Here is a 57,671-nt window from a genome sequence, read left to right on the forward strand (position 1 = left end):
AAGGATGATCAGTCCAAGATTCCGGAACGGCGCGAATACGGCTGACCGGGCACCGACCGCCACTTTCACTTCCCCGCGCTGTATCCGGCGCCATTCATCGTACTTCTCGCCGGCGGACAAGCCGCTGTGGAGAACGGCTACCTGATCCCCGAACCGTTCTTTAAAACGAAGCGTCATCTGCGGTGTCAGAGAAATTTCCGGCACGAGCATGACGGCTTCTTCTCCTTCTTTCAACACACGGTCGATCGTCTGCAGGTAGATTTCCGTCTTGCCGCTTCCCGTCACGCCGTGAAGCAGAAAAGTTTTACTTGTTCCAAGTGCATCCCGGACAGCAGCAAACGCCGTCTGCTGCTCCAGGGTCAAGCTGAGCGGTGCCTTCTCTTTAATATCCGCCAGTGATTCCGGCGACCGGTATGTCTCTGTCACTTGCAGCGTGCCTGCCCCTTTATCCAAAAGCGCAGTGACCGTCTGAAGTGTTGTACCGGACTGTTTCTGCAGATCCGCCGATTCGATGGTACTACCGGCATGGGACTTCATAAACTCCATGAGTTTCAGCTGCTGGCGGGCATTCGCGCGTATCTCAATGGCCTCAAGCTTTTCCAGTGAACTTTCGATTGTAACCATACGCGCTTTTTTGACTTCCGTCTTTTGGGAAATGTCCGTCTCTGCTGTTATTGTGCCTTTATCCAACTCTGTCTTTAAAAGGCCAAAAAGCTCCACAGCATCTTGTGCGCGGAGAAAAGGTTTACGCTGAAAATAAGGCTGGAGCGGTTCAGCCAGTTCAGTCAGTTCACCTGTTAGAACGAAGCGTTTTTCATATTTTGCCCGCAATGCTGACGGAATCATGACCTGCAGGGCATCGATTTCAAAACATAAGGTCTCATCTTTCATCCAGTCGGCAAGCTGCAGCATCTCTTTATTCAATACCGGTACAAGGTCCATCAGTTCATGGATCGGTTTCAGTTTTGACTGCTGCATATCCGATTCGCTTTTTGTACCCGTCACAAAGCCGAGCACTTTGCGCGGGCCAAACGGCACTTTTACACGCATGCCCGGTTCAATAAGCGGCCGGAACCGCTCCGGAACCACATAATCAAACGGCCGGTCAATCGGGTGAGCCGCAACATCCACAATTACTTCAGCGATCATAGGCATCTTCCTTTTCGAGAATGGCAGTCAGCAGCTGCTCTGCCAGTTCAGTTTTCGGCAGGAGCGGAAAAGTCTGTTCAAACGAATTCTTACCATAGAGTGTCACTCGATTAGAATCCGTGTTAAATCCTGCATCTTTTTCCGTCACATCGTTGGCAATGATATAATCCGCATTTTTCTTGTGTAATTTTCCTCTGGCATATGTTTCCACGTCATTTGTTTCAGCTGCAAAACCGATCAGTAGCTGATGCGTTTTCCGTTCTCCCAGTTCTTTCAAAATATCCACTGTCCGTTCCAGCTCAAGCGTCTGGCCGGATTCCTGCTTCTTCATTTTTTTACCATGCGCAGTTTTCGGGCGATAATCCGCCACGGCAGCCGTTTTAATGACCAGGTCCGCATCATCGAATTCAGCCAGCACTGCATTGAACATATCTTCAGCGCTTTCCACGGGAACAATTTGCACCCCCGCCGGCACAGGGAGTGAAACTGGACCGCTGACCAGAACAGTCTCTGCACCTAATCGCACTGCTGCTTCAGCCATCGAATACCCCATCTTGCCGCTTGAAAAATTAGTCAGAAACCGCACCGGATCGATCCGTTCACGTGTCGGCCCTGCAGTTACAACCACTTTTTTCCCTTTCAATGGCTGCGGTCGGTTGAAGTGCCAGAGAACAAGTTCAGTCACTTTTTCTGGTTCTTCAAGCCGTCCTTTCCCGACATAACCACATGCCAAAAAACCTTCAGACGGTTCGATAAACCGCACGCCGTCTGCATGAAGCCGATCAATATTGCGCAGAACCGCCGGGTGCCCGTACATGTGCACGTTCATGGCCGGTGCCATCCAGACAGGTGCTGTTGTGGCGAGCAGCACAGTCGTCACCATATCATCGGCAATGCCGTTCGCTGCCTTGCCGATCAAATTCGCTGTGGCAGGTGCCACCAGGACAAGATCCGCCCAATCAGCAAGATCAATATGGGCGATGACCGATGAATCTTTTTCATCGAATGTATCGGTAAACACATCATTGCGGGACATCGCCTGGAAACTTAACGGCTGCACAAACTGCCGGGCTGATTCCGTCATGATTACTTTCACCCGGAAACCGGCCTGCGACAATTTACTGACGAGCGCCACCGCTTTATAGACGGCAATCCCGCCACTGACGCATACAAGAATATTACGGTCCACTGACACTTCTGTTCATCCTTTCTAACGCAAAACTCCCAAAGAACGGTTAATTCTCAGGGAGTTGCTTGCTGGCAGTTTTAATCTTTATTAAACTTCATCCTCGTACACAGCGGATTTATCCTGTTCCACTTTTGTCAGTATGCCTGCTGCGACTTCCTCAAGCGCCATACCAACCGGTTTTTTTGAACGGTATGACACTAAAAGCTCTTCCCCGTTCTCATGCAGCTGACGTGCCCGTTTCGCAGCCAGACTGACAAGCGAGTATTTGGAATCGATTTTACTTTTGAGTGCATCAACTGATGGATAAAGCATTATACATTCTCCTTTAACATCTCATAATAGCGTTTCTCTACGCGTTCCCGCTTACAGTGCTCAGCAATGACGATTGCATTGATGCGTTCGCACGCCCGCTCAACCTCATCATTTTCCACCACATAATCATACAGATTCATCATTTCCAGTTCTTTGCGCGCTTCTGTAATGCGCGACTGGATGATAGCATCCGTTTCTGTGCCGCGGCCGGTCAGCCGTTTTTCAAGTTCCGACAGACTTGGCGGCGCCAGAAAAATAAACAGTCCATCCGGCACTTTCTCCCGGACCTGTTCGGCTCCCTGCACTTCGATCTCCAGGAACACATCCCGGCCCGCATCCCGGGTCTGATTAACATAATCGAGCGGTGTGCCGTAGTAATTCCCGACATATTCCGCATATTCCAACAGCTTCCCCTGGCTGATCAGTTCTTCAAAATCCTCCCGGCTCTTAAAGAAATAATCGACCTCGTCCGTTTCACCTTCGCGCGGAAGCCGTGTTGTCATAGAAATCGAGTATTCATAATTTGTATCCGGCTGCGAAAACAGCTCTTTTCTGACTGTTCCTTTTCCGACGCCTGAAGGGCCGGACAGGACAATCAGCAGTCCGCGTTGCTTTCTCAAAATCATCCCTCACTTGTTTCATCTTCATTTTCACCGGTGCGTAAAATCGCCTTTTCCGTCGATAAGGCGGAAATGACAATATGATCGCTGTCCATCACGAAAATAGATCGCGTCTTTTTCCCGTAAGTGGCATCGATCAGCAGTCCGGTCGACCGCGCTTCCTGGATCAGCCGTTTGGCGGGAGCAGAGTCGGGTGACAGAATTGTTATAATCCGGTCAGCAGCCACTGCACTGCCGCTGCCGAGTGCAATAAATTTCGCCGCCATCTGCTCCCTTCACTCCTTTAAGATCCTCTTAGCCCAATGGCTTAACTGCTTTATTATATCATACTGACGCATGAAAATGATAAGATAGAACCAAACGTTTTGAAAGAGGGATTGTATATGGCATTCGATGGATTATTTACACAAGCGATGGTGCAGGAGCTCCAGAAAATCGCATCAGGCCGGATTTCCAAAATCCATCAGCCGAATCAGCAAGAGCTTCTGCTTCAGATCCGCGCACAAGGCGCAAACCATAAATTACTCATTTCTGTGCACCCGAGTTATGCCCGGATGCACCTTACCGATATGCCGGCGAACAATCCGGCAGAACCGCCGATGTTCTGTATGCTGCTCCGCAAGCATATGGAAGGCGGGATCATCCAGAGCGTGGAACAGCACGAAATGGACCGGCTGATTATCATTAAAGTGAAAAGTAAAAATGAAATCGGCGACGACATATTCCGCGAACTCCATGTTGAATTGATGGGCAGGCACTCCAATGTCATTCTCGTCGATTCCGACCGCCGGTTGATTTTGGACAGTCTGAAGCATTTGCCGCCGAGCGTCAACTCTTACCGGACTGTTCTGCCGGGGCAACCGCATGTTTTTCCGCCCCCGCAGGACAAGGAAAGTCCGTTCGGTGCAGACTACAGCGGGCTGGACGCCAAGGAAATCGTCAGTCGGTTCGCCGGTTTTTCTCCGCTCACTGCCCGTGAACTCGTCCATCGGCTTGAACACGGCGGAAGCGCAGCACATTTTCTGGCGGAATTCACTGCAGCTGAACCGAAAGGCTATTATACGGAGAAGCAGGGAAAATCTCATTTTTCCGCAGCCGAACTGACTCATCTCGCAGGATCGGCCGCCGTTTTCCCGACACTCGGGGAATTGCTCGACCGGGTTTATTACGCGAAGGCAGAGAGGGATCGGGTTAAGCAACAGGCGGGTGACTTGGAACGCTGGCTCTCCAGTGAGATTGCCAAACTGAAGGCCAAGCTGAAGAAACTGAAAAAAGAGCAGCAGCAGGCTGAGAAGCGGGATGAACTGCAGCTTGCCGGTGAATTGATCATGGCAAATATTTATCAATTAAAAAAAGGCATGAAGCAAGTGGAAGTCGACAATTACTACACAAATGAAAAAATGACGATTCAGCTGGATCCGCGCAAAACACCTGTTGAAAACTCCCAGCGCTATTATTCCCGCTATCAGAAAGCCAAAACTGCAATTGTAAAAACGCAGGAGCAAATTGATAAAACTTTACAGGATATCGACTACTTTGAAACGCTCTCACAGCAGGTCCAGCATGCCGGACTAAGTGATATCGAAGAGATTCGCGAAGAGCTGGCAGAAGAAGGCTATATGAAAGCGCAGAAAGGCCAGAAAAAGAAAAAACCGGTTAAACCTTCCGCAGAGATTTACGTATCCAGCAGCGGAACACGGATCTCTGTCGGTAAGAATAATAAGCAGAATGACTATGTCACGTTCAAACTGGCAGCCAAAACGGACACATGGCTCCATACAAAGGACATTCCGGGATCCCACGTTGTCATTCATGATGCAGAACCGGATGAAGAAACGATTCTCGAAGCCGCCACAATCGCCGCATACTTTTCAAAAGCCCGGGAATCCTCTTCCGTTCCGGTCGATTACACGGAAGTGCGGCAAGTAAAGAAACCGAACGGGGCAAAACCGGGATTTGTCATTTATTTTGAACAAAAAACGGTGTATGTGACACCCGACGAGGAACTTGTCATGAAATTGAAGAACAGGAAGGCGGAGTAAAACGATGAAACCCGTCATTGTGGCTGAAAAACCGAGTCAGGCAAAAGCATATGCAGAGGCCTTTAAGACCCGGAAAGCGGACGGCTATATCGAGGTGCTGCCGGATTCCATATTTCCGGCTGGCGCTGTCATTACATGGGGCATCGGTCATCTTGTTGAACTGCGGGAGCCGAAAAGCTATGATCCGAAATGGGGCAAGTGGTCACTTGATGCCCTGCCGATCCTGCCGGAATCATTCCAGTTCCAAGTGGCGAAAGGTAAATACAAGCAATTCTCCATTATCAAAAAACTGCTCAGCCAGACCGATACGGTCATCAATGCATGTGATGTGGACCGGGAAGGGTCAAATATTTTCTACAGCATTTATCACCAGACCGGCTGCAGAAACAAAACGATTCGCAGACTTTGGATCAATTCCCTCGAAATAGATGAAGTCCGCAGAGGTTTTGCCAGTCTCCAGGATAATGCCCGGGATCTCCTGCTTTATGAAGAAGCGAAAGCAAGGCAGATCAGTGATTGGCTCGTCGGCATGAACGGATCCCGGCTCTACTCGCTGCTATTGCAGCAGAAAGGATTACGGGATGTGTTTGCCATCGGGCGGGTCCAAACCCCGACCCTCTGGCTCATCTACCAGCGGGAACGGGAAATTGAAGCGTTCAAGCCGGAGCCATTTTATGAGATAGAAGGGCTGTTCAAAGCAGCGGACGGAAGCTATAAAGGAAAAGCGAAACTAAAATCGAACGAACGGAAAGAAGCGGAAGATCTGCTGCAGAAACATGGCATTTCAAACCCTGCGACCGGTGTCATTCAATCCGTGAAGACAGAGAACAAGCGCACGCCGCCTCCGATGCTCCATTCTCTGTCAACCCTTCAGGCAGCGGCCAACCGCAAATGGAAGGCAAGTCCGCAGACAGTGCTGTCCGTGATGCAGGGATTGTATGAGAAAAAACTGGTGACATATCCCCGAACGGATGCCCAGCATATCACTCCGGCAGAATTTGCTTATCTTGCATCCGGCGCAGAAGCGCTTCAGCAAGTAATCGGGGAACCGTTCCCGATCCGGTCGAAAGTACCAAAAAAGCGATTTGTAGACAGCTCAAAAGTTGCCGAACATTATGCAATCATTCCAACGAAGAAGATTCCTTCTTCCCGTCAACTTGCCGGCCTGTCATCTCTTGAACGAAATCTGTATGAAGAAATCGTGCGGACAACTTTGGCCATGTTCCACGATGATTATCGGTATGCCGAAACGAAAATCATTACCGATGTCCATGCATTGCTGTTCTACACGACCGGAAAAACCGAGCTGGATAAAGGGTGGAAAGCGCTGTTTCCTGTGAAAGAGAAGCAGGAAGAGCAGCCCCTCCCCCGGCTTGTCGAACAGGAATCGGTTGATGCCGCCGTAGCTGTAAAAGAAGGGATGACTACAGCGCCCAAACCCTATACGGAAGGGCAGCTGATTTCATTGATGAAAACATGCGGCAAATATGCCGAGGATCCGGAAGATACGGCGATTCTGAAACAGATCGAAGGACTCGGCACGGAAGCGACCCGCAGCGGCATTATTGAAACCATCAAACGGCATAATTACATTGAAGTGAAAAAAAACATTGTTTCCCTGACAGAAAAAGGTCGCATCCTCTGCCGGGCAGTTGAAGGCAACTTGCTTGCCAGCCCGTCCATGACCGCAAAATGGGAAACTTACCTTAAACGGATTGGAAACGGTGAAGGATCTTCAGAGAACTTCCTTGAAAATACACGTAAATTCATCCGGAAGCTGATGGAAGAAGTCCCGGGACAGCTGCAAGCAAATGGGCTGCCGGATAAGATGGCATTTTCCCCTTCCGCAAAAGAGGAAATCGCTCTTTGTCCTGCTTGCGGAAAAGGGAAAATCATTTCGATCAAAGGTTTTTACGGCTGTTCGGAATACGCCAATGGCTGCAAGCAGACATTCCCGGCAGTGTTTCTCAAAAAACGCCTGACGGCCAATCAGATCCGGCAATTATGTGAAAAAGGCAAAACACCGGTATTGAAGGGGTTTATGTCAAAAAACGGCAAAAAATTCAACGCCAAGCTGATTCTCGAAAATGGCAAACTTAAAATGGAATTTTAAGTTTAGTGATACGGGTTGCGGGATATATTAAATAAATGCCATCCATGTTAATATCGGGTGCAATTTCTCTTCAGACAGGGGGCATCATATACCGTGTTTACGTTCTCTGATATTTGGGGATTTATCGCAGCCACACTGATCATTTATCCTGTTGTTGTCATAATCCATGAACTTGGGCATACGTTTTTCACGCTGCTCTTCGGCGGCCGGACCCGCATTGAACTCGGCCGCGGCCGGAAGCTTTTTGATGTTGGGCCGCTTGCTGTGCACAGCCTTTACTTTCTTGATTCTGCTTTGCAATATACTGACTTGAAGTGGAGCAACCGATTCACTCATTTTTTGGTGCATATCGGCGGAGTCCTGTTTAATATTGGATCGATATTTCTGCTCAACCAATTAATTCTTGAGGGTATACTTGAAAACCGGCAAGTCTATCACCAGTTTTCGTACTTCTCTTTATGGTTTGCGGCATACGCCGCTATTCCCGTGGACTACGGCGATGAAAAATACAGTGATGGTATGTCTGCTTATCTCGTGGCCCGCTACCGGAAATATGTCCAATTGCAGAACTGAACTGCTTATTATATTTCCAATCCAGCATGAACAATCTTTTCCACCGGCATCTTCATAGATAACCAAAAGAGCCTCCAATCCAGTTTTATACGAATTGGAGGCCCTTTACATATCAAGCTCTTCCTTCTAAGGAAGAGAAAAGAAATATCGAGGATTCATTTAGCAAGGAGAGGTCAATTATGGATTTTTTTCCGCCGGAGACGGCCACTATTACTACCCGGCTGATTATCGCAGCGCTTCTCTGCGGGGCAATCGGCTTTGAACGGGAAACCCAGCAGCATCCGGCAGGATTCCGTACCCATCTGCTGGTCGGCATGAGTTCTTGTTTAATGATGTTGCTTTCAATACAAGGATTCGATTCATTTTTATCAAGTAAATATGAGGGATTCGTTCAGTACGACCCAACCCGTATCCCCTCCTATGTAATCAGTGGGATCGGCTTTCTGGGAGCCGGCACAATCCTCGTGAACAAAGGAGCAATCAAAGGACTGACGACTGCTGCATCTATTTGGGCGGCTGCAGGTATCGGACTTGTAGTAGGAATCGGCATGTTTTATGCGGCGTTGCTGGCGACCATTATTGCACTTATTACTTTATACGTGTTTGCTAAACTGGAACATAAGTACTTAACCAGCCGCAGAGATTCCAGGTTAATTATCATCGCCGAAAACACGCCCGGCATACTGACCAGTCTTAATGAATTGATGGCTGAGCGTAAAGTTCGGGTGACAGAATTCAACCTTCGGAATGTTGATAATTACGAAGACACCCCGTTAATCGAATATTCTTTTTCGTTCAAGCATCTTCCGCCTGATAAACTGATCTCATTGATTGAACAGCTTGAACAGCTGGAGTCCGTCCGCCGGGTTACGCGTTAGTAAACGATAAATTGATAATGCCATTTAAAAAGAGCTGACCGGTATTGGTCAGCTCTTTGCTGGTTCCACTGCCAGCTGATTATGCCAGTCAGTTAAAACAGCCAATTGTTCACTGCTGATCCTGCCTGTTTTTTCGGCTTCCTCAATCAGTGCATGGAAGTCAGACAGCGTATGTGCTTCAAAGCCCGCAGTACGGATCGCTTCTGTTGCAGCCGGCAAACCATATGTGAAAATCGCAGCGATGCCGAGCACTTCGAATCCCGCTTCTTTCAATGCATTTGCCGCTTGAATACTCGATCCGCCCTTGGAAATCAGGTCCTCAATGATAATAGCTTTCTGTCCCGCTTCAATTTTCCCTTCAATCTGATTGCCTCGTCCGTGTTCTTTCGGTTTGGACCGGACATAAACCATCGGCAGATTCAGCAGGTCACTGACCCAAGCTGCATGCGGAATGCCGGCTGTTGCCGTCCCGGCAATCACTTCCGCTTCAGGATAAGCTGTGCGGATCAGCTCTGCCAGTCCTTCGGCGATTTCTTTCCGGACAGCCGGATAGGCCATCGTCAGGCGGTTATCACAATAAATCGGCGACTTCAAACCCGATGACCATGTAAACGGATCATCCGGCCGCAGCTCCACTGCTCCAATTTCCAGCAACGCCCGTGCAATCTTCTGTTTCATAAAACTGCCCCTCTCCACTGTCCATCAATTACTGCTAATTGTTCTCTCGGTTTCAGTGCCTGCGTAACAGCCCGGCCAACCACAATATGAGTAGCACCTTCCCGGGCTGCCTGTTCCGGAGTCGCGGTCCGTTTCTGATCATGGCTATCATTGCCGAGCCGGATTCCCGGTGTCACCCGAAGAAAATCCTCTCCGCACACTTCCCCGATCCGCTTGGCTTCCTTCACTGAACAAACGACACCATCAAGTCCTGCTTCTTTCGCCAGTACTGCATAGTGCAGCACAGATTCCTCAAGGGACCGCTCAATCAGCTGTTCTTGCTGCATCTGTTTTTCATCCGTTGAAGTCAGTTGCGTCACAGCAATTAGTTTCACCGGACTTCCGCTGAGCCCCCGCTTCGCCGCCCGCATCATTTCAATGCCACCCGCCGCATGGACGTTCACCAGATCGACATCCAGCTTGGCAAGCGAACGCATAGCCGATTCAACCGTATTCGGAATATCATGCAGTTTCAGATCCAGGAAAACTTGATGGCCCTGTTCCTTTAAATAACGGACAATCTCCGGACCTTCACTAAAAAATAATTCCATTCCGACTTTCACAAATAACCGTTCTTCAAAATCAGCAATAAATTCTTTCACTTCTTTCATTGATGGAAAATCAAGCGCGATGATTGGCGAGTTCATACTGGTGGCTCCTCCCTGTCAATTCCTGCACAGTTTTGATTCCCAGTTCATCAAGTTTCCCTGGAAGCTCTTCGATCAATTCCGGGCAAATGAACGGATTCACAAAATTCGCCGTTCCTACGGCGACTGCGTCTGCGCCGACCGACAGAAAGTCGATGACGTCATCAAGCGTCGAAACACCGCCCATTCCAATGATCGGCAAATCCGTCTGTTTCCGTACGTCGTACACCATCCGCAGTGCGACCGGTTTGATGGAAGGGCCGGATAATCCGCCGGTCCGGTTTGCGAGAACCGGCTTGCCTGTCTGTGCATCAAGCCGCATGCCAAGAAGCGTATTGATCATCGTAAGGCCATCCGCACCACCTGCTTCGACCGCTTTGGCAATCTCTGTTATGTCGGTTACATTAGGCGATAATTTAATGTACACCGGCACGGCTGATACCGCTTTGACCGCTTCTGTCAATGCTTGAGCAATTTTCGGATTCGTACCGAATGTAATGCCGCCTTCCTTTACATTCGGACAGGAAATGTTGATCTCCAGTGCTTTGACATTTGGTGCAGTCGAAATGGCCCGTGCAACTTCCGCGTAATCTTCTGTCGTCGTTCCGGCCACATTCGCGATGATCGGCACATCGAATTGTTCCAGATACGGCAGTTCCTGAGTCATCACCTTATCCAGCCCCGGATTCTGCAGACCGATGGCATTCAGCATGCCGGCGGCTGTCTCAGCCACGCGCGGTGTCGGATTGCCGAAGCGCATTTCACGGGTCGTCGCTTTAATCATGATCGCGCCCAGTTGAGAAAGGTCATATAACCCTGCAAATTCCTTGCCGAAACCGAAGCAGCCGGAAGCAGGCATGATCGGATTGCTCAGTTCAAGTCCTGGAAGTGTTACTTTCAACCGGTTCATCCTGCCACCACCACCTTTGCCGGAAATACAGGACCGTCAGAACAGACTTTAACGTAATCCCGCTCATCATTCGTCTTGCATACACAGGCAAAGCAGGCCCCGATGCCACAGCCCATCCGCTGCTCATAGGAAAGAAAACCTTTTTTATCTACATACAGCTCCTCGACCGCTTTCAGCATCGGAGACGGTCCGCAGCTGTAGTACACATCGAAATCAGTTGGCAATTCATTCATGACATGCGTGACAAACCCTTTTATGCCATGAGTGCCATCCACTGTTGTAATATGCGTTTCGCCGAGCACACTGAATTCCTTTTCGTAGAACACCGCTTCCGCTGTTTCAAATCCGAGGACATGGACCGTTTCAACGCCGCGTGCATTCAGTTGACAGGCCAGCTCATAAAGTGGCGGCACGCCGATCCCGCCGCCGATAAGCACCGCTTTTTGTTTCGCTTCTCCGATCGGGAAGCCGTTGCCGAGAGGACCCAGCACATCAATCTTGTCTCCTGCTCTTTTCGCTGCGAGCACTTCTGTCCCCCGGCCTTCCACTCTGTACAGCATCGTGAATTCGGACTTCTCCGGGTTGATGGCAGCAATGGAAATCGGCCGCCGGAGAAGCGGTTCAAAACTGTCACCGGTCCGGATATGCACGAATTGGCCCGGCTCCATGGAAGCGACCATGCCTCCTCGGACCGTCAGTTCATAGATCCGATTGGCGATATTGCGCTGGTTCGTGACAGTCATCCATTCCTTTTGAATCATACACCTGCCCCCATTTCCTCCGCAGAGAACGTCATCGATTCAATGACCCGCAGCATCGCTTTTGCCGTATCGAGTGAAGTGAGACACGGAATGCCATTTTCGACCGATTCCCGGCGAATCCGGAACCCATCGCGTGCCGGCAGTTTTCCTTTCGTCAGCGTGTTAACGACGAGCTGCGCTTCCCCGTTCTGGATAACATCGAGCAATGTATGGCCCGCTGCCCCGATTTTATTGACCGAGGTGACCCGGATGCCGGCACTTTCCAGTGTTTTCGCCGTTCCTTCCGTCGCCATGATCCGGTAGCCGATCGACCGGAAACGCCGCGCAATGCTGATCGCTTCATCTTTATCTTTATCAGAAACGGTCATGAGAACCGTTCCGTACGTCCGCACTTCCATACCGGCGGCAACAAGTCCTTTGTACAGCGCTTTTTCAAATGTGTGATCTTTCCCCATCACTTCACCGGTCGATTTCATTTCAGGCCCGAGCGTGATGTCCACCCGGCGAAGCTTGGCGAAAGAAAATACCGGTACTTTGACAAATACGCCTGCAGGCGGGTCAATGAGACCCGTCGGATATCCTTGATCCAGGATGGATTGTCCAAGAATCGCTTTCGTCGCGATATTGGCCATCGGGATATTCGTGATTTTACTCAAGAAAGGCACTGTCCGGCTGGAGCGCGGGTTTACTTCAATCACATATACTTCACCTTTGGAAATGACGTATTGGATATTCAGCAGCCCTTTGATATTCAGTCCTTTCGCAAGGCGCGTCGTATAATCTGCAATCGTCTCCATCATGGCTGCCGAAATATTCTGCGGCGGATACACGGCAATCGAATCGCCCGAATGGACGCCCGCCCGTTCAATGTGCTCCATGATGCCCGGAATGAGGACGTTTTCACCGTCGGAAATCGCATCCACTTCCACTTCCGTACCTGTCAGGTAGCGGTCGACAAGTACCGGATGCTCCGGACTCGCGTCCACCGCATGATTCATGTAATGCGCCAGTTCATCTTCACTGTAGACGATTTCCATCGCACGGCCGCCAAGTACATACGATGGCCGGACAAGTACCGGATAGCCGATCTCACGTGCAATTACTTCCGCTTCTTCTGCTGATATGGCTGTTTTTCCTTCCGGCTGCGGAATCCCGATTTCATGGAGTGCGCGCTCGAATTTATTGCGGTTCTCTGCCCGGTCAAGATCTTCAAGTGATGTTCCAAGAATCGGCACCCCCCGCGCTTCAAGTCTGTCTGCCAGGTTGATCGCCGTTTGTCCGCCGAACTGGACAACGACACCTTTCGGTTTCTCCAGATCAACGATGTGCATGACGTCTTCAATGGTCAGCGGTTCAAAATACAGCTTATCGGAAATTGAGAAATCAGTAGACACTGTTTCAGGGTTGTTGTTAATGATGATCGCCTCGTAACCGGCTTCTTTGATCGCCCATACGGAATGGACCGTTGCATAGTCGAATTCGACGCCTTGGCCAATTCGGATTGGACCGGAACCAAGGACAATGACACTTTCCCTGTCCGTTACGACCGATTCGTTCTCTTCTTCATACGTCCCATAAAAGTATGGCGTTTCGGATTCGAATTCCGCTGCACATGTATCGACCATTTTATATACCGGAATCAGCTTCTGCTCCTTGCGCCAGTCGTAGACAGCCGCTTCATCCGTCTTCCACAATTGAGCCAGCATTTTATCCGCAAAGCCCATTCGCTTCGCCTTGTATGCAACTTCCCGGTCAAACGGATTTTCTGACAGCACCTGCTCGTACTCCACGATGTTTTTCAGCTTGTGCAGGAAGAATAAATCGATTTGACTCCAGTCGTGCAGGGTTTCAACCGTCACCCCCCGGCGCAGTGCTTCCCCGATAAAGAACAGCCGCTCATCGCCCGCCTTCCGTATCCGTTTCTCGATCCACTCATCACTGAGCGTTTCCGCATGTTTCATCGACAGGTGGCAATGGCCGGTTTCGAGTGACCGAACCGCTTTCAAAATCGATTCTTCAAATGTACGCCCGATGGCCATTACTTCCCCGGTCGCTTTCATCTGCGTGCCGAGGCTCCGTTTCGCCGACTCGAATTTATCGAACGGCCAGCGCGGAATTTTTGTTACGACATAATCAAGTGATGGCTCAAAGCAGGCATACGTGCTGCCCGTCACCGGATTCTTCATCTCATCGAGCGTCAGGCCAACCGCAATTTTAGCGGCTAATTTTGCAATCGGGTAACCCGTCGCTTTCGAAGCAAGTGCCGATGACCGGCTGACGCGCGGGTTCACTTCGATGATGTAATAATTGAAGCTGTGCGGATCAAGTGCGAGCTGAACGTTGCAGCCACCTTCGATTTTCAGTTCCCGGATGATGTCGAGTGACACATTCCGCAGCATCTGGTATTCCCGGTCCGACAGCGTCTGCGACGGGGCCGCAACGATGGAATCCCCTGTATGCACACCGACCGGGTCGAAGTTTTCCATGTTACAGACAACGATCGCGTTATCAGCCGAGTCGCGCATCACTTCGTACTCGATTTCTTTGAAGCCGGCAATGGATTTTTCGAGCAAACATTGCGTGACTGGGCTGTATTTCAGACCACTTGCCACAATTTCCCGAAGCTCTTCTTCATTATGGCAAATCCCCCCGCCTGTTCCGCCGAGCGTGAATGCCGGACGGACAATGACCGGATAGCCGATTGCTTCCGTGAATGCCAGCGCCTCGGATAGATTCCGGATGATTTCGCTTTCCGGTACCGGCTGTCCAAGTTTATTCATCAAGTTTCGGAACAAATCGCGGTCTTCCGCTTTATGGATCGCATCCAGCTTGGTTCCCAGAATTTCGATACCGAGCTCTTCCAAGATGCCGGATTTATCGAGCTCGATCGCCATGTTCAGGCCCGTCTGTCCGCCGAGCGTGGCAAGGACCGCGTCCGGCTGTTCTTTCCGGAGAATCCGGCTGACGAACTCGAGCGTGATGGGTTCGATATATACTTTGTCCGCGATTTCCGTATCGGTCATGATCGTCGCCGGATTGGAATTGATGAGGATGACCCGGTAACCTTCCTCTTTTAATGCGAGACACGCCTGCGTTCCTGCGTAGTCGAATTCTGCTGCCTGGCCGATAATGATGGGACCTGAACCGATGACGAGAATACTGTCGATATCTTGACGTTTAGGCATGTGCAAGCTCCTTCTCTGCTGTATTCATAAGCTCAATAAAGCGATCGAATAAATGATTGGCATCCTCCGGACCCGGGGATGCTTCCGGGTGATACTGGACGGTGAACGCCGGTACATCCAGATGCATAAGCCCCTCGACCGAGCCGTCATTCAACGCTTTATGTGTCACTTTCAGGCGGGTGCCGATGAGCGTCTCTTCTAGTACGGAATAGCCGTGGTTTTGAGAAGTGATATCCGACCGTCCGGTCATCAGGTCTTTGACCGGCTGATTGCCTCCGCGGTGGCCAAACTTCAATTTATAGGTCTCTGCTCCGCAAGCGAGCGCGAATAATTGATGGCCGAGACAGATACCGAAGATCGGCACCTTGCCGATCAGCGCTTTCACGGTTTCTGTGCATTCCGGAACATCTTTCGGATCCCCTGGTCCGTTCGATAGCATAACGCCATCCGGGTTCCAGCGGAGGATTTCATCGGCTGTCGTGTTATAAGGAACGACTAGCACGTCACAATTCCGCTTGTTCAGTTCCCGGAGAATGCCGTGCTTCATGCCGTAATCGATCAGGACGACCCGTTTGCCGCGGCCGGGGCTTGGATACGGGCGCTGCGTGGATACGCGTGCGACTTGGTCTTGTTTCGGTTCGAATTCCTGAAGGCGCCGGATTTCAGCTTCAACGTTCACTTGGTCCCCTGTTGCTGTTAGTATCCCTTTCACCGTTCCTTTCGACCGGATGAGCCGGGTCAGTTTCCGGGTGTCGATTCCCGCAATCCCTGGAATGCCTTTTGCCTTGAACAATTCGCACAGCGTGGAATCGCTTCTAAAATTGGACGGAAATTCTGCAAGTTCGCGGACGACCATTCCGGCCGCTGCCGGTTCAATCGATTCAAAGTCATCGCGATTGATTCCGTAATTGCCGATGAGCGGATATGTCATCGTGATGATCTGGTCGCAATAAGAAGGATCAGACAGCACTTCCTGATAGCCTGTCATGCCGGTGTTGAAGACAACTTCCCCGGTCGATGCCGTGTCTGCTCCGAATGCTGTCCCTTTAAATACCGTTCCGTCTTCCAATATCAGATAGCGCTCCATGCTTCTTCCTCCTTGAATACGATTTCACCGCCGAATATAGTCAGAACCGGCCAGCCTGTCGCTTCCTTGCCGGCAAAAGGCGTGTTCTTGCCTTTTGAAACGAATGTCTCCGGGTTGATCGCCTGTGTTTTACTCAGATCCAGCAGCACGAGATCGGCTGCGGCGCCTGTTTCCAACTTGCCGTAAGCCAGTCCGAATACTGCCGCCGGCTTGTCCGTAAGCCAGCTGACAAGCTGAGCCAGCGACCATTTCCCTGACTGCACAAATTCGCTGTACAAGAGCGGAAATGCGGTTTCAAACCCGGTAATGCCGAACGGTGCCGCCTGCATCCCGTTCGCTTTTTCTTCCGCAGTGTGTGGCGCATGGTCCGTTGCAATGAAATCAATTGTTCCATCTTCAAGCCCTTCGATCAGCGCCTGCCGATCCGCCTGCGACCTGAGCGGCGGATTCATCTTATAATTGGCATCATCTGCCGGGATGTCATCTTCCGTCATGAGCAAGTGATGCGGTGTCACTTCCGCCGTTACCCGAATGCCTGCCCGTTTGGCATCCCGAATGACCCGGACAGATTCTTTTGTCGAAACGTGGCACACGTGATAATGGGCACCGGTCGCTTCAGCGAGCAAGACATCCCGGGCGATATGTACGGACTCCGCAATGGAAGGAATACCAGGCAGTCCAAGCTCCTGACTGCGCATTCCATCATGCATGACACCGCCGTAAATCAGCGTGTTGTCTTCACAATGCGCGACAACTGCCATATCCAGCGCAGCTGCTTCCTGCATCGCCTCAAACATCATGCCGGCCTGCTGTACACCAACACCATCATCTGTAAAGGCGAATGCACCTGCAGTTTTCAGTTCCTGCAGATTCGTCCGTTCTTTTCCCGCTTCCCGAATTGTGATCGATGCATATGGCAATACCCGGATGCGGGCATTTTCTTCGATTAATGCGTTGATTTTTTCAAGATGTTCCTTCGTATCCGGGACCGGTCGGGTGTTCGGCATTGCGCATATCGTCGTGAAACCACCCTTCGCCGCCGCCTCCGTTCCAGTCCGGATGGTCTCTTTATGCTCACCGCCCGGCTCCCGCAAATGAACATGCACATCGACAAATCCAGCGACAACCGTACGGCCTTTCCCATCGATCACTTGGTCGCCGGCTGGTTCGAGCGCTGAACCCATTTCTTCAATGAATCCGTCTGTAATCCGGATATCCGTTATATTCCCATTCACAAGTGCTGCATTCTTGATTAAAATTGCCATACTCGACTCCCTTTCAATGCATATTCCAGTGCTGCCATTCGCATATAGACACCATTTTCCATTTGCTTAAAAATCCGGGACCGGGGTGCTTCCACCAGTTCATCCGCAATTTCAACGCCGCGGTTGACCGGTGCCGGGTGCATAATAATCGCCCGGTTCTTCATGAGCCGTTCGCGCTGGATGGTGAGTCCATACTGTTCGTGATAGCTCTCTTTTGAAAACCAGCTATCGGTGTGATGCCGTTCATGCTGGACACGCAGGAGCATCAGCACATCGGTTGTGCTGATTACCTCGTCAAGATGCTGTGAGGATGGAAATTCGCCTTTCCATTCATCCGGACAGATGAATGTTACTTCCGCACCAAGTTTCTGAAGCGCTTCGGCATTCGACCGGGCAACCCGGCTGTGTGCAATATCCCCCGCAATCGTTACATGTAAGCCGTTGAATGTACCGAATTCTTCCTGGATGGTATACAAATCCAGCAATGACTGAGTCGGATGCTGACCGGAACCGTCCCCGCCGTTAATGATGGCAATGTTCAGCGCTTCCAGTTCCTTATAATAAGCTTCCTGTTCATGACGGATGACAACTGCATCGACGCCGATTGCTTCCAGTGTTTTCACCGTGTCATATAAGGTTTCACCTTTAAGGACACTTGAAAAACCGGTTTCAAATGGCAGCACCGTCAGCCCGAGTTTCCGTTCAGCCATCTCGAAGCTCATTTTTGTTCGGGTACTCGGTTCGAAGAAAAGATTCACTACGGTGCCGCCGATGGGAAGCTGATCACCTTGCCGGAAAGCTTCCGCCCGCTCCAGCAAGTATAAAATCTCTTCTTTTGAAAGATCTTTCATTGAAAGCAAGTTTGTCATGTTCATCCGTCCTTTCATCTTTCGGCAAAAAAACACCTTCCTGAGGACAGGAAGGTGTGCGGAAAGAAGGGCATGATCGGACTGCCCTCGTCTCCACCTTTCCATGCCTCTCTGGACATTCATTAAAAGGTGATGCTATTTAATTTCATCCGGCAGTTCTTCATAATCCGGCCGGCCCGGCAGGATAAGATTCAGCAAGGCGCCAATCATGGCGGCCAGTGCCATTCCTTCCACCCGGAAGGATTCCGTAAATTCGAGTGCCGCTCCACCGATGCCGATAACCAGCACAACCGAAGAAATGATCAAATTGCGCTGATCTCCGAAGTCGATGTTGCTGTCAACCAGCATCCGGAGACCACTTGAAGCGATGATACCGAACAAGAGAATCGAAATGCCGCCCAGTACAGCTGTCGGGATTGTTTCGATCAGCGCCATAACTTTTCCGAGGAACGCGAACAGGATGGCAAAAACCGCAGCTCCGATAATGACATAAATGCTGTATACCCGGGTGATGGCAAGCACACCGATATTTTCACCGTATGTCGTTTTTGGCGGCCCGCCGACAAGTCCGGAAATTAAAGTTCCGAGACCATCGCCAAGGAGCGAGCGGTGAAGTCCTGGGTCTTTGATGAAATTGCGGCCGACAACCCTCCCGAGTACAAGCTGGTGTCCGATATGCTCGGAGATGGTGACAATAACGATCGGCACCATAATCAGCAGTAAGTTAAAAGTCACTTTGATTTCATAATCGACGCCCGGTATGAGAAAATCCGGAACTGCCAGCCAGTTTGCTTCCTGAACGACAGTGAAGTCCACAATTCCGATGACCGCCGAATAGATGTATCCGACCGCTATTCCAATCAGAATCGGCATCAGACTGATAATATTATTAAAATAAATCGTACAGATAATTGCTGTAATCAGGGTGACAAGCGCTGCTGAGAAGTGCAGCAGGCTGTATTCGCCGTCCACGTTCATCGCCATATCCACCGCAGTTCCGGATAAAGCCAGTCCAATAACGATAATCACAGGACCGACCACAATCGGCGGCAGCAGCTTCATGATCCACCTGTACCCAGTCTTCCAAATGAGGAGCGAGACGATCGCATAGGCGAATGATACGAATACCGCGCCCACCATTGCACTTCCCAATCCCCCGTATTCGGTTGCCAGCTGGATCGGCAGGATGAAGGCAAACGAGGAACCGAGATATGCCGGTACTTTCCCTTGCGTCACCAGAACAAATATGAGCGTGGCAATTCCGCTTGTCAGAAGCGCGATTGCCGGACTGAGTCCGACAAGCTTCGGCACAAGAATCGTTGCGCCAAACATGGCGAACATGTGCTGAAGACTTAAACTGATCCATTGACCGGTACTGGGCCGGTCTTTCACATCCAAAACTGCATCGTTCACACTATCTGCTTCCTTTCTGCTACTCGTGAATCGTCACTTGATCCCGGCCGTCTGTTTCACGCATTTCAACAACAATCCGTTCATTGCTGGAAGTCGGAATGTTTTTACCGACATAATCAGCCCGAATCGGCAGTTCCCGGTGTCCCCGGTCAATCAGAATGGCCAGCTGAATCTGTGCGGGACGCCCGAGATCCATAATGGCATCCATTGCCGCACGCACTGTCCGGCCGGTGTACAGGACATCATCGACAAGGATGACTTTTTTGTCTGTAACATCATGCGTCACGTCCACCTGCTGGACGAGCGGTTCCCGGTTTTCCGTCTTTTCTGACAGGTCATCCCGATACAGTGTGATGTCCAGTTCTCCTGTCATGATTTTTCGTCCTTCAATACCCTCAATTTTTTCAGCCAGCCGCTCTGCAAGAAATGCCCCGCGCGTTTTAATGCCGACAAGCACACAATCGCCGATCCCTTTATTCCGTTCAATAATTTCATGAGCGACCCGGGTAAGCGCCCGGCTGATTGCTTTTTCATCAAGGATGTCCGCTTTTTCAGTCATGCTCTCTCTCCTTTATGCAAAATAAAAACCCTCCTGCCACATGGGCAGGAGGGTATACGCGCAGAAAAAAGCGGTCCGGAAACGTTATGTCTCCAGCTTTCAGCCGTTACCTTCTCAGCCTCACGGGACTGTCTTTAAAGGTCTTGTCTATTCGATTACGTTAAGTGTAGCGAACCATCACAACCGTGTCAACCATTGTTTCGGAGCGATTCCAGCAGTTCCTGGAATGTTGCTGGCGGCTCTGCCGTGAATTCCATATATTCACCGGTCTTCGGATGATCAAAACCGATGACACCGGCATGGAGTGCCTGGCCGCCGATATCGAGCGTTTTCTTCGGTCCGTATTTGGGATCACCAGCCAATGGAAACCCGATATACTTCATATGGACACGGATCTGATGAGTCCGGCCCGTTTCAAGCTGACATTCAACGACTGTGAATTCTCCAAGACGCTCTGTGACGGTAAAATGCGTGACAGCGGATTTGCCGCCATCCACAACCGCCATCCGCTGCCGGTCTTTTGGATCCCGGGCAATCGGCGCATCAATCGTTCCTTTATCATGGGCGATATGGCCGTGAACAACAGCCGCATACTTACGGGTCACTGTCTTTTTTATAAGTTGTTCGACAAGCGATGCATGAGCGGCGTCATTCTTCGCCACCATCAGAAGCCCTGACGTATCTTTATCGATCCGGTGCACGATCCCCGGGCGCATAACGCCGTTTATTCCCGACAAATCCGTCACTTGATGCATCAGGCCGTTCACCAATGTGCCGGACGTATGCCCTGGCGCGGGATGGACGACCATCCCCTTCGGTTTGTTCACGACGAGCACGTCCGCATCTTCATAGACGATTTCCAGGCCGAGGTCTTCCGCTTGGATATCCAGTTCGGTCGGGTCAGGCGGCAATACAGTGATCACATCTCCGTTTTTCACTTTATAGTTCTGCTTGACGCTTCCGCCATTCACTTTAACAGACCCGTCTTTCAGCCAAGCTTGGATCTGAGAGCGGGACCAGTCTGTATCTATTGCAGTGACGGCTTTATCAATGCGGCCGCCTGCTGTTTCTTCCGTTATTTCGATTGTCAATTCTTCCATTACGACACCTTTTTCTTTTCCTGTTTTTCTTCTGTCCAAACGTAAATAATCATCAGTACTACACCGGCAGTCAGCGCCATATCCGCCACGTTAAAAATCGGGAAATCATAATTGAAGAGCGGGATCAGGATATCAACGAAATCCACAACTTCCCCGCGCCACATCCGATCAATGAAATTGCCGACAGCGCCGCCGAGCAAAATCATGAGCGTAATCGCAAACAGCGGCTGTCCTTTGGCATGGCGGTGGAAATAATAAATGATCACACCGATCACGATGAGGGTGATAATGCCGAATAGCCACATCTGTCCTTCCAACATGCCCCAAGCAGCGCCCCGGTTGCGGTGTGACAGCCAGCCAAGATACGGTTCCCAAAGCGGGATCCGCTCTCCCAGCTCCATATTTTTGATGACAAGCCATTTTGTCCACTGATCAATAATTACTATAAAAAACGCAATTCCATAATATTTCCACACAAGCTGTTCCTCCGATAATTCAGCGTCCTGCTTATTGTAGCACACAAAAGCTCAAGCCTGCAGATTCATCTGCAGGCTTGGGCCATCGATCTTTTATGCTGTCAGGCATTCGTTGTACCAATTTTGTAATTCATCAAAAATGCTTTAGCCCTATACCTTCAACGCTTCCACTACGGATGTACAGCGCGGGCACAGATCCGGATGCTCTTCACTTTCGCCCAGTTCTTCGGAAACCATCCAGCAGCGGGCACACTTTTCACCTGGTGCTTTTTCAACTGACACTGTCACTTTATCTAGCTTCAATGCCCCGTCCGGTGCATTGGCCGGCTCGCCGCCGAATTCATAATCCGAGACGATAAAGAGCTGGCCGACGTTTTCATCGAGTGATGCGAGCAACGCTTTTGTTTCTTCATTGCCATAAACCGTCACTTTCGCTTCAAGCGACTTGCCGATCGTTTTGGCAGCGCGGGCTTCTTCGAGTGCTTTCAGCACGTCATCGCGCACTTCCATGAATGCTTCCCATTTCTCTTCGAGATCAGCGAACACCGGAAATGCTTCTATTTCCGGAAAGTCGGTCAGCTGGACACTTGCTTCCGGCTGATCCAGGTAAGACCACATTTCATCTGCCGTATGCGGGATGATCGGAGAAGCCAGTTTCACCAGCGCTTTCAGTGAATCGAACATGACTGTCTGCATCGCCCGGCGGTGCGGATGATCTGCCTGCTCGATGTATACCACATCTTTTGCCACATCGAGATAAAAAGCACTGAGATCTGTTGCACAGAAAGTGTTAAGTGCATGGTAAACTGCCGGGAACTCATAAGTTTCGTACCCCTTTGTTGCTGTTTCCACCATTCCGCGCAGTTTCATGACCATATACTGGTCCATTTCCCGCATATCCTCATAAGCGACCCGGTGCTCCTGCTCATTGAAATCGAATAGGTTACCATGCAGGAACTTCAATGTATTACGGATTTTCCGGTATACTTCCGATACTTGCTTGAAGTTTTCATCGGAAACCCGTACATCTGCTGTAAAGTCCACGGATGCCACCCATAAACGCAGGATGTCTGCTCCGAGCTGGTTGATGACTTTTGCCGGCACGGTGATATTACCAAGCGATTTACTCATTTTGCGACCGTGGCCGTCCAATACGAAGCCGTGGCTCAGAATGCCTTTATACGGAGCGATTCCATTGATCGCGACACTTGTTGTCAAGGACGAGTTGAACCAGCCGCGGTATTGATCGGAACCTTCCAGATACAAGTCAGCCGGGTACTGCAGATCGTCCCGTTCTTCCAGTACACCCTGGTGGGAGGAACCTGAGTCAAACCAGACATCCATGATATCCAGCTCTTTTGTAAATTTGCCGTTCGGACTTGCCGGATGCGTGAACCCTTCCGGTAAAAGATCTTTGGCTTCCCGCTCAAACCAGACGTTTGAACCGTGTTCCCGGAACAGTCCGGCAATATGAGCCACTGTCTCTTCCGTGATGATTTCATCGCCATTTTCAGCGTAAAATACCGGGATTGGCACACCCCATACCCGCTGACGGGAGATATTCCAGTCGCCACGGTCACGCAGCATATTGAATAGACGCGTCTCACCCCATGCAGGCGTAAAGGACGTGTTACGGATCGCTGTCAGGATATCATCACGGAAGGCATCGATCGACACGAACCACTGGGCGGTTGCCCGGTAGATCACCGGCTTTTTTGTCCGCCAGTCATGCGGATATGAGTGAGTGATGAAACCGAGTTTCTCCAGTGCACCCGCCTCATCAAGTGCTTCTGTGATGGTTTTGTTCGCCTTGTCATAGAACTCGCCTTCAAAACCTGGCGCTTCTTGTGTAAATACGCCTTTTTCATCGATCGGGCACAATACATCCAATCCGTAACGTTTCCCGATGATGAAATCATCTTCCCCGTGTCCGGGTGCTGTGTGCACGCAGCCAGTACCGGAATCGGTTGTAACGTGCTCACCGAGCATCACCAGGGATGTGCGGTCATAGAGCGGATGCTGCGTGAGGATATGCTCCAATGCTGTCCCTTTTACGGTTTTTTCAGCTTCGTAATTTTCCCAGCCCATTTCTGAAGCTGATTCTTCCAATAGATCCTGTGCGACGACAAACTTCTTGCCGCTGACATTGACGACTGTGTAATCCAGTTCCGGATGAACGGCGATGCCGAGATTCGCGGGAATCGTCCATGGAGTCGTTGTCCAGATGACAATATTGGTTCCTTCATCAAGGACGCCTTTGCCGTCCGTCACAGCGAAACTGACAAAGATGGATGGAGATTTCTTGTCCTTGTACTCGATTTCAGCTTCCGCAAGGGATGATTCACTCGACGGTGACCAGTACACCGGTTTCAGTCCTTTATAGATATAGCCTTTATTGGCCATTTTACCGAACACTTCGATTTGGCGTGATTCATATTCAGGCTTCAGTGTCACGTATGGATTATCCCAATTGCCTCTGACACCGATCCGCTTGAACTGCGTACGCTGGTTATCGAGCTGCTCATACGCATACTCCTCACACAGTTTACGGAATTCAGCCAGCGACAGTTCTTTCCGGTTAACGCCCTTGTTTGTAAGGGCCTGCTCAATCGGCAGTCCGTGTGTATCCCAGCCAGGCACATATGGCGCATGGAAGCCCATCATCGAACGGGAACGGGTGATGAAGTCTTTCAGCACCTTGTTCAGCGCATGCCCCATATGCAAGTCGCCATTCGCGTATGGCGGACCATCATGCAGCACAAAGAACGGACGGCCCTTTGTCCGCTCCTGTACCAGCTGGTAGATGTCCATCTCTTCCCATTTTTCCTGCGTTTCCGGCTCCCGGTTCGCCAAATTGCCGCGCATCGGGAAATCCGTTTTCGGCATTAATAACGTATCCTTATAATTCATACCTTTTTTCCTCCTCAGACAAATTAAAAAGCCCTTCATCCCTGAAAAGGGACGAAGAGCTCAGTTCGCGGTACCACCCTTGTTGCAGTCTTGATCTGAACACAGACTGCCACTCAATCGCCTTATCGCGGCGTACACGGAACCGGTTACTGCTGGTGCGTTCACCGGTTCTGCTCAGGAGGGATATTCACCAAAACGCCGTCACCAGGCTTGCACTGTCCCTGGCTCGCTTTATCAGAGCTGTTATGGATACTGTCTCCGTCATTGCTTCATCATTCATCTGTCGTTAATTATAAGAGTGCGGATGTTAACCGTCAAGCCTGCTGTTCGCTCGCCGACGTCTCTTCCTGCTGTTCTCCCGGTTCTTCTGCAGAAGCAGCAACTTCCCGGACAGCCGGTGTATATTCCATCAGCTGTTCCCAATCATCGGACTCGATCATTTCAAGCTGTGCGTTCACCAGCATCTTAAATCTGCTGCGGAATATCATCGACTGTTTTTTCAGTTCATCGATTTCCGTTCCAAGTTTCCGGGACTTCGCCAAAGCCTCACCGAGAATCCGGTCTGCATTTTTTTCGGCTTCCCGCACAATCAGTTCTGCCTCTTTCTGAGAATTCCGCCGCACTTCTTCTGCCGCTTCCTGTGCCACCATCAAAGATTTCTGGAGAGTGCCTTCAATGGTCGTAAAATGGCCGACGCGTTCATCGGTTTGTTTCAGCCGCTCTTCCAGCTCCCGTTTTTCCTGAATCAATGCTTCATAGTCTTTCATGACCTGCTGCAAAAATTCGTTTACTTCTTCTTCCACATACCCACGAAAACCACGGGTGAATTGCTTGTTATGTATATCAAGCGGCGTCAACGGCATAATAAGTCCCTCTCCTTCTTATCTTCATTAGTTCTTATTATACAGTTCAGCCGCCAAATTATCAGCTTATTCTCCAAATTTTTCACGGTACAGGAAAAAAGTAGCGGATGATCATTAAAGGAAAAGCAAGAAACTATCCAGTAATTTATCTATATCTAATCTGCCTCTTTATTTTTTCTGCTCAAGCCGTCCGATCACCAGCCGGAGCTTGTCTTTTTTCGTCCGCCCTTCAATCATGATGACCCGCACCCGGCCGAGTCCTCTGACCGACAACAGATCGCTTTCATGTAGTTCGAAGGAAGGCTGCTCCGTGACTGTCCAATTGACTTTTACCCGGCCGCCGTTTATCAGGGCAGAGGCTTTCTGTCTGGATATGTTGAATATGGATGCAAGGACGGTATCCAGTCGCATTGAACTCACAGTGAGCGTTTCTTCCAGCCACTCTTCCGTCTGCACCAGAAGCTGTTCCTCACCCTCCACCGCTTCCAGGCTGACTTTCACTTTCCCTGCGGTTACGAAATTGGTACGGACATACTGGCTGATTTCATCTGCGATTGCTACTTGGATCACATCGCCATCAACCCGGATGTCTCCAAACTTTCCACGGCCAAGCCCAAGTCCCATCAATGAACCCAGAACATCAGGATGAGCAAGCGTCACAAATTTAGACGGGTAATTAACCGTAAAAACCGTAATATTAAAATCTTCTTTTACCGGCTCCAAGTATTCCGGATACAGCAGCATCCGCTGCCGTTCAGCATCCGGAAAAAGTCCTTCCGACGCTGTCATAATACCGCTTGCCCCGACCACGGACCGGACAATAAACCGCTCCCGGGGATCGAGGAAATCCGTCAGTTTCGGCGTGTAGCGATCTTCCACTTCCCGTAACCAGCCCGCCGCCTGTTCAATGAACGGCTGCTCATCTTTCCTGAAATGCTGCAGTAACGAATCCATTTTTTCGTTCTCCCCCCTAATAAAAAACAACCCCACTTCAGTGGGGTTAAGCTATATAGGAATACAAGACCCAAAGCCCATCTGCTGCCAGGCGAAGGGCAAAAATCGCAACGATCGGTGAAATATCGATCATGCCGAACGGCGGGATGATTTTTCTGAAAATCTCCAAGTAGGGTTCAGAGACCCGGGCAAACAGCTGGCCGATTTTCGATTCCCGGGCATTTGGAAGCCACGACATGAAAATATAAATAATCAGGACGAACGTATAGTAATTGATGATTGTCGTCAATAAGTCTACAGCATAATACGTCAGTATGGTCTACACCTCATTTAATGTTGATCTTCATAATACAAATCGGAGATGACTCCGTCCACTTCAACCGTGTCCGGCACGCAAATGAAAATATCACGACCGATGCGCTGGATGTCTCCACCAAGAGCATACACCGTTCCGCTCAGGAAGTCGACAATCCGGATTCCCTGATCCCGCTCAATCCGCTGAAGATTCACAACGACCGACCGTTTATTCTTCAAGTGCTCGGCAATGTCCTGAGCCTCCGCATAAGCACGCGGTTCGACCAGTGTCACTTTCGCTGATTTCGTCACCGTCTGCAGGCTGATCAGGTTCGGACTGTCTGTCGCTCTTGCCCGGCGTTCAGCTGCACTTTTTTTCATCTGTTCCCGCACTTGCTGCTGCTCGCGGACAGGTTGGGATTCCCGCTGTGGCTTCTGCTTTACAGGCTTGGGCGGCGCCGGCTGCTCATCTGCTTCTTCTTCAAGGTAAAAGAAATTCTTAAACTTGTCCTTTATGTTCATTTTTCCGCCTCACTTTCCGATCCGACAAGTGCGGTTCCGATCCGGATGAATGTCGCGCCTTCTTCAGCGGCAATGCGGTAATCATTCGACATGCCCATCGAGCATTCCGTGCAGGGGGCATGATCGAGAGCTTCCGCTGCTATTTCGGCTTGAAGTTTCTTTAATCCGGCAAACGTTGCCCGGATGTTTTCGGTGTCATTCGTATGGGGAGCCATCGTCATCAGGCCGACAACCCGGATTTTATCATAAGGAGCCAGTGACAGGATAAATTCCAGTGTATTCTCAGGAGTCAATCCGTGTTTCGATTCTTCTCCTGATATATTGACTTGAACGAAGCAATTCACCGGAGTTTCTGCACGTTTTTGAATTTCTTTAGCCAGGCTCTTCCGGTCCAGCGAGTGAAGATAATCGATCAGATGGATGACATCCTTCACTTTCCGGGACTGAAGGCTTCCGATGAAATGCCACGTTACTTCCGCATTGATCTGTTTCCTTTTCTCGATCAGCCCTTCCGCCCTGTTCTCACCGATATGCACGATGCCTGCATCAATCGCTTCTTGCGTCCGGACTGTGCTGACATTCTTCGTAACAGCAACTACATTGATCCCGCTTCGGATATTGCTCAGCTCTTCAGTTAAACGATCAAAAATTGGTTTCACCGGTTCCATACATTCACAACTCTCTTCATATGTTCTATTCATTTTAGCAGTTAAGCCGCGGTTTTTCAATTGTACCCTGCCAATCTTAAGCTGTTCTCCCTGAACCAGCTGAGAGGCAACATAATCCTACCGAAATGATTATCTTATTTGCCAGGACAAAAAAACAAAAGCAGCTGCCGATGAGGCAGCTGCCTGGATTAACGGCGTCTTCTGTTGCGCAGGAACGTCGGGATATCAAGTGTATCTTCTTGCTGGCGATCCTGGCGGGCCGGTTCCTGATACGGTTCTTCTTCCCGCCGTGTCTCACGCTGCGGCGGCTGTTGGTAGGCCGGCTGCTGATAGGCCGGCTGCTGCTGACGGGCAGCACCCATATTCCCGCGTACCGGCCGCGCACCGCGCAGCTGTTCTTCGTTGAATCCAGTTGCAATAACCGTTACGACGATTTCGTCTTTCAGGTTATCATTGATGACAGAACCGAAAATCATATTTACTTCTTCGTCGGAAGCCGAGGCAACGATGTCTGCTGCTTCCTGCACTTCATACAGGCTAAGGTTCGAGCCGCCTGTGATGTTCATGATAACGCCTTTTGCCCCATCGATCGACGTTTCAAGCAACGGGCTCGAGATGGCTTTTTTTGCTGCTTCCGCCGCACGGTTTTCACCGGATGAAATCCCGATCCCCATCAGCGCAGAGCCTTTGTTGAACATGATTGTTTTCACATCGGCGAAGTCAAGGTTAATGAGCCCCGGTGTTGCAATGAGGTCAGAAATGCCTTGAACACCTTGACGCAGCACGTTATCTGCTTCCCGGAATGCTTCAAGCATCGGCGTGTTCTTGTCCACGATCTCAAGAAGACGGTCGTTCGGAATTACGATGAGTGTATCCACCGATTCTTTCATCGTGCTGATACCGCCCATCGCCTGTGTGGAACGTTTGCGTCCTTCAAATGTAAACGGACGTGTCACCACCCCGACTGTCAGTGCGCCTAATTCTTTTGCGATGGCTGCAATGACAGGCGCAGCGCCTGTTCCTGTTCCCCCGCCCATACCGGCAGTAACAAAGACCATATCGGCACCGCGGAGAGCTTCTTCAATCTGTTCCTTACTTTCCTCTGCCGCTTTCTTGCCGACTTCCGGATTAGCTCCGGCGCCGAGTCCGCGAGTGAGTTTGCCGCCGATCTGCAATTTCGCTTCTGCTTTGGACAATTTGAGTGCTTGCGCGTCTGTGTTGACAGCGATAAAATCAACACCCTGCACGCCGTGTTCAATCATGCGGTTTACAGCATTGTTTCCGCCGCCGCCCACTCCGATTACTTTGATGACGGCTAACTGATCAACTGATGTATCAAATTCCAACATTACCGTTTCCTCCTAATTAATTGCGTTGCCTTGATGTAAGCGCGATGCAATAATCTGATTTACTCAAAAAATTTATCAATGAATCGTTTGGCTCTTGCAGTGACTCCTTCGCCGCTTTTCTCTTTAACGCGTGGCTGCTTCTGCTTTTTCGGCTGCTGAACGTCTTCTTTGCTGACTGAATTGCCGAGTGCTGAACCGCCCCCGAGCCGTCCATAGAACATATCATCCATATAGGCATACTGGATCAGACCGACCGCAGTCGTGTACTGCGGCTCCCGGACTCCGATAAAGGCCGGTGAGAACAGCCGGACCCGCGACTGGAGAATATGATGGGCCAAATCCTGAATACCTTCGAGTTTCGCCATTCCGCCGGTCAGCACAACACCGCCCGGCAAATCCCGGATTCCGAGATCATGGAGCTCGTCAAGAATCATATCAAACATTTCCTCCAGCCGTACACCAATAATTTCTGATATGTATTTTTGGCTGTAGCGTTCTCCTGAGGCTGCACCCGCTGCAGGCACTTCAAAGAACTCACTTTCTGACGCATCGTCATAGAAAGCGTGCCCATGCTGAAGTTTAATCTGTTCGGCCTGCTCTGTCGGCGTTTTCAGCACAATGGACAGATCCTTTGTTACATGATCTCCACCGATCGGAAGAACAGCAGAAGCGACAAGATGGCCTTCCTGGAAGACAGCCATCGATGTGGAACCGCCGCCGATATCGATGCAGACAGCTCCCTGGTACTTCTCGTCTTCTGTAAGTGCGATATGTCCGGCGACAAGCGGCTGGACGTAAATATCACGAATCGTCAGACCGGCACGTTCCACACAGCGAAGCACGTTATGGAGAATCGTTTTGGATGTGGTGATCATGATTCCATCCATTTCGAGGCGGATTCCCATCATTCCCCGCGGATCTTCGATGTCATCCACATGGTCGACAATGTACTGGACCGGTACGACATTAACGAATTCACGGTCAGTCGGAATCGATACCACTTGCGCAGCTTCATGAACCCGCTCCAAGTCCATATCCGTAATTTCCCGATTTTCCGAATTGACTGCGACTACTCCTTTAACCGGCTGCAGTTTTACCTGATTGGCCGGTATTCCAAGCACCACTTCGTTAATCGATTTACCTATCATCCGTTCAGCCTGTTCCACCGCCTGGCGGATGGACTGTACGGTAGCATCAATATCTACAATGGCACCTCTGCGGATGCCGTTTGATTTTATATTCCCTACACCAATAACGTGCAGTGACTGATTCGCCATTTCACCGATTAATACTTTAACCGTTGACGATCCTATGTCAAGGCTTACGTATAGTTCTGACTGGCTCAACACACGGCACCTCCTTCAATAAACTCCGTTACTTTCTATTCTATTGCAAATGTCAGACCTTGTCTAAATAAAAAAAGGAATCTTTTAAAATTTCCTGAGCTATAAATGTCATTTTCTTGCCGGAGGCCGCTACAGCCGCTACAGCCGGCTTTAGATTAATTCCAGATTGCCGAGCATCCGGCACAAATTGAAGAAAAATTAAAAATCGAACGACAAAAGGCCTAATTCCGTTTCTGTCTTTAATAGGTTACCGATTGTCTGCCGACTCTGCTGTCGCTTCCATTTCTGCAGCAGACTGACCGGGGAGTTCATAAGGCTGAAAGAAAATTCCTACCTCTGTATCGATTACTCCTTTTTGCCCGGCTGGCAGCTGGGCAGCAATATCCGGGTAATGATTCAGCTTTTCAGCAAGTGAACTCATCAATGCATGGACTTCATTGCCATCATTCATATACAATACCACAGCAGCAGGACGTTCTTCGGGCTGAGGACGAAATACTTCAGACACAAGCTGATAGACGTCCGAATCGAGTTCGGCAAGTTGGGCAGCAATTCTCTCTTTCGTGTCACTTTCCTCGAACCCTGACAGAAGCGGACCGGTAATTGGCAACCCTTGCACTTCGGTCGCATAACCGTTTGCAAGCATCACCCGATACCCATCCTTTTCTTCAAGGAACCCTACCTGATTGTATTCCTCCACTGTCACTTCCACAGCAGTCAGCCAATTCCGATCCACTTCAGCTTTTCTTACCCATTCCAGCTGTTCGATCTCATTTTTAATGTCAGACGGACTGAACGACCACATGGACTCACCAATTGTCAGTCCGGTGGCTTTCAGGTACACTTCTTTCCCGAACAGCTCATTCCCCGCAACTTCTATTTGCCGGATTTTACTGTACGGGGATTGATTGTAAACGAGAAGTACCAGCAGGATCAGTAAAATGATCAGTAAAACGAGGAACTTTCGGTTCGTCCTCTTTTTTCGGCGATCCCGCAGTTTCGGTATGCGTTCTTCAATATCAATTACTTTATCAGCCATACCGGCAGCTCCTTATCGTTTAGTATACAACGCAGTGGCGCGGTGCACGGCATTAATGAAGGCGTTTCCGCGAATCTCGAAATTCTTGTACTGATCCCAGCTGGCACATGCAGGGGACAGGAGAACCGTATCCCCCTCCTCTGCCAGGCCGACTGCCGCATCCACTGCTGCATCGACATCCAAAACAGAGAGAACATCCGAAACGCCGCATTCTCTGGCAAAGTTTCCAAACCGTTCAGCAGTTTCTCCGAAAGCCACCAGTGCCTTTACTCGCGTCATGTAGGGACGAAGTTCTTCAAATGAATGCCCTCTGTCAAGTCCGCCAGCCAGCAAAATGATCCCTGAGGGAAAAGCCTCAAGGGCATTTTTGGTTGCGAGGGCATTGGTCGCCTTGGAATCATTGTAGAATTTCCGTCCATTCCACTCCAGGATAAATTGTGTCCGGTGCTCCACTCCTGCAAATGTCTTTAGAACCTGTATTACAGATTCCTTGGAACATCCCCACAACAATGCTGCAGCAGCTGCAGCGGCTGCGTTTTCCAGGTTATGTCTTCCGGCCAGCATGATCTCTTCCAGCGCCAGGAGCGGAATTCCCTGCCAATACAAAAAACGGTCATCGGCACTGGCACCAGTGTCAGAACGGCCGTTCAGCGTGAAAGGAACCTTCGTGCTGGCCATTCTTTCTGCAAATGCAGCGACTTCCGCCTGATCTGCGTTATAGACGAGCAGATCATTCTGCGTCTGATTTTCAGCAATTTTAAACTTGGACGTGCTGTAATCTTCATAAGAGCCATGATAGTCCAGATGCGCTTCATACAGGTTCATCAAAATTGCAATCCGGGGACGGAATGCTTCTGTCCCTTTCAATTGAAAAGAAGAAAGCTCGGTTACGATGACATTTTCCTTTTCCGCTTGTTCTGCGACGCCAGCCGCGACCGTGCCGATATTGCCTGCAATCAGCGGACGCTTGCTGTCCAATTCCAGCATCTGGTAGAGCAATGTAGTCGTTGTTGTCTTGCCGTTTGAACCTGTGATGCCGATAAATGGCGCCTTGCTGATCCGGTAAGCCAATTCCACTTCCGTCCAGACCGGCAGTCCCCGCTTCATTGCCTCTTGGACAAGCGGATTATCATACGGGATGCCGGGATTTTTCAGCACCAGCTCAAACCCTTCATCAAGCAACCCTTCCGGATGGCGACCGCAGATTACCGTCACGCCCATGCTGAGCAATTCTGCTGCATCCGGATTTTCTTCAAAGGGTTTCGCGTCATTGACAGTTACAAACGCCCCGAGCCGGTGAAGCACGGCGGCAGCTGTAAATCCGCTCTTCGCCAAACCAAGGATAAGTACTTTTTTCTGATAGAAAGCTGATTGTGTTTCCACTTAAATAACCTCCAGCCATAATGCGAGAACCGCTGCGAGCAGGCCGGCACTCCAGAAAATAGAGACCACTTTCCATTCAGACCAGCCAATCAGTTCAAAATGGTGATGTATCGGACTCATTTTAAAAATCCGTTTCTTCCGCAATTTAAAACTTGCCACTTGCAGGATTACAGAAAGCGTTTCAATCACAAAAACAATACCGATCAGCAAAAGCAGCAGTTCCAGTTCCAGCAAAATCGAAATCATGGCAAGTGCTCCTCCAAGGGCAAGTGAGCCTGTATCTCCCATGAACAGCTTTGCAGGGAATTTATTATGGACCAGAAAACCCAGCATCCCGCCGACAGCTGCAAATGCAAAAATAGCGATGCCTTCTTCCTGCCGAAGCAGCGCAAAAAAACCGAAGGCTGCAAAAGCTGCCGATGATGTCCCTGCCACAAGACCATCCAATCCGTCTGTGAGGTTGACGGCATTCGAAAAACCAACCATCCAAAAGACGATAAATAACGCATAAGCCCATGACAGCTCAACTTCAAATGCTGTAAACGGGATACTGACCGCCGTATCAAACACATCGCGGAGGACGAAGAACGTAACCAGGGCTACTGCAATCTGCGCCAGCAGTTTCTGTAGCGAAGTTAAGCCGAGATTGCGTTTTTTCGCAACTTTTATATAGTCATCGAGAAATCCGATCAATCCGAATCCGGTTAACGCAATTACCAAGGCGATCACTTTTTCCGTCAGCTCTCCATAAAAATAGGATAGCGCAACCGCTGTTATGATGATCACCGGCAGGAAAACGACTCCGCCCATCGTCGGTGTTCCAGTCTTCTTCTGATGCGATTCCGGGCCTGCTTCGCGAATGCTTTGGCCAAATTTCAAGCGACGCAGCAGCGGAATCAATGCAGGCACCAACAGTACCGCGCCTGTAAAACTTATTATTGCTGCAAGTAAACTCATACCTTCCATAAATCCATCCGATCTCCTTTAACAACAATTGCGGGCGCCGAAAGCCTGTGACGATTCCCAGTGCCCAGCCCCCGCAATTCGCTTTTAATTCACTCAGCAGCAGATTCAGCCGCTGTATCTTCTCCAGCAGGTATCGATGGTTCCGTCCCGTCCCCCTCGGCAGCCTGCTGTTTATATACCGCTTCCGGCTGTGTCAGTTTAATCTTGATTTTGGTATTCCCCATAACAGGCGTGCCGGCTGGAACACTTTGTTCAGCGGCAAAGCCATCTCCTTCCAATGTCATTGCCAAACCGCTTAATTGCTGGTATTGAAGCAGTTGCCGCTTCGACCAGCCGGTAAAGTCCGGAATGGCAATTTCGCCAGTGGTTTTCAGGAACACGAGTTCTCCTGCAAAAATCGATGTGCCGGATGCCGGCAGCTGCTCAGTTACAGTTCCCGGCTGGCCGATCATCACCGGCTCGACTCGCTGTTTTTGAAGTGCATCAGCAATATCTGCCGCCGGTTTCCCGCTGTAATCATCCAGTGTGACCGGTGTCGCTTCATTAATCTGTTCAGGTTCTACATTCAAATACTTCAGGCTGTTATCTGTCACAGATTTAAAGATTTCAGAAACCGGCTGTGACCCGTATTCCGTCACTTCCAGATCCGGCTGCTGAACGGCAACATAAACAAGCAGCTGCGGATTATCAGCGGGCGCGAATCCAAGGAAGGAAAACAGATAATTTTCGTGCCCGTACTGGTAGCCGCCTTCCGGATCCGGCACTTGCGCAGTCCCTGTTTTCCCCGCTACCCGATAATCCTCAAGGGCAAACCGCTGCGCCGTCCCTTTTTCAGAAGTGACGGTCGATTCCAGAATCCCCATCACTTTTTCGGCAGTCAATGCTGTCACGGGTTGATTTCCGCGTTCCGGTCCATGTTCCAGGCTCACTTCTCCAGTGTCAGGATTTGCAATCCGATCAATTACATAAGGTTTCATCATAACACCGCCATTGGCAAATGCAGAAGCTCCTTGTATAAGCTGGACCGGTGTCACAGTTGATCCTTGACCGAACGTAAGCGCGAGGCGGTCCATCGGATAATCATTCAGGATTACACCGTCCGCTTCCTTGGGCAAATCGATTCCGGTTTTTTCCCCGAATCCGAAAGCATCGATATATTCCATGAAGGTTTCAGGGCCGATTTTCTCCAATAAATAAGCCATTGATACGTTGGATGATCGCTGAAAACCTTCCAGGAATGTAATCTGCCCCCATCCAACCCGGTTATGATCCCGAATGGTATTGCTCAAAAGCGAATAAGATCCTGATTGATAATAGGCATTCGGATCCCATTTGTCTTCTTCGATTGCTGCCGCAAGCGTGAACATCTTCATCGGGGAACCTGGCTCGATCGTCAGCTGGATGATTTCATTCATCCAGTTTTCGGATAATCCTTCGAGCGTATTTGGATTAAAGCTGGGCCGCTGGGACATCGCCAGCACTTCCCCGGTTTTTGGATCTGCAACCACTGCCATCATCCGTTTTGGAGAATACTCTTCTTCTACACGGGTCATGGCGTCTTCAAGGAAGTTCTGGATGGTTTTGTCGATTGTCAGCCGAATATCCGATCCATCAATAGGCGGAGTAACTTCTGCATCATTCCCAGGAAGCAAATATCCCCATGTATCGGTTTTAAATTCCATCTTGCCGTCCTGCCCGGTCAGCACTTCGTCATAGATTGCTTCAAGTCCCATTTTACCGCGTACAACGGCTTCTCCATTTTCCGTCTCTTCCTTTTGAGCAAAGCCGATCAGGTGAGAGGCGAATACGCCGTTCGGGTAAAGCCGCTTCAAGTCTCTGACGAAAATAATGCCCGGCAGGTTCTCTTCATCGATTGCGAGCATTTCAGTATGACTCAAGTCTCTGCCTGCCGCCCCGAATTCAACCTGGTACCGTTCGGACTCGATTCCTTCTTCAATCCGCTTCAGAATCTTGTCCTCGGACGAACCGAGATGATCAGCCAGGACTGCAGCTGTCTCTTCAGGATTTATCACATGCTGTGGGTTTTCCGGGTTTTGGGTTGCCGCTTCGCTGACAACCGCAATAGCCCGGTAGGCAAGTGTATCTTCTGCCAGCACTTCGCCATTGCGATCCAGGATCCGGCCACGTTCTGCAGCAAGCCGCTCTTCATGATCATACTTTTCTGCTGCCCGAACTGCCAATTCCTGACCTTCTGCTTCCCCGGTTGCCTGAATGGTCACAATTCGTGTAAGCAAAATGAAAAAGAGCCCTGCAAAAAACAAAAATAGCAGAAAGGCTCCCCATTGAAATCGAAAAACTTTATTCATTGAACCGGCACTACCTTAACATTTTGCTCATTCAGTTTCAGTCCCTGGCTCTTCGCCTCTGACCAAATGTGCTCGTATGTAGAAAGTTCGCTTATTTGAACGGATAAGTCCGAATTCTGTTTCTGTACTTCTTCAACTGATTGTTCGATCATCTGAATTTCCTGCGCAGCCGCCCGGATGGAAGACTCGTTCTGAATGATCAGGATCGAACTGAAGATGAACATCGCCAGAAAAGAAACGTAAAGGATTTTTTCGCCTTTTGTGATCAGTTTCTTTCTTCTGGCTGGCAGCCTTACCGGCGTTTCCTGCGGAAGCGGCTGCCGGATATGCGACTGCTGTTTTGCGTGCAAAGCCATTTGAACACATCCCTCTCTCTATTTATCCCAATTTCCTCTATTTCTATGTCTGACTGATTTGTCTGTTTATGACTGGTTTTTTTCTGCTATACGCAATTTCGCCGAACGTGAGCGGTTATTGACCGCCAGCTCTTCATCGCTTGGCAAGATTGGTTTTCTTGTGATTAATTTCAGTTTCGGTTCCATTCCATGCGGAATCATAGGCATATTCGGCGGCAGCTCCGGAAGAGCAGCCGCTTCTTTGAATATCGTCTTTGTCAATCGGTCTTCAAGTGAATGAAAGGTAATAACGGAAATTCTTCCTTGCTCATTCAGAAGATCGATCGCATCCAGGATTGATGTCTCAGCAGCTCCGAGTTCATCATTGACAGCAATGCGGATTGCCTGAAAGATCCGTTTGGCGGGGTGCCCCCCTTTTCGTCTTGCCGGTGCGGGAATTCCTTCCTTAATCAGATCAACAAGCTCGCCTGTTGTCCGGATTGGAGACTTTTCCCGTGCCGCTTCGATTTTCCGTGCAATTTGCTTAGAGAATTTCTCTTCTCCATAACGGTAGAAAATCCGGACGAGTTCAGCATATGGCCATTCGTTAACGACATGGTAAGCACTTAATGAAGCTGTCTGATCCATCCGCATATCAAGCGGTGCATCATTGTGATAGCTGAATCCCCGCTCAGGGGTATCCAGTTGCGGTGACGAGACGCCCAAATCATACATGACGCCATCAACTCCTGTAACACCATGGGCTGACAGTTCTTCTTTCAGAAACTTAAAATTGGAATGAATAAATGTGACTCTATCAGAATAAGCAGCAAGCTTTTCCTTTGCGAAACTGAGCGCATCCAGGTCCTGGTCAAAGCAATACAGATGACCATTTCCCCCTAGCTGCTGTGCCAAATATTCACTGTGCCCAGCTCCGCCCAGCGTACAGTCTACATAAATTCCGTCAGGACGGACGTTCAGTCCATCGACGGTTTCCTTGAGCAAAACCGTTGTATGGTTGAACATACCCGTTCCCTCCGTTCCGGCTTAGATGTCAAAATCAATCAATTCTTCTGCAATGTCATTGAATGAATCCTCGGATTCAGTAAAATACTTTTCCCAGGCACCCTGTGACCATATTTCAAAGCGGTTCGATACGCCGAGGACGATGCAGTCTTTTTCAAGATTCGCATAGCTGCGGAGCATGGGCGGTACATTCACACGTCCCTGCTTATCAAGCTCCACTTCCGTGGCGCCAGAGAAGAAAAAACGGGTAAAAGCCCGTGCGTCGCGCTTTGTGACAGGAAGGGCTTTCAATTTCTCTTCCATCTTCCGCCACTCTTCCATCGGATAACCGAATAAGCAATTGTCAAGGCCCCGGGTCAGCACAAATGCTTCCCCGAGCTGTTCACGGAATTTCGAAGGCACGATGATTCTGCCCTTCGCATCAACTGTGTGCTGATATTCGCCCATGAACATTCCCTTCACCCCGCTTATTGTGTTAAATGTACCACAATCCCCCACTCTCTACCACTTGTTTTTATAATATTTCTTTAATGTTTCAAAATTGACGATTTTTTTACTCTTAGACATGCAAAAAAAGTCCGTTTTTCACGAACTTTTTTGGCTAAAGGCATATGATCTTGTGGTTTCGGTCATAATTGAACGGCATTTTCAGCATATCGCCAATCAGATCCGGTCCATACTGATTCAGATAAGGAACCGGTGAATAGATCCGTTCCTGAGGGTTCCCATCAGGGAGCAATTCCTGTTCAATCGTCCGGAATTGACTGAGCTGAACATCATGCTGCAATTCGACTTCCTCTTGCAGTTTCCGCTTCAGATACGTCAACTGGTCCAAGTGAATGGACAAATTTTTATCAACAGCCGGCAGGAGCCCTTTACTTACAGAAGAAAACTTTTCACGGACATCCTCATAGCGGGAAGTCAATTCCTGCTCGAGTGACGCCAAAAGCTGTTCCGCTTCTGTTTCCCGGGCTGCTTCAAGAAGCTCTTCCCTGCGGTTTCCTGCTTCATTATGCCCGATGGCAGCTGCCGGTTCCATACTATGCTTTTCCAGCAGAAACCCGACGCGCCGAGAAACCAGGGTCATATTCAGCCGGGGCATGACAACCGGCATTTCCAGGCCCATCACCTCGAATGCCGACTTCAGTTCTGCCCAATATGCAATTTCCCCCGGCCCTCCGATATAACTCAGCACCGGAAACACCATGTCTTGCATGAGTGGCCGTGTAACGACATTATTGCTGAACAACTCGGGATTATCCGCCAGCAGCTGCAGCAATTCTTCCTTTGTATATATCTTGTTTCCGCAGACGAAGCGGTCTCCGTCACGTTCAAGCAGCATCCGCTCGCTGCCGACTGCAAGGAACAGATTGGCAGACTCAGGATTCGCGTCAAGAGAAGTCGGATAGCCGTCCTGCCTCAAAGTCTGTTCGGTACTGCAAACAGCCTCTGCAATCTCTGCAGAACGATCAATCAGCACAGCAAAAAATTCAGCCTCGTATGCCCGTAAGGCAGGGTCTGCTGCGTCGATGAACAAGAGTCCGCTGTCTTTAAACAGCCAGTGAAGAAAGGCGGAAAAGAAATCCGTGAACGTATTAGCTCTGTCAAAAAGTTGCCGGATGGTTTCAAATAATTCTTTTGAATGCTCTGTCTCAGGCAGACTTTTGAAGTACGCTTCCATATGGCTGCCGATTTTCTGCTTGTTAAGCCGGGCGGCAGAAGCACTGCGCTTGCCGTACTCCATGTGCGGAAAATTCATTTTGTCGACCCGCCGGTCCGTCTGCCGGTATACGTGAGCAATTTCTGCAATATCATGATCTTCACCAGCTACCCAGAATAACGGCACCACAATCCGGTCCAGTTCAGCAGAGGCTTTATCCGCCAGCACAATTGCAGAAATCGCCTTATGGACAGTATAGAGAGGACCGGTGAACAATCCGGCCTGCTGTCCTGTCACTACAAGCGGAGCTCCTTCAGAAAAGTGCTCCAAGGCCTCTCTTGCGGCCGGCGAATCTCCGAATCGTTCCATATAGCTGCCAATGATGCGGGCCAGCCGCGGACGGTCGGCCGGGTGCCGGCTGACTGTCCGTTCGTACCGATTCTTCAGCGAGGAAATCTCAGGCTTGTACTCGAAATACTTCAGTAACTTCCGGTCGTGCATTATGTAATCATTCATCAGCCCGGATGCAGGCGCAATGAACGGTTCGAATAGCTCCATGAAAAAGTCCCCTTTTAATCAACATTCCCTTTCACTATAGCATTCTGTCTGCAGCTTGAGAAAACATACGCTTACAGGAACAGCCCGGTTGTGAACCAGACAGCTGCTGCAATCCAGATGGACGCGTATATCCCAAACAGAATCAGGAAATAAGCCCGCCAGGTTTTCCGGAAATACACAAACACATCGATTTCCTTCGTGCGCTTCCATTCAATGTAGAGCATGACGATTGCTGTGGCGACGGCAATTATGGCTGTCAATGAAAAAAACGGCAAACGCCATAATGCCTCGACCGATAGCGGAACAGCCGCAAACAACAGAAACGTGGCAGCATCCGCTGCTTTGCCCGTCGGTCGTTGCCGTCTGATCAATTTCGCGCGCAGGAAAAAATATACCGGCAGTGGAAGTGCAATTACAAATGCACCGATTATTGTCCAACTATCCATTTAGTCCACCTCTGTTGCCTTCAATAAATAATATAGCGTATTAAGAACCGGAAGTTCCTGGCCTGCCCGCTTCAGCGTGTAGCCGACTATCGTATCAAGCTCGAGCCGCCTGCCGGATAGCCGGTCTGCGAGCATCGAAGAAGTATTAGCAGCCGTCGAACGGCAGAGCGCTACCACTTGAGCGAATGGCAGAAGGTGTTCCATTTCGGGATATGCTTCCGACAATTCCTTATAAATCGACTGTAAAAGTGTGAAGGCATGCGGATTGGTCAGCAGCTCTCCGTTTTTCAGCTCAAGCACAGCCGTCAGCGGGTTGATCAGACAATTGAGCAGGACCTTCCGGAACAGCAACGCACCTGCATCTTCATGCCAAGCCGCCGGGAAATACGGAAGATGCAGCAATGGCTGAAAGACTTCCTTTTCTCCTCGGAGAACCGCCAATGTCACTTTCCCGCGTCCGGTATGACAGACTTCATTTGAGCTGACTTTTTGGGCGCCATGCTCTACACTCCCCACTGCAATCTGTTGCTGAGGGAGAGATTCGGCGAATTGCAGATGCAGCATGCCATTCTGCAGGAACACGAGCGGCAGTTCTGCGGGCAGTGCAGCCAGCTTATGCCGCAGACCGGCAAGATCGCCATATTTCACCGTTAGCACCAGCATGGCACCAAGCGGTACCGCTTCCCAGTCAGGTATCGCTTTAACGCGGAAATCCTCTCCATTTTTAACGATCCCTTCAGCATTGAGCAGATCCGCCTGCTCTTTGCTTCGGGTCAGAAGCGTCACCCTGCAGCCGCTCTCCTGTAGTAAACATGACAATAGCATGCCGACAGCTCCTGCTCCTGCTATGATCACATTCATGGTCATCCCTACTTTCTCAAAGGCTCTGTTAAAGAACAGTGTTGATTTTTTACTACAAAAAATATGGAACAAAAAGCGGAAACGCCCACGGCAAGTGGAGCTGTTTTGCGGAAAATCAACAGAGATAGCTTGCTCAAAAAGAAGCCTGCCTTCTGCAGGCAGACTTCACAATGATTATTCCATTATACCGGATTCACCGGGTGTTTTCGAGATGGCTGCGCTAATTCTTTTCCGGAATAGTAAGCAAAGCGTGCATCCAGTACTTCCCGGAGCTCCCCGGGTGACACAATCTCATCTACGATGAGTTCGGATGCCAGTTTGTAAATATCAATCTGCTCCTTGTACTCCCGGTGTTTCTCCTGCACATATTTAAGCCGCTCTTTCGGATCATCAATCGCTTCGATCTTATTTGAATAAACCGCATTCACAGCGGCTTCCGGCCCCATGACGGCGATTTGTGCGGTTGGCAGTGCTATGCAGACGTCCGGTTCAAACGCCGGACCTGCCATTGCGTATAATCCCGCCCCATACGCTTTACGGACAATCACTGAAATTTTCGGCACAGTCGCAGAGCTCATAGCTGCAATCAATTTCGCACCATGCCGGATAATACCGGCCCGTTCCACTTTTGTGCCGATCATGAAGCCCGGCACATCAGCCAGGAAAAGCAGCGGAATGGAAAACGCATCGCATAAACTGATGAACTTTGCGCCTTTGTCCGCCGAGTCATGGAATAGGACTCCGCCTTTTGCTTTCGGCTGATTAGCAACAATTCCGATCGGTCGGCCATTGATCCGAGCCAATCCCGTAATCAATTCCGGTGCAAATAGTTTTTTTACATCAAAAAAGCTGTCTTCATCCACCAGCTGATCGATCAGCTCGTACATATCGAATGGCGCATTTTGATTTTCCGGGATGATTTCTTCTAATGTACGACCGGCTTTCTGTGCTTTCCCTTCAACCTTCTCCGGTTTTTTTGCAAAATTCGCCGGGAAAAAGGACAAATAGCGCTGTGCTTCTGCAATCGCTTCTTCTTCCGTCTGGACGAGCACATCGCCGCATCCGCTGACCGTACAATGCATTCGTGCACCGCCCATTTCTTCAAGCGTCACTTTTTCACCGATCACTTTTTCCGCCATGCGCGGTGATCCCAGGTACATGGAGGCGTTGCCTTCCACCATGATGACAAGATCACAAAATGCAGGAATGTAAGCGCCGCCGGCAGCGGACGGACCAAACAGCAGGCAGATTTGCGGGACCATGCCCGACATCCGGACCTGATTATGGAAGATGCGGCCGGCTCCGCGCCGGTTCGGAAACATATCCAATTGGTCGGTGATTCGGGCGCCTGCGGAATCCACCAGATACAGCATCGGCACTTGGTTCTTTTCCGCCGTCTCCTGAATGCGGATAATTTTTTCTACTGTGCGGGATCCCCATGATCCGGCTTTCACCGTAGAATCATTGGCCATCACGCATACCGATTGGCCACCGATTTTGCCCATTGCTGTTACCACGCCATCGGCCGGAAGATCCTCAGCTTCCACATTGGCAAAGCGGCCATCTTCAATATACTCCCCGTCATCGAACAGAAGCGCGAGCCTGTCACGCACAAACAGCTTGCCCTGTTCTTTCATTTTCTCATGGTACTTTTCCTGCCCCCCTGCGAAAATGCCGGACAGTTTCTCCTGCAGCCGTTCGTTATACCCCTTTTGTTCGGTCGTGTTGGTCATTCCCGAATTCCTCCCTGTGTGAAGTAGTGCATCATTCACTGAATGTCAGCAATGTGTCCCCTTCGTTTACAAATGCCCCGATTTCCACTTGGACACTTTCCACTTTCCCGCTTACTTCCGCTTCCACCGGAATTTCCATTTTCATGGATTCCAGCGTGCATACCGCCTGTCCGGCTTCAATTGCCTGCCCTTCTGCCACGAGTACATTAAGCACCGTGCCTGCCATTGTCGCTTTTAATTCTTTCATGAGTTCTGCTCCTCCTTCATGTTCTCGAGCCATTTTCCTAAAGTGGCTGTCGAGTAATTGCCGGCAGTAAATGCTTCTGCCTCTAAAAACATCCTGAACAGCGGGATGTTCGTTTTTACGCCTTCTATTGCGGCAGACGCAAAGAATTCCCGCGATTGCCGCAGTATTTCTTCCCGGCTCTCTCCCTTGATAATGACTTTCGCAATCATCGGATCGTAATAAGGCGTAACTGCATTGCCTTCTTCGTAACCGCTGTCAATCCGGGCGCCTTCCCCCCATTGCAGGCGTTCAAGTGTGCCAGGAGAAGGGAAAAACGTAACCGGGTCTTCCGCATAGATCCGGTATTCGATAGCATGGCCGGCAGCAGAAATTTCTTCCTGGCCGGGTACTGGTTCACCTGATGCAACCTTTAGCTGCCATTCCACCAAATCCAAACCTGTCACTTCCTCGGTCACCGGATGCTCCACCTGCAGCCGGGTATTCATCTCGAGAAAATAAAACCGGTTGCTTTGATCAACGATGAATTCCACAGTGCCGGCATTTTGATAACCGACCGCTTTTCCTGCCCGGACGGCAGCTTCGCACAATTCCTGCCGCACGTCTTCCGGCAACTCCGGTGATGGTGATTCTTCAATCACTTTCTGGTTGCGCCGCTGGACAGAACAATTCCGTTCAAATAAATGAATGACGTTCCCTTGGTCATCTCCAAAAATCTGAACTTCGATATGCCTAGCTTCCGGAAGGAATTTCTCCAGAAAGACAAGGTCATCACCAAAATAGGCTTTCGCCCGGTTCTTAACGGAATTGAACTGCTGAGTGAGCGCTTGCTCATTTTCACAGCGGACCATGCCGATTCCGCCCCCGCCTGCACTTGCCTTCAACATGATTGGGTAACCAATGTTTTCTGCTTCTGCCACCGCTTCTTCAAGTGATGTCACGCCATTTTCTGTCCCCGGCACAACAGGTACCCCTGCCTGCTGCATCGTGCGGCGCGCTTCGATTTTATCACCCATCTTCTCGATGACCGTAGCGTCCGGACCGATGAATACGAGACCGGCTTCAGCTGTTTTTCGTGCAAAGCCCGCATTTTCAGACAGCAGGCCATACCCCGGATGGATGGCATCCACTCCCAGCCGCTTTGCTTCGTCAATGATTGTATCTGCCTGCAAGTAAGACTGGGCCACTTGACTGGGCCCGATCAACACAGCTTCATCCGCTTCCCTTACATATGGAAGATCAGCATCCGCTTCTGAGTAGACAGCAACCGTTTCGATACCCAGCCGCTTGCACGTCCGGATAATGCGCCGGGCGATTTCTCCCCGGTTTGCCACTAGCACTTTCCTCATGATATGTACCTCCCGTGTTTTATCCCCCACTTCTATAGAATATACGAAATTTGAAAGCGATTTCAACTTTTCTTCCGTTTGAATTGCAAAAAGCTAATCAATCCAAGACATACAGCCCTCCCTGTCTCGATAATAAAGGAGGATATTCGCAAAAAAACACACAAGGATGACTGTTATTGTCATTCCTGTGCGCTTGTATCTAACACTGTGAATCGCTCATTGACTACCGGCTTTTATTGAGAAAGCGGTCCACAGCGGCATGATGGGCATCCAGCGCCCATAATTTTGCACAGTGGCGGACTTCCAGGTCGACGCGGCTCTTAAGGCCATTTGTTTCCCAGCGCTGCACAGCCAGCTGTTTATACGCTCGGTGGACATTGGAATCGATTTTCCTGAAACGGTCCAGAAACCCGGTGATGTCGGTGTCCTGCTCATACAATTCCGTTGCCCAGCCGTTGCCCTTCAATTCTTCAGCCGAATACATCCGCGCGGAAGTGAGCATTTGCATTGCCCGGTCATGCTGAAGGGTTTCGAGCAGGTAACTTCCGCCTCCCCAGCCGGTCGTGATAGCAAGTGTGCCTTGGATAAAGCCACATTTCGCCTCTCTTTTCACCAGGCGAAAATCACAGGCGGTTGCAATCTCACACCCTCCCCCCACTGCGCTGCCATTCACCACAGCAATTACCGGAACAGGCAGCATCTTGATCCGGTATAGGAGATCGGCCATCCGTGACAGCATGGGGAACGCTTCTTCTTCTGTTTTCAGCTCATGGAATACAGACAGATCGCCGCCTGAACAAAATGCCTCTCCACCCGCGCCTGTAATGACAGCGCAATGGGCACGGCTGTCTTGCACTGCGGCAATAAACTTTTCAAATCCGTCCATTACACTGTGATTGATGGCATTCCGGATTTCAGACCGGTTGATTGTCATTGTTAGCACGCCATCCGTTTCTTCGATGCGATAAGTCACCCTGATCCCTCCACACTGATTATATGTATGCAAAAAACCGCCAAGAGCCATGGTCTCTCGGCGGTTTTCAAGCAGCAAACACTTACTTATTTGCTGACAACTTCTTTTCCTTTATAGTGACCGCAATTTTTGCAGACACGATGAGTCAATTTCGATTCGCCACAGTTCGGGCAGGAAATCATGCCAGGCACTTCGATTTTGAAATGCGTACGGCGCTTTCTCTTCGCTGTTTTGGAAGTTCTTCTAAACGGTACAGCCATTGGTGACACCTCCTTACACGGGTTCTATTCCTCAGTCTGATCAAAGAACTTAGCCAGATCGGCAAGTCTTGGATCGGTTTTTGGTTGGGCGTTTGCCGTCTCTTCCCGGAGCTGGTCATCCGTCTTATATGACCAGTTTTCTCCACCTTCAATGACGACTTCATCCGCACCTTCTCTAAATACTTGGAGCGGCACTTCCAGCAGAATCAGTTCTTCGAGCACCGGCTGGAGATCGACGACATCCCCTTCCACCGCATGAACATTGTCATCTCCAGAATCCTCTGCGTATTCCGACCATGTGAAAATTTCATCTGATTTAATATCAAACGGAAATTCAACGTCTTCCCATGTGCGGGCGCAAGGAAGAATCATTACGCCTTCCACCCTGAGCTGACAAGTCATTTTCTTGGAACCGACTGTGCAATGTCCTGTGACGTGAACAGGTGAAATGGACCGAATATCTGAATTTCGTTCCTTAACTTCGTCAAGCCGGACCGTTTCATCCAGCTGCAATCCACTACGCTGATACTTTTGCAGTTGAATAACTGACCATTTCATGTGTAACCACCTCAAGACAACAGAATTGATTATATAATGAGCACCGGTGGATGTCAAGATAATTTCTTGTCACCATCCGGTTTTCATCGCTATAATTAAACTATAATTTTATCAGAGGAGTCCTTCAAATGAAAGCAACTGGAATCGTCGTTGAATATAACCCTTTTCACAACGGACATTTGCATCACGCTGAAAAAGCCCGGGAACTGTCAGGTGCCGATACGGTGATTGCTGTTATGAGCGGTCAATTTCTGCAGCGCGGTGAACCTGCGTTCGTTGATAAATGGACCCGTACACGCATGGCGCTCGCATCAGGTGTCGATCTTGTCATCGAACTCCCATATGGATATGCAACAGCACAGGCGGCGGAATTCGCAAAAGGTGCCATCACGCTGCTCGATGCTCTGAACTGCAGCTCCTTTTGCTTCGGAAGCGAGCAGGGAGAAATCGTTCCCTTCCTTAATACACTGGATCTTCTCACCGACCAGCGAGAGCTGTATGAACAGGAAATCCGGCGTTTCGTCCAATCCGGCATCAGCTATCCGAAAGCGCTGAACGAAGCCTATCGGTCACTGTTGCCTTCCCAGACAGCATTTGCCGATCTGACTCAGCCAAACAATATTCTTGGCTTCCATTATATCGAAGCCGCCCGCATTCTTGGCTCCGCAATTCAGCCGCTCACCATCAGCCGGCTTGGTGCCGGCTATCATGATCCGATTGTGTCAGGCGTTCCGATTGCCAGTGCCACCGGCATTCGACAAGCTATATCTGAAGGAAGTGCCATCAGTGAAATGGTGGACTTTCTTCCGGCGGCATCTGTGGAAGAAATGCATCATTTCCTCTCAGAACATCATACGTTTGGCAGCTGGGACCTCTTTTATCCGCTTTTACGGGCAGCCATTCTGCGGGACAGGCCTTCCCGGTTGTCAGCTTACGCGGAAGTAACGGAAGGCATCGAGAACCTGCTTTACGAAGCAGCGAAGAATGCAGCCGGCTTTTCTGATTTCATGCAGCATGCAAAGTCAAAGCGATACACATGGACCCGAATTCAGCGGATGCTGACGCATATCTATACCGGATTCACCTGGGAACAACTGAAAGCGTTTGACCGCCCTGAATACATCCGCATACTTGGTATGACCCATACTGGGCGGCAGTATTTGAATTCACAGAAAAAAGAGGCCAAACTGCCCCTCATCAGCCGGGCAGCGGATCTGCCTGGTGAAATGGGCGCATTCGACCTCCATGCATCGTACATGTATTTGCTTGGACTCGGGGCAAGCGATGTAAGAAAAGAATTCATTGTGCCGCCCATCTATGCCGGCTGAAGCGTTTCAAGGTATTCCAAAGCATCCGTAAATGTCTCAATCGGCACGATTTCCATATCCGTCCCGATTTCCACAGCTGTTTCCGCAGCGACGGAATAATTACTTTCCAGATCGCCGACTTTGTCGTTTGGCGCAAAGAACACTTCGATACCCGCTTTGTCTGCGGCAATCACTTTCTGATCGATTCCGCCGATGCGGCCAACTTCACCATCCGATGAAATCGTACCAGTTCCTGCAATTTCAAGACCATGTGTTATGTCTTCATCCACAAGCTGATTATAGATTTCAAGAGAATACATCAGTCCGGCTGACGGGCCTCCGATATCTTCCGACTCAAACCGGATATCGGGCTCCGATTCCACGCCTAAGTCTTCCGTAAAAGCAATACCGAGACCAATCCGCTCCTCGGCTCCCGGAATAGGCGCAACTTCAATCGTTTCTTCAATGATCCTGCCGTTCCGTTCGGCCTCCACGGTCACTGTGTCACCGGACTCCAGCCCTGCCAGGTGTTCGGTGAATTGGTCAAGCGTTTCATACAGCATACCGTCGATTGAAACGATTCGGTCACCAGGTTCAAGAATCCCCTCAGCAGCTGCTGCAGGCAGGATATTTATAACAAATACACCTTCATGAACCAGCTCAAAATACTCTCCCGCTGCTTCGTAAGCCACCTGAATCGCATAGATTTGCGATTCCGACATCAGCTGCAGCTGGCGCACGTTATATTCAGCCTCGCTCTCATGCGGATTCCGGAACCGGCTCGGCGAAACAATTTTATAGCCATCGGCAAAAGCAGCCCAGGCATATAGTGCTGGTGTTGCCTGCATCATCGTCACCGTCATAAGACTCAGACTACCTTCATCATCTTCATCGCCGCCTTCAACTTCCACAATGGGCGATAACTCGAAAGCATGTCCCGGGCGGGTGATATACGTATTAAGCGGATAAAGGGAAATCAGAAGCGCGATGACAGTGATCACCAAAAGAAAGACCACTTGCTTTATTCTCATCCAATTCCTCCTTCCTATCGAATCATTGGAATTTGCGGACCAATGCTTCTTTCACTTGAACGGGCACCAGTTCACTGATATCTCCGCCATATTTCGCTACTTCTTTTACGATACTTGAACTCAAAAACGAATACTGATTATTGGTCATCATGAAGACCGTTTCCAGCCGCTCGCTCAGTACCCGATTCATCGATGTAATTTGCATCTCATACTCGAAATCGGAGACTGCCCGAAGTCCTCGGACTACTGCATCCGCATTCACTTCAGCAGCATAATCCACAAGCAGTCCCTGGAATGAGCTGACCTGCACGTTTGCAATATCTTCAGTCACTTTCCGCAGCAGCTCCATCCGTTCTTCCACATCAAAAAGAGGTTTTTTTGACGAGTTATTCAGGACTACCACATGCAATTCATCAAAGATGACAGCAGCCCGTTTTATGATATCAAGATGCCCTAATGTAACCGGATCAAAACTCCCCGGTACGATTGCGATTTTCCCCACGTTACGCCTCCTCAATTTCCTTGCGCCGGAAAATTGAAATTATGGTGCTGCCGTATGCACTGCTTTTAATGAGTTTAAAAAAGACCGTTTCATCCGGCAGTTTCACTTCTTTATCATGTTCACATACTGCAATTGCATTTTCTGTCAGCACCCCGGATTCTGCTGCTGCATCCAATAGATCATAGGCAGCGGTATCCTTATACGGCGGATCGAGAAACAGCAAGTGCCCCTTTATGCCTTTCTTCGCCATAACACTGATCGCTTTCTTTGCATCAGTCCGGTAGACTTGCGCTCCGTCTGAAAGTCGGCTCTTCTCTAAATTAGCCTGTATCGTCTCCGTCGCTTTCCTGCTTTTGTCGATGAAAATGGCGGCCTCACATCCGCGGCTAAGCGCTTCAATCCCAAGCCCGCCGCTTCCGGCAAACAAATCGATTGCGGTTCCCCCGTCAAAAAAAGGACCGATTATGTTGAAAACCGACTCTTTCACTTTATCCCCTGTCGGCCGTGTCTGGATTCCCGGAACCGCCTTCAGCGGGATGCCCTTGGCTTGTCCTGCAATTACACGCATTTTCTTGCACTCCTTCTTTTTTCCGGCATACCAAACAAGCCGGCATACCATTTGATATCCTTCCTTCTTCAGTCATGCTAAAATATGAAACGGAAAGGACGTGATGTAATGAATCAGCGTTTTATAGAATTAGGAGAAGGCTTCGGAGACATCTATGAGCTGCTGGAATTGCTTTCCTCCAACTCGCACCGTTTTCTGAATGCATTTATTTTTAATACAGTTACAGAGTCAGGCCAGCCTGCCCTGTCAGTCGCTGTCGCTTTTTCACCGGGAGGAGCGAGTAATTTCACTCCGATTTATATTTGCCGGGAAGGCATTCAGCCGAATTCGAAGCGGGTCAAATTATTCGAAGAAAGTGTGAAGGAGATCGGCAGGACGCCGATCAAACTTGACGTGAAGCCATCTTACTTGTTCGCGGATACCCGGCTCTACTTTAATTATTTGATCGGAATCCTGCGACTCAACCACTACCTGCCGCCTCTCGCCTGAGTTGGGCGGCATTTTTATTATAGACCCATCTTATAATCATATTCTTTTGCTTTATCAGGCTTGGCATTTTCGTACTCCGTTTTCACGAACGGCCGGTACGATTCCAAAACGGCCTTTACATAAGGCAATTTTTCAAGTTTTTCTTTCATGGCAGCCACAGATTCCTGGTCCACGTAAACCACAGCATATTTGAGTTTTCTGGAGATGAACTGGACATGTCCGTACTTACGCAGGGATTTTGCCTGTTTTAAATGATGAACATATACGATCAGCCCTTGGCGATCACGCATAACTATCCCTCTTTTCTTAGATTTTAGAATACCATAGGAAAGAAAATTACCGCAACTTGCTGTGATTCACATAAAACTGCATAATCCGGTATAATGGCACTATACGTTATTTTGAGGAGGCTTACATAAATCATGGGAAAGAAAACAAAAATCGGCATAGCCGCTGCTGCGGCCGGAGCCGCAGCATGGGCAGGCTCAAAAGCACTCATCCACCCTGAACTCCGATCTGCTAAAGAAGCACTGAGCTATGAACGGCCGGTTGTACTCGCCCATCGTGGCGGCATGCTTCTGGCACCCGAACATTCAATGGCGGCATTCCAAAATGCGGCAGAGCTGGGCGTGGACGGATTCGAAACGGATATCCGTCTTACAAAAGATGAAGAAATCATCATGTTCCATGATTCACATGTTGACCGCACAACGGACGGGGCAGGCCGCGTGGCTGACATGACACTTGAAGAACTGAAGAAGCTCGATGCCGGGTATCAATTCACCGATCTGGAAGGCAATAACTCTTACCGGGGCAAAGGCGAGATAATTGTGACGCTAAAAGAAGTATTACGCAAGTTTCCTGATATGTTTATTAATATTGATATAAAAGATGCGCCTGAGACATACGAAGGCAGCCTCATTCCTTCGAAACTCTGGCGGCTCCTGGAGTCGGAAGGCGCTCTCGACCGGGTCGTCGTCACCAGCTTCTTTGACGAGCAGATCGACCGCTTCAATTTATATGCCCAGAACCGGACTGCCATCGGCGCAGGCGTGAACGAAATCAAAAAGGCCTATTCCGCTTTTACAAGCCAGTTTGGTCATTTGTATAAGCCGCGCGCAGATTTATTTCAACTGCCAGTTCGTTATAAATCAATTCCACTTGATTCACCCCGGTTCATCTCATTCCTGGAGCAGTTGAATGTACCCGTTCATTACTGGGTGATCGACGATAAAGATGAAATGAAAATTTTGCTGGCAAGCGGTGCAAGAGGAATCGTCACGGACCGTCCAGATCTAGCGGTTGACGCTCTCCGTACGCATATCGCCCAACAGGATTAACAGAAAAGCGCAAGCGCCCCGCAAACCCCGACAAGCGCTGGAGGGCTTACCGAAGATGGTGTTCTTTGTCATCGCGGGTAAGATCGAAGCGACCTCGAGAGTCTGGCCGCCGGAGCTGGACACAAGAAAAGCGGAGTGAGCCGCGAAAGACCGAAAGCGGATTGGAACGGCCGACCCGGAAACCTGTTTCCGGTGGAGGGCGTGAAATCAGCGTACGGTCTGGCGAACGAGCTGGACAAAGAAAAGCGCAAGCGGCCTTTCTTGTCCACAAAATAAAAAAATGCGCAACAGACTGTTGCGCATTTTTCTTTATAATTCAGGCAGAGCAGGAACAGGCACCGCCTGAACCGCAGCCGCTACCACAGGATGAATCGGAATTGAAAAATGGATTGCCTGATGGAATCTTAACTGCTTCCGATACGGACCGTCCGAGAATGAAACTGACTTCGTCCAGCAGATCCTGCAAGTCATTTTCAGCCAGTCGGAGAGCTGCCACTTTTTCATGCATATCCAGCCGGCGTTTATCTACACGGATCTGCTTCATGACCCGGGAATAGTCAGGATGATACTTGCCGAAGCGCTGCACCTCATCATACTGGTCTTTCAAGCGCTGAAATGCAGCAACTTCTGCTGCGAGCTGTTTATCGGTATAGACGGTATTCCATGCAGCGGCATAACGAGCTGCCTGCTCTGATTCAAGAATCATTTGACTCAATTCGTCTGAAACGTCTGTTACTAACATCCATTCAGAAGTCATGAACATATGGCTTCCCCCTTTGCGAATTTATCATAGCAGAAATTTACCAAATTTAATACCAGTTAATCCGGATGAATAATCTTCTTTCGGTGAAAAATTATATCGAATGCCAAATGATACCGACTGTTTGGTCCAGATGATCCCTAAAACGAGAAAGGTTTGAGACTAAATGACTGACTTAACTGAACAGTTCCGTCAAGTGCTGGCCCGCAGCACTGCTGAAGACCGGAAAATGCTGGCTGATTGGCTGGCAGGCTTTGAACAGAAGCAGCAAGGTGCCTACTCCACTTACTTGAATGCGGCTCTGCAAATGAATAGAGAACTTTTGGATGACCGGTGTATTATATCACTTCCGAACACACCATTTATACATAATTCCCTCGGCATTCCGCACGGCGGGATTATTGCCACTCTGCTGGATACAGCAATGGGCACTCTTGCCAGCAGCCGCTGTCCAGAGGGATTTGTAACTGTAACTTCGACTTTCAATGTTCATTATCTTTCTGTTGCTGATACTTCCGCGCTCATTGCTGAAGCGCATATTCTGCGTGCCGGCCGGCATATGATGATTGTTGAAGGGAAAGTCGAAAAGTCAGATGGTGAACTCGTCGCGCATGCTACAGGTTCTTTTTTCATTATTCCTACACCGCAGTAGAATGGTTACATTAGTCTGAAAGAACAGAGGCAGCATCCCGCCTTAAAAATTCCTGTGTGTAGAATTGATTGAATACACCCGCCCCGGTATGAGTAAACTCCTCTGCCAGCAAAATGCTCCGGTGCTTGTCAGAATTCAGCCAGCCATGCACTGCCTCTGCTGCATCATAGTACTCTACTGCAGTATTCGCGGCCGCCTCATCGTATGCGATATCCGCTGCTTCCAGCCGTTCAGCCAGGCTCATTGGCTCTGAATCTGCATCACCTAACGTATTTTGGGCCATGTCGGCACTATGCGCCTTTGCCACTTCGTGCAATTCAGGGAGAACCGGCAGTAACGGCTGGCCGTGATGATTCCGGTATACGTTTGCAATTTCAACAAGCTGACGTGTGTTTGCCGCATCCACTGCCTGCTGGTCTCGGGAAGACGGTTTTTCACGCGGCAGCAATTCACCCATATAAATCATATCGTATGGCCGATGGCTGATCAGCGTCTGCGCATCGATGAAACGGGCCGCCTCAAGCCGGCCATCTTCCTGATCAAGATATAATTGTGCATAAACACCATTAAACTTAACCAGCAGCCGCTTATTCAAGTCGTCTGTGGCCAGGTGGAAAGTATAGACATTAGAATCGAACTCGACGGACACTTCACTCTGTACGATTGTAAACCGGTACAATTCCTCAAGTGTCTGTCCGATTGTGAAGGGCTCGATATTCGTTTCTGCTCCAGCAGCATAAACCTGGACCACTTTTCCGTCCCGGACACCTGCCATCTTGTATTCAGCCAGCGGCTCAGGATAGACCCACCATTCGTACTCGAAAGCAGAAGGCTCGATTCTGGCTGGCTCACCAAATTGCGCCAACCACTCCTCAACGGATTTTCCAATGAACATGGAAACTCCTGCGTCAGGCCGTGCAGCCCCCAGTGAAACATCAGCGGATTCATTCGCCGGCAAAGGATCGATGGTTTCCGGAGCCAGGAGCGGTTCGTTTTCCTGAATCGGTGAATCCCATATGAACAGAGCGAGCAGTACAATCAGCCCTGCAATTAAGAAGCGGAGACCTTTCTTCAAATAAGCAACTCCTTAGTCAGCTGTTGGCTTTATTATAACGGGATGGCTCACCCGACACAATGTTGTCATTGCATCCCTATTTAATATGTTTTATTATAGAAGGAGCATGATTACGTATAATGACGACGCAATTGAGGAGGAATCACCCATGGATTTCGAGAACACAGGACTGGAACAGACCCGTGCAGATATACAGGTAATGACAGAGATCATGAACAAATATGGCATGACGAGCGAAGGCGCATGGGATTACGAGCGGATTACATATGACCGCAAATTTATCATTCAGGAAGGTGTCTATTACCTCCGTGTGTTTGGATATGCAGTCAGCGGCGACATTGATGCAAACGATGCGATGGTCCAGCTCATGACACCTGTATTAGGAAAACATTATTACCCACACGGCATTGAATATGGAGCGGATGAAATTTTCCCGGAACATCTGGTAAAGAAATGTTTCGATATTCTGACGTCTATTAAAGCAGACTTACAGGAATTTGAAATTCATGTATAGTGATTTGCTGCAGCCTTCTCGTCGGCTGCAGCTTTTTCTTCCGATTAAATTATCAGATTGTTTTCAAAATGAAAAATGGACTGATGGGGGAGCGTTATGAGTTCTGTAAAATGGATCAGTAAAAAAACAGTAGGAGTCACGGCTGGTATCATACTGGCTATCATTCTTGCGGTTTTTGTGGTGCCAGTCTCACTCCCGCTGCTTGCTGCACTGGTGATGGCGTTTTTTCTTGAGCCAATTGTTTTATGGGTTTCCGGTTACTTCAGGGGAAAACGAAAACCGGCTGTCATCATTGTGTTCACGTTATTTCTTCTAATTATTTCATTCCTGCTGTATTTGACCGTCACCCAATTGGTCGGCCAGGTAATCCAGTTGTCAAAATCCGCGCCTGTCTACTTGGATTCCCTATCAACGATGTGGTTCGATCTGGAGGCTTTCTTCTTCAGGGCAGCTGAAGGTCTACCGGCTGAAGTTGTGGCAGTATTCGAAGAGGAATTTGCCGGCTTCCTCGTTGGCGTGCAGGATGGTATTTTAACTTTAGTAAATTACGATACGGTCACGAACCTGCTGACAGGAATTCCCGGCTTCCTTGTAAGCTTCCTTGTTTTTCTTATCGCCCTGTTCCTGTTCATGCTGGAACTGCCCAATTTAAAACTGATGATTTTCCGTCAATTTACTGATCAGACCGCTGAAAAAGTTCGCTTTATGCAAGGCCGGCTCCATCGCATGGTGTTTGGTTTCTTAAAGGCCCAGTTCCTTGTCAGTATTGTGATTTTCGTCGCTTCCTTGATCGGTCTGTTAATAATTATCCCGGAATACGCTATTATTATGTCGCTTGTCATATGGATTATTGATTTCATCCCCATTCTTGGTTCCATTCTCGTTTTGGCCCCATGGGCGGCTTATTATTTTATCATCGGCAACACAGTACTCGGTGTTGAGATGGCGATTCTCGCATTCATCTTACTGCTCATCCGGCGTACTTTGGAACCAAAAGTGATGGGAACTTACATCGGCCTGTCACCGCTTGCTACGCTGATTTCGATGTTCCTTGGACTGAAACTATTTGGTTTCCTTGGATTTTTCCTCGGCCCGCTTCTGGTGATTCTCTATACATCCGCTCGTGAAGCTGAAATGATCAGATGGAAAATTAAAATATGAAAAAGAGCCGCTTCCCTTTTGGGAGCGGCTCTTTTGTTGTACTTAGAATCCTAATATCGCCTTGAAAACAGAAGTGGTTTCCCCACCCTTATAGAATACATAGAGCAAGAGATAAACGAGCACACCGGTAATAGCGGTAAAAAACCAGATGATGCTTGTAATCGGACCGATCTTCCGGTGGATCCCAAGGCGATTCCGATAGCCGGTGGTAATTGAGACGATACCAAATACCGCACCTGTCGTTGCCAGGAAAATATGAAAGATCAGAAACACGGTATAGTAAATCTTGTACTCGGCTGGACCGCCGAATGATGTATTGCCTATGAATATAGTTCGGGAAGCGTAAATGATGAAAAAGATCAATGCAGCAGCTCCTGCTGCCCACATCACTTTTTTATGCGCTTCAATCTTGCGCCGGATGACAAGTGACCAGCCAATGGCCACAAGTATGGCACTCAACACGATGAAAAAGGTACTGATCGTCGGTAGCAACGGCAAATTCATTTAATCCATTCTCCTTTAAGCAGCATCTGCCATTACTGGCCTCTCTGATACGCAAGCATCGTTTTTCGGTCACGCAATGCTTGTGCTGTGATTTCATCCGCATTGTCCTGTTCTCGGCGGAACCACTGATAGAAGACCATTCCAAGGAAATAGGTCAGAATCAGTTCCTGCAGCACCTTCATGGCTATCCCGCCCACCTGCTGATCTTCCAAAGGACTCATGCTCGTGAAGAGCTCCGGACCCGTCAGATTCAATCCAGCGAGCGTGGAGACCGGCACACAGAGCGCCATGGCCTGAAGCCATGCTTCCGGATCAGAATATGTAGCATAAAATGCTGAATTACTGAAGATGATCAAGGCACAGGCAGGTGTCAGCATGGCTCCGCTGCCGACAATATATCCGACTCGGATTAGTCCATGAACTTTATGTGTGTCAGGCAGTGTATTCATGATCGGCCACCACATAAAGAATGCAGACAAAAACAATACGAGTGTATAGAGACCGTGATAAACTTCATCCTGTTTGATGATGTCGAATATCACCGGCAGATGATAGAAAGAGAATAGAATACCGAATAAAACCAATGCGATTGCGGGCCGCGTCATTACGGCAAAAATACTGCGTACAACAGGTAACCCGATAAAAGACTGCCAAACCCACGCGGGGATCCCCACGATTAAAAGCGGCGGGACCAAAAACAAGAAAAATGCCATCTGTGTCATGTGTACAGAAAAGAGAATATGACTAAGCAAATCGATCGGCGAGCCTTTTAGGACATAGAGCAGAACCATACCCGAAACAAAAGCGATTGCTTCTTTTTTCTTCAATGGTTGACTTACTGCAAAATCATGACGCCATTTTACCGTAATCAAAAAATACAGTACTGTTAAAAACACCAGCACTCCGATGAAAACCGGACTCCACAGCGCCTGAAATCCGAAAATACTAAGCGGCATCAGCTCTTACCTCCTTACAGTCCAAGTAGTTTCATTATAAAGCCGTTACTCTATGATATCAATGAACGAACTATGACATTTCAAAACAGAAAAACCCTCTGCAGCAAGTGCAGAGGGTTTGGGATCAGATCCAAATAATTGTGACAAAGGTAACAAGGATTGTAAATGCAATCAACATGCCACCGTACATGAAAAACAGCGGTGTTCCGTGACCTTTTTCTTTTCCGTGCATGAAGTAGTACAGCTGAAGCACAACCTGGACAGCGGCCAATAGCAGGATCAACGGTACAACATAATATGCTGAGAAATCAGCGACAACAGCA

Annotated in this window: 60 protein-coding genes and 1 other annotated feature (2 of these 61 running past the window's edge); of the genes, 10 read left to right on the forward strand and 50 right to left on the reverse strand. The window is 49.5% G+C overall.

The features are described from left to right. The 5 genes from priA to B0X71_RS12180 all read right to left on the reverse strand — a co-directional run. A protein-coding gene (gene priA, locus B0X71_RS12160; protein ID WP_077589667.1) for a primosomal protein N' crosses the window boundary here: on the reverse strand, positions 1–1,149 show its start. Its footprint begins 1,248 nt before the window's first position; 1,149 of the gene's 2,397 nt are visible here — the first part of the coding sequence; its start codon is at positions 1,147–1,149; its stop codon lies beyond the left edge, outside the window. Beyond that, positions 1,139–2,344 carry a bifunctional phosphopantothenoylcysteine decarboxylase/phosphopantothenate--cysteine ligase CoaBC gene (gene coaBC / locus B0X71_RS12165; RefSeq protein ID WP_077589668.1) on the reverse strand — a complete coding sequence of 402 codons (1,206 nt, stop codon included), beginning with the start codon at positions 2,342–2,344 and terminating at the stop codon, positions 1,139–1,141. Before coaBC ends, priA begins: the two co-directional genes overlap by 11 nt. An 81-nt stretch (positions 2,345–2,425) precedes the next feature. Then, positions 2,426–2,650, reverse strand: a complete 225-nt coding sequence (gene rpoZ, locus B0X71_RS12170) for a DNA-directed RNA polymerase subunit omega (protein ID WP_077589669.1) — start codon at positions 2,648–2,650, stop codon at positions 2,426–2,428. Next, a complete protein-coding gene (gmk, locus tag B0X71_RS12175; protein WP_077590989.1) occupies positions 2,650–3,270 on the reverse strand; it encodes a guanylate kinase in 621 nt (206 codons plus the stop codon). Before gmk ends, rpoZ begins: the two co-directional genes overlap by 1 nt. 2 nt (positions 3,271–3,272) lie before the next feature. Next, the gene (locus B0X71_RS12180; protein WP_077589670.1) at positions 3,273–3,536 is read right to left on the reverse strand and encodes an extracellular matrix/biofilm biosynthesis regulator RemA family protein; all 264 of its coding nucleotides are present in this window, start codon (positions 3,534–3,536) and stop codon (positions 3,273–3,275) included. A 117-nt stretch (positions 3,537–3,653) separates the two neighbouring features. Here B0X71_RS12180 and B0X71_RS12185 point away from each other — a divergent pair, with 117 nt between their 5' ends. The 4 genes from B0X71_RS12185 (at position 3,654) to B0X71_RS12200 (ending at position 8,876) form a co-directional block, all read left to right on the forward strand. Then, positions 3,654–5,312, forward strand: a complete 1,659-nt coding sequence (locus tag B0X71_RS12185) for an Rqc2 family fibronectin-binding protein (protein ID WP_077589671.1) — start codon at positions 3,654–3,656, stop codon at positions 5,310–5,312. Between the two features lie 4 nt (positions 5,313–5,316). Continuing rightward, positions 5,317–7,425, forward strand: coding sequence for a type IA DNA topoisomerase (locus B0X71_RS12190; protein ID WP_077589672.1), 2,109 nt, complete (start codon positions 5,317–5,319; stop codon positions 7,423–7,425). Between the two features lie 93 nt (positions 7,426–7,518). Then, positions 7,519–7,998, forward strand: a complete 480-nt coding sequence (locus B0X71_RS12195; protein WP_077589673.1) for a hypothetical protein — start codon at positions 7,519–7,521, stop codon at positions 7,996–7,998. A gap of 179 nt (positions 7,999–8,177) precedes the next feature. Continuing rightward, complete coding sequence (locus B0X71_RS12200) at positions 8,178–8,876, forward strand: MgtC/SapB family protein (protein WP_077589674.1); 699 nt, start codon at positions 8,178–8,180, stop codon at positions 8,874–8,876. A 48-nt stretch (positions 8,877–8,924) separates the two neighbouring features. Here the strand turns inward: B0X71_RS12200 and pyrE are convergent, their stop codons facing one another. The 36 genes from pyrE to B0X71_RS12380 form a co-directional block, all read right to left on the reverse strand. Beyond that, entirely contained in the window at positions 8,925–9,554 is a 630-nt protein-coding gene (pyrE, locus tag B0X71_RS12205; RefSeq protein WP_077589675.1) for an orotate phosphoribosyltransferase, read from the reverse strand. Continuing rightward, positions 9,551–10,240 carry an orotidine-5'-phosphate decarboxylase gene (gene pyrF, locus B0X71_RS12210; RefSeq protein WP_077589676.1) on the reverse strand — a complete coding sequence of 230 codons (690 nt, stop codon included), beginning with the start codon at positions 10,238–10,240 and terminating at the stop codon, positions 9,551–9,553. The genes pyrE and pyrF overlap by 4 nt, the downstream gene beginning before the upstream one ends. Beyond that, positions 10,215–11,150: a dihydroorotate dehydrogenase gene (locus B0X71_RS12215; protein ID WP_077589677.1), complete on the reverse strand. Its 936-nt coding sequence runs from the start codon at positions 11,148–11,150 to the stop codon at positions 10,215–10,217. Before B0X71_RS12215 ends, pyrF begins: the two co-directional genes overlap by 26 nt. Beyond that, positions 11,147–11,911 (reverse strand): dihydroorotate dehydrogenase electron transfer subunit, encoded by a 765-nt coding sequence (locus tag B0X71_RS12220; RefSeq protein ID WP_077589678.1) that lies wholly within the window; start codon positions 11,909–11,911, stop codon positions 11,147–11,149. The genes B0X71_RS12215 and B0X71_RS12220 overlap by 4 nt, the downstream gene beginning before the upstream one ends. Beyond that, positions 11,908–15,096 (reverse strand): carbamoyl-phosphate synthase large subunit, encoded by a 3,189-nt coding sequence (carB, locus tag B0X71_RS12225; protein WP_077589679.1) that lies wholly within the window; start codon positions 15,094–15,096, stop codon positions 11,908–11,910. The genes B0X71_RS12220 and carB overlap by 4 nt, the downstream gene beginning before the upstream one ends. Next, positions 15,089–16,183, reverse strand: coding sequence for a carbamoyl phosphate synthase small subunit (locus tag B0X71_RS12230; protein WP_077589680.1), 1,095 nt, complete (start codon positions 16,181–16,183; stop codon positions 15,089–15,091). Before B0X71_RS12230 ends, carB begins: the two co-directional genes overlap by 8 nt. Continuing rightward, a complete protein-coding gene (locus B0X71_RS12235) occupies positions 16,168–17,448 on the reverse strand; it encodes a dihydroorotase (protein WP_077589681.1) in 1,281 nt (426 codons plus the stop codon). The genes B0X71_RS12230 and B0X71_RS12235 overlap by 16 nt, the downstream gene beginning before the upstream one ends. Then, positions 17,436–18,317, reverse strand: a complete 882-nt coding sequence (locus tag B0X71_RS12240; protein ID WP_077590990.1) for an aspartate carbamoyltransferase catalytic subunit — start codon at positions 18,315–18,317, stop codon at positions 17,436–17,438. Before B0X71_RS12240 ends, B0X71_RS12235 begins: the two co-directional genes overlap by 13 nt. Before the next feature lie 135 nt (positions 18,318–18,452). After that, positions 18,453–19,730 (reverse strand): solute carrier family 23 protein, encoded by a 1,278-nt coding sequence (locus B0X71_RS12245; protein WP_077589682.1) that lies wholly within the window; start codon positions 19,728–19,730, stop codon positions 18,453–18,455. Positions 19,731–19,749: 19 nt separating this feature from the next. Beyond that, complete coding sequence (pyrR, locus tag B0X71_RS12250) at positions 19,750–20,289, reverse strand: bifunctional pyr operon transcriptional regulator/uracil phosphoribosyltransferase PyrR (protein ID WP_077589683.1); 540 nt, start codon at positions 20,287–20,289, stop codon at positions 19,750–19,752. A gap of 188 nt (positions 20,290–20,477) precedes the next feature. Next, positions 20,478–21,389 carry an RluA family pseudouridine synthase gene (locus tag B0X71_RS12255; protein ID WP_077589684.1) on the reverse strand — a complete coding sequence of 304 codons (912 nt, stop codon included), beginning with the start codon at positions 21,387–21,389 and terminating at the stop codon, positions 20,478–20,480. After that, positions 21,389–21,865, reverse strand: a complete 477-nt coding sequence (lspA, locus tag B0X71_RS12260; RefSeq protein WP_077589685.1) for a signal peptidase II — start codon at positions 21,863–21,865, stop codon at positions 21,389–21,391. Before lspA ends, B0X71_RS12255 begins: the two co-directional genes overlap by 1 nt. A gap of 150 nt (positions 21,866–22,015) precedes the next feature. Beyond that, on the reverse strand, positions 22,016–24,775 hold the full coding sequence (gene ileS, locus B0X71_RS12265; protein WP_077589686.1) for an isoleucine--tRNA ligase: 2,760 nt from the start codon (positions 24,773–24,775) through the stop codon (positions 22,016–22,018). A 44-nt stretch (positions 24,776–24,819) separates the two neighbouring features. Further along, positions 24,820–25,049, reverse strand: a binding site (T-box leader). Positions 25,050–25,089: 40 nt separating this feature from the next. Further along, complete coding sequence (locus B0X71_RS12270; RefSeq protein WP_077589687.1) at positions 25,090–25,638, reverse strand: DivIVA domain-containing protein; 549 nt, start codon at positions 25,636–25,638, stop codon at positions 25,090–25,092. A 168-nt stretch (positions 25,639–25,806) separates the two neighbouring features. After that, on the reverse strand, positions 25,807–26,592 hold the full coding sequence (locus tag B0X71_RS12275; RefSeq protein WP_077589688.1) for a YlmH family RNA-binding protein: 786 nt from the start codon (positions 26,590–26,592) through the stop codon (positions 25,807–25,809). A 46-nt stretch (positions 26,593–26,638) separates the two neighbouring features. Continuing rightward, positions 26,639–26,908: a YggT family protein gene (locus B0X71_RS12280; protein WP_408634148.1), complete on the reverse strand. Its 270-nt coding sequence runs from the start codon at positions 26,906–26,908 to the stop codon at positions 26,639–26,641. Between the two features lie 14 nt (positions 26,909–26,922). Next, the gene (locus B0X71_RS12285) at positions 26,923–27,408 is read right to left on the reverse strand and encodes a cell division protein SepF (RefSeq protein WP_077589690.1); all 486 of its coding nucleotides are present in this window, start codon (positions 27,406–27,408) and stop codon (positions 26,923–26,925) included. Then, positions 27,405–28,076: a YggS family pyridoxal phosphate-dependent enzyme gene (locus tag B0X71_RS12290; RefSeq protein WP_077589691.1), complete on the reverse strand. Its 672-nt coding sequence runs from the start codon at positions 28,074–28,076 to the stop codon at positions 27,405–27,407. The genes B0X71_RS12285 and B0X71_RS12290 overlap by 4 nt, the downstream gene beginning before the upstream one ends. Positions 28,077–28,264: 188 nt before the next feature. Continuing rightward, a complete protein-coding gene (gene ftsZ, locus B0X71_RS12295; protein ID WP_077589692.1) occupies positions 28,265–29,425 on the reverse strand; it encodes a cell division protein FtsZ in 1,161 nt (386 codons plus the stop codon). A gap of 59 nt (positions 29,426–29,484) precedes the next feature. Further along, positions 29,485–30,771: a cell division protein FtsA gene (gene ftsA, locus B0X71_RS12300; RefSeq protein WP_077590991.1), complete on the reverse strand. Its 1,287-nt coding sequence runs from the start codon at positions 30,769–30,771 to the stop codon at positions 29,485–29,487. 247 nt (positions 30,772–31,018) lie between these two features. Then, a complete protein-coding gene (locus B0X71_RS12305) occupies positions 31,019–31,810 on the reverse strand; it encodes a cell division protein FtsQ/DivIB (protein ID WP_077589693.1) in 792 nt (263 codons plus the stop codon). A 12-nt stretch (positions 31,811–31,822) separates the two neighbouring features. Next, positions 31,823–33,193 carry a UDP-N-acetylmuramoyl-L-alanine--D-glutamate ligase gene (murD, locus tag B0X71_RS12310; protein ID WP_077589694.1) on the reverse strand — a complete coding sequence of 457 codons (1,371 nt, stop codon included), beginning with the start codon at positions 33,191–33,193 and terminating at the stop codon, positions 31,823–31,825. Further along, positions 33,194–34,159 carry a phospho-N-acetylmuramoyl-pentapeptide-transferase gene (mraY, locus tag B0X71_RS12315; protein ID WP_077589695.1) on the reverse strand — a complete coding sequence of 322 codons (966 nt, stop codon included), beginning with the start codon at positions 34,157–34,159 and terminating at the stop codon, positions 33,194–33,196. It lies immediately after the preceding gene. An 89-nt stretch (positions 34,160–34,248) separates the two neighbouring features. Then, positions 34,249–36,486, reverse strand: coding sequence for a penicillin-binding protein (locus B0X71_RS12320; protein WP_077589696.1), 2,238 nt, complete (start codon positions 36,484–36,486; stop codon positions 34,249–34,251). Continuing rightward, complete coding sequence (ftsL, locus tag B0X71_RS12325; RefSeq protein WP_077589697.1) at positions 36,483–36,842, reverse strand: cell division protein FtsL; 360 nt, start codon at positions 36,840–36,842, stop codon at positions 36,483–36,485. The genes B0X71_RS12320 and ftsL overlap by 4 nt, the downstream gene beginning before the upstream one ends. A gap of 66 nt (positions 36,843–36,908) precedes the next feature. Further along, positions 36,909–37,847 carry a 16S rRNA (cytosine(1402)-N(4))-methyltransferase RsmH gene (gene rsmH / locus B0X71_RS12330; protein WP_077589698.1) on the reverse strand — a complete coding sequence of 313 codons (939 nt, stop codon included), beginning with the start codon at positions 37,845–37,847 and terminating at the stop codon, positions 36,909–36,911. A gap of 21 nt (positions 37,848–37,868) precedes the next feature. Beyond that, entirely contained in the window at positions 37,869–38,300 is a 432-nt protein-coding gene (mraZ, locus tag B0X71_RS12335) for a division/cell wall cluster transcriptional repressor MraZ (protein WP_077589699.1), read from the reverse strand. A 148-nt stretch (positions 38,301–38,448) separates the two neighbouring features. Continuing rightward, entirely contained in the window at positions 38,449–40,065 is a 1,617-nt protein-coding gene (gene bshC / locus B0X71_RS12340) for a bacillithiol biosynthesis cysteine-adding enzyme BshC (RefSeq protein WP_077589700.1), read from the reverse strand. 71 nt (positions 40,066–40,136) lie between these two features. After that, positions 40,137–40,511 carry a DUF3397 family protein gene (locus tag B0X71_RS12345; RefSeq protein WP_077589701.1) on the reverse strand — a complete coding sequence of 125 codons (375 nt, stop codon included), beginning with the start codon at positions 40,509–40,511 and terminating at the stop codon, positions 40,137–40,139. After that, positions 40,512–41,372 carry a 2-dehydropantoate 2-reductase gene (locus B0X71_RS12350; protein ID WP_198038588.1) on the reverse strand — a complete coding sequence of 287 codons (861 nt, stop codon included), beginning with the start codon at positions 41,370–41,372 and terminating at the stop codon, positions 40,512–40,514. A gap of 182 nt (positions 41,373–41,554) precedes the next feature. Beyond that, positions 41,555–43,105, reverse strand: coding sequence for an acyl-CoA carboxylase subunit beta (locus B0X71_RS12355; RefSeq protein WP_077589703.1), 1,551 nt, complete (start codon positions 43,103–43,105; stop codon positions 41,555–41,557). A 31-nt stretch (positions 43,106–43,136) separates the two neighbouring features. Further along, positions 43,137–43,352 carry an acyl-CoA carboxylase biotin carboxyl carrier protein subunit gene (locus tag B0X71_RS12360; protein WP_077589704.1) on the reverse strand — a complete coding sequence of 72 codons (216 nt, stop codon included), beginning with the start codon at positions 43,350–43,352 and terminating at the stop codon, positions 43,137–43,139. Next, the gene (locus B0X71_RS12365; protein WP_077589705.1) at positions 43,349–44,698 is read right to left on the reverse strand and encodes an acetyl-CoA carboxylase biotin carboxylase subunit; all 1,350 of its coding nucleotides are present in this window, start codon (positions 44,696–44,698) and stop codon (positions 43,349–43,351) included. The genes B0X71_RS12360 and B0X71_RS12365 overlap by 4 nt, the downstream gene beginning before the upstream one ends. 223 nt (positions 44,699–44,921) lie before the next feature. Further along, the gene (locus B0X71_RS12370) at positions 44,922–45,671 is read right to left on the reverse strand and encodes an enoyl-CoA hydratase/isomerase family protein (RefSeq protein WP_077589706.1); all 750 of its coding nucleotides are present in this window, start codon (positions 45,669–45,671) and stop codon (positions 44,922–44,924) included. Positions 45,672–45,757: 86 nt separating this feature from the next. After that, positions 45,758–45,931 carry a 50S ribosomal protein L32 gene (gene rpmF / locus B0X71_RS12375; RefSeq protein WP_077589707.1) on the reverse strand — a complete coding sequence of 58 codons (174 nt, stop codon included), beginning with the start codon at positions 45,929–45,931 and terminating at the stop codon, positions 45,758–45,760. A gap of 24 nt (positions 45,932–45,955) precedes the next feature. Next, positions 45,956–46,489, reverse strand: coding sequence for a YceD family protein (locus B0X71_RS12380; RefSeq protein ID WP_077589708.1), 534 nt, complete (start codon positions 46,487–46,489; stop codon positions 45,956–45,958). A 128-nt stretch (positions 46,490–46,617) separates the two neighbouring features. On the opposite strand from B0X71_RS12380, the gene B0X71_RS12385 reads away from it, so the two are divergent. After that, on the forward strand, positions 46,618–47,817 hold the full coding sequence (locus B0X71_RS12385; RefSeq protein ID WP_077589709.1) for a nucleotidyltransferase: 1,200 nt from the start codon (positions 46,618–46,620) through the stop codon (positions 47,815–47,817). Here the strand turns inward: B0X71_RS12385 and B0X71_RS12390 are convergent. Genes B0X71_RS12390 through rsmD form a run of 3 tightly spaced genes read right to left on the reverse strand, consistent with a single transcriptional unit; the run spans position 47,805 to position 49,948 of the window. Then, positions 47,805–48,827 (reverse strand): SepM family pheromone-processing serine protease, encoded by a 1,023-nt coding sequence (locus B0X71_RS12390; protein ID WP_077589710.1) that lies wholly within the window; start codon positions 48,825–48,827, stop codon positions 47,805–47,807. The genes B0X71_RS12385 and B0X71_RS12390 overlap by 13 nt on opposite strands. A 22-nt stretch (positions 48,828–48,849) precedes the next feature. Further along, positions 48,850–49,329, reverse strand: a complete 480-nt coding sequence (coaD, locus tag B0X71_RS12395; protein WP_077589711.1) for a pantetheine-phosphate adenylyltransferase — start codon at positions 49,327–49,329, stop codon at positions 48,850–48,852. Position 49,330: 1 nt separating this feature from the next. Beyond that, positions 49,331–49,948 carry a 16S rRNA (guanine(966)-N(2))-methyltransferase RsmD gene (gene rsmD / locus B0X71_RS12400; protein WP_077589712.1) on the reverse strand — a complete coding sequence of 206 codons (618 nt, stop codon included), beginning with the start codon at positions 49,946–49,948 and terminating at the stop codon, positions 49,331–49,333. A gap of 57 nt (positions 49,949–50,005) precedes the next feature. Here rsmD and B0X71_RS12405 point away from each other — a divergent pair, with 57 nt between their 5' ends. Further along, on the forward strand, positions 50,006–50,386 hold the full coding sequence (locus tag B0X71_RS12405; RefSeq protein ID WP_077589713.1) for a DUF7147 family protein: 381 nt from the start codon (positions 50,006–50,008) through the stop codon (positions 50,384–50,386). 17 nt (positions 50,387–50,403) lie between these two features. Here B0X71_RS12405 and B0X71_RS12410 read toward each other — a convergent pair whose 3' ends face one another. After that, a complete protein-coding gene (locus tag B0X71_RS12410; RefSeq protein ID WP_077589714.1) occupies positions 50,404–50,676 on the reverse strand; it encodes a YlbG family protein in 273 nt (90 codons plus the stop codon). A gap of 132 nt (positions 50,677–50,808) precedes the next feature. Here B0X71_RS12410 and B0X71_RS12415 point away from each other — a divergent pair, with 132 nt between their 5' ends. Further along, entirely contained in the window at positions 50,809–51,726 is a 918-nt protein-coding gene (locus B0X71_RS12415; RefSeq protein ID WP_077589715.1) for a glycerophosphodiester phosphodiesterase family protein, read from the forward strand. Positions 51,727–52,042: 316 nt separating this feature from the next. Here B0X71_RS12415 and B0X71_RS12420 read toward each other — a convergent pair whose 3' ends face one another. Beyond that, complete coding sequence (locus B0X71_RS12420) at positions 52,043–52,489, reverse strand: YlbF/YmcA family competence regulator (RefSeq protein WP_077589716.1); 447 nt, start codon at positions 52,487–52,489, stop codon at positions 52,043–52,045. A gap of 163 nt (positions 52,490–52,652) precedes the next feature. On the opposite strand from B0X71_RS12420, the gene B0X71_RS12425 reads away from it, so the two are divergent. Further along, complete coding sequence (locus B0X71_RS12425; RefSeq protein WP_077589717.1) at positions 52,653–53,138, forward strand: PaaI family thioesterase; 486 nt, start codon at positions 52,653–52,655, stop codon at positions 53,136–53,138. A gap of 10 nt (positions 53,139–53,148) precedes the next feature. Here the strand turns inward: B0X71_RS12425 and B0X71_RS12430 are convergent, their stop codons facing one another. After that, on the reverse strand, positions 53,149–54,213 hold the full coding sequence (locus tag B0X71_RS12430; protein ID WP_077589718.1) for a CAP domain-containing protein: 1,065 nt from the start codon (positions 54,211–54,213) through the stop codon (positions 53,149–53,151). Positions 54,214–54,361: 148 nt separating this feature from the next. Between B0X71_RS12430 and B0X71_RS12435 the strand changes: the two genes are divergently transcribed. Further along, complete coding sequence (locus B0X71_RS12435) at positions 54,362–54,727, forward strand: YugN family protein (RefSeq protein WP_077589719.1); 366 nt, start codon at positions 54,362–54,364, stop codon at positions 54,725–54,727. Positions 54,728–54,823: 96 nt separating this feature from the next. Next, entirely contained in the window at positions 54,824–55,888 is a 1,065-nt protein-coding gene (gene ytvI / locus B0X71_RS12440) for a sporulation integral membrane protein YtvI (RefSeq protein WP_077589720.1), read from the forward strand. A gap of 42 nt (positions 55,889–55,930) precedes the next feature. Here ytvI and B0X71_RS12445 read toward each other — a convergent pair whose 3' ends face one another. The 3 genes from B0X71_RS12445 to ctaF all read right to left on the reverse strand — a co-directional run. Next, on the reverse strand, positions 55,931–56,392 hold the full coding sequence (locus B0X71_RS12445) for a DUF420 domain-containing protein (protein ID WP_077589721.1): 462 nt from the start codon (positions 56,390–56,392) through the stop codon (positions 55,931–55,933). 32 nt (positions 56,393–56,424) lie between these two features. Continuing rightward, a complete protein-coding gene (gene ctaG / locus B0X71_RS12450; RefSeq protein WP_077589722.1) occupies positions 56,425–57,348 on the reverse strand; it encodes a cytochrome c oxidase assembly factor CtaG in 924 nt (307 codons plus the stop codon). Between the two features lie 124 nt (positions 57,349–57,472). Further along, a protein-coding gene (gene ctaF / locus B0X71_RS12455; protein WP_077589723.1) for a cytochrome c oxidase subunit IVB crosses the window boundary here: on the reverse strand, positions 57,473–57,671 show its 3' portion. 134 nt of this gene lie beyond the right edge of the window; the window shows 199 of its 333 coding nt (coding positions 135–333); its start codon lies off the right edge, out of view; it ends in the stop codon at positions 57,473–57,475.

Origin of the sequence: Planococcus lenghuensis (assembly GCF_001999905.1) — a bacterium.
GTDB classification, from domain to species: Bacteria; Bacillota; Bacilli; order Bacillales_A; family Planococcaceae; genus Indiicoccus; species Indiicoccus lenghuensis.

Coding starts and splice junctions, on each gene's coding strand:
- rpoZ (WP_077589669.1), bottom strand. CDS start 2,650: ATGCTTTATCCATCAGTTGATGCACTCAAAAGTAAAATCGATTCCAAA.
- B0X71_RS12180 (WP_077589670.1), bottom strand. CDS start 3,536: ATGGCGGCGAAATTTATTGCACTCGGCAGCGGCAGTGCAGTGGCTGCT.
- B0X71_RS12185 (WP_077589671.1), top strand. CDS start 3,654: ATGGCATTCGATGGATTATTTACACAAGCGATGGTGCAGGAGCTCCAG.
- B0X71_RS12190 (WP_077589672.1), top strand. CDS start 5,317: ATGAAACCCGTCATTGTGGCTGAAAAACCGAGTCAGGCAAAAGCATAT.
- B0X71_RS12200 (WP_077589674.1), top strand. CDS start 8,178: ATGGATTTTTTTCCGCCGGAGACGGCCACTATTACTACCCGGCTGATT.
- pyrE (WP_077589675.1), bottom strand. CDS start 9,554: ATGAAACAGAAGATTGCACGGGCGTTGCTGGAAATTGGAGCAGTGGAG.
- pyrF (WP_077589676.1), bottom strand. CDS start 10,240: ATGAACTCGCCAATCATCGCGCTTGATTTTCCATCAATGAAAGAAGTG.
- B0X71_RS12215 (WP_077589677.1), bottom strand. CDS start 11,150: ATGAACCGGTTGAAAGTAACACTTCCAGGACTTGAACTGAGCAATCCG.
- B0X71_RS12220 (WP_077589678.1), bottom strand. CDS start 11,911: ATGATTCAAAAGGAATGGATGACTGTCACGAACCAGCGCAATATCGCC.
- carB (WP_077589679.1), bottom strand. CDS start 15,096: ATGCCTAAACGTCAAGATATCGACAGTATTCTCGTCATCGGTTCAGGT.
- B0X71_RS12230 (WP_077589680.1), bottom strand. CDS start 16,183: ATGGAGCGCTATCTGATATTGGAAGACGGAACGGTATTTAAAGGGACA.
- B0X71_RS12235 (WP_077589681.1), bottom strand. CDS start 17,448: ATGGCAATTTTAATCAAGAATGCAGCACTTGTGAATGGGAATATAACG.
- B0X71_RS12240 (WP_077590990.1), bottom strand. CDS start 18,317: ATGACAAACTTGCTTTCAATGAAAGATCTTTCAAAAGAAGAGATTTTA.
- pyrR (WP_077589683.1), bottom strand. CDS start 20,289: ATGACTGAAAAAGCGGACATCCTTGATGAAAAAGCAATCAGCCGGGCG.
- B0X71_RS12255 (WP_077589684.1), bottom strand. CDS start 21,389: ATGGAAGAATTGACAATCGAAATAACGGAAGAAACAGCAGGCGGCCGC.
- ileS (WP_077589686.1), bottom strand. CDS start 24,775: ATGAATTATAAGGATACGTTATTAATGCCGAAAACGGATTTCCCGATG.
- B0X71_RS12270 (WP_077589687.1), bottom strand. CDS start 25,638: ATGCCGTTGACGCCGCTTGATATACATAACAAGCAATTCACCCGTGGT.
- B0X71_RS12275 (WP_077589688.1), bottom strand. CDS start 26,592: ATGGATTCGTTACTGCAGCATTTCAGGAAAGATGAGCAGCCGTTCATT.
- B0X71_RS12285 (WP_077589690.1), bottom strand. CDS start 27,408: ATGAACATAAAGGACAAGTTTAAGAATTTCTTTTACCTTGAAGAAGAA.
- B0X71_RS12290 (WP_077589691.1), bottom strand. CDS start 28,076: ATGGAACCGGTGAAACCAATTTTTGATCGTTTAACTGAAGAGCTGAGC.
- ftsZ (WP_077589692.1), bottom strand. CDS start 29,425: ATGTTGGAATTTGATACATCAGTTGATCAGTTAGCCGTCATCAAAGTA.
- B0X71_RS12305 (WP_077589693.1), bottom strand. CDS start 31,810: ATGGCTGATAAAGTAATTGATATTGAAGAACGCATACCGAAACTGCGG.
- mraY (WP_077589695.1), bottom strand. CDS start 34,159: ATGGAAGGTATGAGTTTACTTGCAGCAATAATAAGTTTTACAGGCGCG.
- B0X71_RS12320 (WP_077589696.1), bottom strand. CDS start 36,486: ATGAATAAAGTTTTTCGATTTCAATGGGGAGCCTTTCTGCTATTTTTG.
- ftsL (WP_077589697.1), bottom strand. CDS start 36,842: ATGGCTTTGCACGCAAAACAGCAGTCGCATATCCGGCAGCCGCTTCCG.
- rsmH (WP_077589698.1), bottom strand. CDS start 37,847: ATGTTCAACCATACAACGGTTTTGCTCAAGGAAACCGTCGATGGACTG.
- mraZ (WP_077589699.1), bottom strand. CDS start 38,300: ATGTTCATGGGCGAATATCAGCACACAGTTGATGCGAAGGGCAGAATC.
- bshC (WP_077589700.1), bottom strand. CDS start 40,065: ATGGAGCTATTCGAACCGTTCATTGCGCCTGCATCCGGGCTGATGAAT.
- B0X71_RS12345 (WP_077589701.1), bottom strand. CDS start 40,511: ATGGATAGTTGGACAATAATCGGTGCATTTGTAATTGCACTTCCACTG.
- B0X71_RS12350 (WP_198038588.1), bottom strand. CDS start 41,372: ATGAATGTGATCATAGCAGGAGCAGGAGCTGTCGGCATGCTATTGTCA.
- B0X71_RS12355 (WP_077589703.1), bottom strand. CDS start 43,105: ATGACCAACACGACCGAACAAAAGGGGTATAACGAACGGCTGCAGGAG.
- B0X71_RS12360 (WP_077589704.1), bottom strand. CDS start 43,352: ATGAAAGAATTAAAAGCGACAATGGCAGGCACGGTGCTTAATGTACTC.
- B0X71_RS12365 (WP_077589705.1), bottom strand. CDS start 44,698: ATGAGGAAAGTGCTAGTGGCAAACCGGGGAGAAATCGCCCGGCGCATT.
- rpmF (WP_077589707.1), bottom strand. CDS start 45,931: ATGGCTGTACCGTTTAGAAGAACTTCCAAAACAGCGAAGAGAAAGCGC.
- B0X71_RS12380 (WP_077589708.1), bottom strand. CDS start 46,489: ATGAAATGGTCAGTTATTCAACTGCAAAAGTATCAGCGTAGTGGATTG.
- B0X71_RS12385 (WP_077589709.1), top strand. CDS start 46,618: ATGAAAGCAACTGGAATCGTCGTTGAATATAACCCTTTTCACAACGGA.
- B0X71_RS12390 (WP_077589710.1), bottom strand. CDS start 48,827: ATGAGAATAAAGCAAGTGGTCTTTCTTTTGGTGATCACTGTCATCGCG.
- rsmD (WP_077589712.1), bottom strand. CDS start 49,948: ATGGTATGCCGGCTTGTTTGGTATGCCGGAAAAAAGAAGGAGTGCAAG.
- B0X71_RS12405 (WP_077589713.1), top strand. CDS start 50,006: ATGAATCAGCGTTTTATAGAATTAGGAGAAGGCTTCGGAGACATCTAT.
- B0X71_RS12410 (WP_077589714.1), bottom strand. CDS start 50,676: ATGCGTGATCGCCAAGGGCTGATCGTATATGTTCATCATTTAAAACAG.
- B0X71_RS12415 (WP_077589715.1), top strand. CDS start 50,809: ATGGGAAAGAAAACAAAAATCGGCATAGCCGCTGCTGCGGCCGGAGCC.
- B0X71_RS12420 (WP_077589716.1), bottom strand. CDS start 52,489: ATGTTCATGACTTCTGAATGGATGTTAGTAACAGACGTTTCAGACGAA.
- B0X71_RS12425 (WP_077589717.1), top strand. CDS start 52,653: ATGACTGACTTAACTGAACAGTTCCGTCAAGTGCTGGCCCGCAGCACT.
- B0X71_RS12435 (WP_077589719.1), top strand. CDS start 54,362: ATGGATTTCGAGAACACAGGACTGGAACAGACCCGTGCAGATATACAG.
- ytvI (WP_077589720.1), top strand. CDS start 54,824: ATGAGTTCTGTAAAATGGATCAGTAAAAAAACAGTAGGAGTCACGGCT.
- B0X71_RS12445 (WP_077589721.1), bottom strand. CDS start 56,392: ATGAATTTGCCGTTGCTACCGACGATCAGTACCTTTTTCATCGTGTTG.
- ctaG (WP_077589722.1), bottom strand. CDS start 57,348: ATGCCGCTTAGTATTTTCGGATTTCAGGCGCTGTGGAGTCCGGTTTTC.